This window comes from Mesorhizobium sp. WSM3864 (assembly GCF_002294955.1).
Taxonomy (GTDB): domain Bacteria; phylum Pseudomonadota; class Alphaproteobacteria; order Rhizobiales; family Rhizobiaceae; genus Mesorhizobium.
In genome coordinates, this window is record NZ_NSGD01000019.1 from 1 (window position 1) to 57,671 (window position 57,671).

Genomic DNA, 57,671 nt, shown 5'->3' on the forward strand with positions numbered 1-57,671 from the left:
GGGATGATGATCCCGCCGGCGGTCTTGGATTCGGATTCGACCCGGCGAACGACCACGCGGTCATGAAGCGGGCGGAAATTCGACTTTGCCATTTTGGATATCCCTGTGCGGAGGTTGAAAGGTCTCCGTTGCCGGAGCCCGTTAGCACTCGCCAGCGGGGAGTGCCAACGTGGCGGTGAGATAGGCTGTAGGTTCGTCCTGGTCAAGACGGATGAGCGGACAGCCGAAGAGCAAAAAGTTGGGAATCGACATGGAAGCCTGGCCTCCATTACGGGCGCATTCCAATGTCTGAGCGCGTTTCGGCCGTCAGCTCTGGGCTGACTTTTGTATCCTATTTAGAATGTGAAATTATGTGAAATTAACGGCCGAGCCGTCGGCGGCATCCATAAACTTGGGGTCGCAACGAGCGCTCATCGCTCGGCAGGCACTTGCAGAGCACATTGGAATGTCTTTCTGACGACGATGTTTCCCACCGGCAGCTTGCGCGGGTGCCAGCCGGACAGCTTGCGCGCCAGCTCGGGACGATCGACCCGTATGCGTGAAGAAGAAGCGAAGCCGGCCGACGCAATGCTGTTCATCGTCGGCACTGAACCCCATTATCCTGTTGCTCGATCTGGAACCGGCGGCGGTCGTCGGTGGTCGCTGTATCCGGCCACCGGCCAAGGAAGGTGGCCAGGCGTCCGATGTCGCGGAGATAGTTGCGCTGCGTCTCCTGGCTGAACCGGCGCAGCATCATGTCGTTGATCAACCGCTGGCGCAGCTGAACTATCGGTGGATTGAGAACAGGATAGGCATGGTCGGACTCCTTGTTGAAGGGCTCGTGATGCTCTGCCGCTGCCGAACCACCCTCAATGCGAGCGCGACGACCGGTTCTTGTCTACCTAGACCCCAAGCGCCCACCCGCGTAGCGGGTTCGTTCTTCGGCCCCGCAGTCTCCACCGCTTGAAAAGACACCGTGGACATTACGACCAGCGTTAGGGCCTCATCGTGCAGTTCCGGATAGCGGCGGGATCATAGGATCGAGTTCTTCCTGTTCCATGTATTTTGCGCCAGGCTTTGAAAGGTAGGCAGCTAGCTCCGAGAGCATCGATGCGCCTGCTTTTGCAACTCGGCCTGCCGCCAGCGGCGGGGGATTGCCATATTTTTCGGCTAACTCAATGGACATGAGGTGGGGGAGCAGCCTACGGCCGAATGCTTTCTCGACTGTGAGGAAAATCCAGATGCCATCAGGGTCAATGTCGGACCAGTGGTAGAATGGAACCTCCGCAGGGATGTTGCGGGCAATCGAGCCAAACGCTTTCTGGAGTCCTGCAGATGGGTAGCCGCCGCCATAGAGAACGAGGCCGCGCCGATTCCGATCAGCCTCTGTTACATGTCTAACGAAGCTTGTGTAATTCTCCACCACGAGCACGTATTCCGGTGCGCGGCTAAAAACGATGGTATCCGTCGTATCGGCTGGGATGCCAACGAAGGGAACGTCACGTTGGCAAGCTCCAAGGGTGATCGGTCCTGAAAGGAGTAGGGGAGGAGGCGCCTTCTCCAACCCAAGCGCACCAAGTGCCTCGCGGGGCGTTGCGCCCTCTGGGATGTCAATGAACACGCCTCGAAGGACCTTCGTGACGGCAGCCTCGAGCTGTTCCAACGCTTTGCTGTCGGCAACAGTCCTTCTGGAGAAAGTGCGATAGTCCAGTCCGATATGCCGCCGTCTGTAGATCGCTTGCGCGAGGATGAGCGTACGCTCGAGCGAACGTACGTCGCCGGGGGCAATGCCTGCCCACCGCCGATTCCTGGACCAGGTATCGGCAGCTTGCTGCGCATGTTCAGCGAACGGGGCAGACAACTCGGTCCGGCGAAATAGATCCTCGAGCGTTGACGCCGAGCGTTCGCTGGAAGGAATTCGTTCGACGAAACGATAGAGGCTTGCCGCGTCTGCGATCCGCACAAATTTGATCTCGCTAGCTCGCCGCCCCTTCTCCATCCTAAGCTCGATTGCACCCGCCCGACTTGCCTCTTCCAACTTCTTGCGAAAGCTGTCGGACTCGACGATGCTCGAAAAAGCGCTGCTATCGGGATAAGCGCGTGCGCTCGCTCGACCATCTTCGTGCCTATCCAGAAGATGAGATAGGAGGGCGCTCGGATCGGTAAATTTCACTCCGCTGCCATCCTTCGCAATGCATCATCATCCATGAGTTCGGGGTTGATGCGCTGCAGTTCCTTACGAGCTTTTTCCTTCACCTGAACTACTGTCGTTTCCGACTGCCCGCTGCCAATGTTGTCCACCTCAACAATGGCATGCATATAGCCTAGCAGCGACGGTCGCCGCTCAGGTGGCGCCGCCACGATCACCTGCAGGCCTAGGCTCTCATAGAAGCTCATCATCTGCCGCTGGTTCTTGCCGTCCAGCTTGGCAAAGGCTTCATCGAAGACGGCGAGCGCCATTCCAAGTTGCGATCCCGATCTTCCTTCGGCGGTCCCATAAACGGAAGCCAGCGAGGCACCGATGGCCACATAGAGCGGGACTTGTTGCTCAGCACCGGAGCCCGTGCCGCGGCGAGTTTCCCATCGTGTCTTATGCCCGGTATCAAGGTTCTCCATATGAATCTCGAAGACGAAAAAGCTCCGATAGTCCTCAAAACTGTCGAAATCTGTATCGGGGTCCTCCAGGATGCGCTTCACCTCGTCGAGTACGGGTTTGTGCGGAGAGTCTTCGGCTATCTCACCCTTGAACAGAAGATCCAGCGCATCCTCAGAAGTCACGTAAATCTCGACCGCTTTCAGGATCGGAGCATATTGAGCCACTTGCGTCCTGCTGAACGAATATCGCTCCCCGTGGAATGTGTGATTGCGGAGGCTATGGTTCAGCGAGTCGATATCTCTCTTCAGTTTGGAGATGCGTGAGTGGAGAGAGTTGACGAACTCGCCGCGAAAGATAGAGGAGACTCGCTCCGAAGCTTCAGCTGCCAGTGCTTCATGGCGCGTGAGCTCGTTCTCTTCAATATCGCGAAGCGTGGCCTCCACCCAGGGCAGTATATCCTTCAGGATGTCGCTTTCTGCTCCGACCTCCGAGCTTATGGGAGCGATGTCGAAATAGCTCCTCATGGCGGCCCGCACATTCCTGTCGGCCTCCATCATTCTATCTTTTGCCTGTTTGGAGCGATCCTCCGCGCGCTGCCCAATCCCACGATGGATCCCAGCTAGTGCTTCGTAACGGGCAGATGGATCAGTTTGGATTTGTTTACCGGCGATCCTCCCCCGGTACCTGCGGTTGGCCGGGAGTGGGGCCGTCAAGCGCCAGTTGTATTGGAACATGCGACGGGCGAGATCTCGTGAATGGCGCGACCCCTCTTGGTTGGTAAGGCCCGTGAGCGTCTTACTCGCGGTTTCAGCTTGTTTTTGGTAAGCGCCCTGCCTCTTCTGGATTGAGTTGAGCTCGGCATTTCTGGCCTGGACGTAGGCCTGCTGAACCTTCTTCTTCTCCTCAAGCTCATATAGGCGTTTCAGGTCGCCTTGATCGACCGCCTCCAGCCTGGATCGAGCCTCTCCTGCCAGCCTCTCCTGCGCTTGCGCTCTTTCAAGCAGGCGTGCAACCGTCTCGCTGTCCGCGGGCGAAGCCACGAAAGCGGCGGAGCGGTCAACCTCGGAAAGGATGCGCCTGCGCTGGGATAGGGTTTCGATTTCTCCCTGCAGCACCTCCAACCGCCTTTTCTGCTCCAGGAAAAGTTGCTCCTGCGCCGCCCTACCGATCTTGAGGCGGAATGCTTCCTCCAGGCGGGTCCCTCGTAATAGTCCATCATCATAAAGGCCGTCAGCCATGAGGGCACGGCCGGGTTGGTTAAACTGCTCCATGGTGCGGGCCAGTCGCACATTGCCATATCTGCGCTGCAGGAAGGCGACTGCGTCTTTGTCTTCGGACCTGAAAAGCGATGGGAACCAACCTGGCTCGACCGGATCTTTGTATCGCTCGAGCTTGTTTAGGCTGACTAGGGATGCCTGGCGTAGATCCCGCCTGTTTTCTCTCAGGATCGTCGTCGCCATGTGGATATGGTCGCGATCGACGAAGATCGCTTCCCTATCTCGACCGAGAAGACCTTCAGCCGCTTGTCCCCAATCCTTGTCGGTAAGGTCTACGATGTCGCAAAGCGCTCTCGGAACCATCCCGGCCATGCGAAGGAGCCTCATCAACTCGCGGGTATGGTCGCCCAGGTGAGAATCCCGTGAACCGGAAGCGGCCGCCTGGATAGATCGAGACAGCTTGTCGAGCTCCTCATTCTTGGTATGCCAAGCGGCTTCCGCCTCGCTGCGCGCCCTGCCAATTCTCTCGGCGGTGACCGGGAGCGAAGCCACGAACGCTTGTTCGATCACTGTGGTGGCTTCCGTGTTCCCGCGCTTGACCGCCTCGGCCACCGCGGAGGCGTGAGCAGCCAATTCGCGGGAGCTTACATCACCCTTTCCGAGTGCTTCGGCCGCGGCTGCGATCCGCTGCATGTGCTTCACTCTTTCAGAGACCCGTTTGAGGCAATCTGCGGCGGAAAAGGAATGACTTTCGGCCATCTTCGTAAGATCGTCGATGCCCACCTTGGCTTTGATCGCTTCGATCTGCTTGATGATGCGGTGCACATCCTGGGTCGCTTCGGTGATCGAACTGTTCAGATCGTTGATTTCCTCGCTCTCTGCCAGAAGAGATGCCTCGGCTTCCTTGACCTCTTCTTCGAGTGCCCTCATCGCCGCGGAGGCCGCGAGGTATCTCGCCTTGCGACTGATCCAATCCTCCTCGACGTGTTCGTTGAGGAAGTTTCTAAAATCTTCCGCTCGCGCCTTGACCACTTTCAGCCGCTTTGCGCGCTCTCGCATGTTTTTGATGGTCTGGTTGACTTGTCGGTAAGTCTTCAGCGACTCTCGCAGTTCACCGATCCTCATCGGAGACTCCTCAAGGATATAGTTCCTGACGAAGTCTGTTGCGGACAGGCCCTGGTTGAGCGTCATGCCGTTCACAATCGCTTTTGCAAGCGCGGCGGCGTTTCCGGAAGTTGGCGCCGATCGTGGAACCAAGTCACGCATATATTCCCGGATGTGATCCGTGGCGCTGTCGCGATGGTTTACGAAACCGCTCCCGCATTCCCTCTCCAGTGCTTGCCTCACTTCCTCCCATTGCGCGAATTCTTGCCTTCCTTCCCGCTCACGCAGGAAATCTGTCGTCTTCAATATTTTGCCGCGAACGACGAAGCGGCCGAGTATAGTTTCCGCTGGCTGTGTCTTCCTCGCCTCCATGGCGAGACCTACCGTCAAGTCTGGCTTCACTCCATCGACGTCGCGAAAACTAATGGTCACATAGGTAAGGCAGGCTTCCCGCCGAAAATCGCCCTCTCCGCGCGCACCGAGGCAATACCCCTGTACCGTGCGCCTTGGACCGCTTCTGCGACGACTCTCACCAGCGACTGGGTTGAGGTTCATGTAGCGTCCGCTGGCGCCAGTGAGCACCACTTGGATCATGTCCAGGATTGTTGATTTGCCCGACGCGTTTTCACCTAGGAACCCGACGTGGCCGCTAACCGGAATATCTTCGACAGTGAACGAATGCCAATTCACCAGCGTGAGATGCACGAGTTCCATCATTGCAATTTTTCCTCGACGGAACCGAGCTGGCGGGGCTCATAGTCTTCCAGGGCAACCTGCTCCTCAATGCGCCTCAACGCGTCGGATCCGGAAACAAGCTTGATTATCGGCCGAACCACCACTTCCCGATCCTGAAGGACACGATCGAACTCTCCGAGCCAGATCAGGTTACGCGCAGCAAGATCCTCAAGAACGTCTTGGAACCTGGACTGCAACACAAGCATCTTTGTGCCCCTTTCGGCCATTTCCCTGTATTTCTCATAGAGGACGTTGAATGTGGTCAAGACGGTCGCGCGTTCTTCAACGTTGCCCTGGTTCGCTTCGTCCTGCCAATGAGCCGCTGCCACCAGAAGCACGATAGTCTCGTCAGCCTTCATTTTTGGCGTCGACGACATCTCCTCATCATCCAGCACGATCCCTGCCCACTGTTCGTCTTGCTCCCTGTGAACCCGGTAGCCGATGCAATCAAAGAAATTGTCGATCACTCTTCTAAATCGACTATCCATAATTACATCATAGACGGTCGCCACGCCACGATCGCCCGAATAAACGAATTGGTGACGGAGGAGGTATCGGCAAGCTTTCCGAAGATCGGCACCCTTGTCCCCGCCGTATCGGGCCTCAACCTCTTCGAACTCAGTCAGCATCCAGGCCTCCAGCCGCCGCAGCCCGCCTCCGGATGAGGAAGTTACCGCACTTTGTCCACTCGCTATCGTGCTGATGCCGCTGAGAGTCATCCACGATCTCAAACGCCGCCGCGATAGAAGGCGGAACGTCGCCCGGCTTGGTGAACCGTCGGATCACATCGAATGCAATGAATGAGTCTACGTCTTCTATCTGCAGGAAACGTGCCTCTTTCGTCACCGCCAACGGAACTTTCTCGTTCAGCCATTGCAGTAGTTGTTTCTCGTCTGGAGCGATTCTTTCCAAGTACTGCTTCTTGAGTTTCTTACGCAACGCCAGCAACGGATCCAGGACTTTGGGTGGGACCGCCATTGACTCCAGCGCCTTACGTGGTTGCCGCGGCTGCGCGAGGTGCCTTTCCGACCACGGCGTTCGCATCGGCTCGACCGGGAGGGGTACCCAAGCGAACGCAGAAACGGCAGGGCGCTGGTCCATGACCTTGTGAAGCCGGTGTACGAGAGATGCGGCTCGGCTTGAAATGCCACTGCTCCCTTGCTCCGCATATTTGACCGTGTTGCGAAGACGCTGTTCAAGCTGTCGCCGAAAGATGGCGATCCGGTCGAACATTTCGCCAATCCCATCAAAGACTTCATGAATCGATAAAAGGTCGGTTTCTGCTGTTCTAAGCCCATTCTCGTGGGTGTCGGCCATCCCGTTTTCGACGTAACCCGAAGCGATCATCTTCATGATCTCGGGATCGAGAGAGATATCGCGAGCCAGGTCAAGGATGTGGTCTTTGAATCTAAAGGGATGATTGAAAGTGTGGATGGCTTGAAAATCCTTCAGAACCAACTCTCCGATGAATTCTTGGAAGTATGCGTCTACCCTCTCGCGCATGCTACGCGATTCCATAATAGTCCGGCGGACGCGCCTCAGGTCGGAGAGAATCGCCCTGAGCGTCTTAAGAAAGGCGGTGGCGTGTTCTCGCGCCTGCACCACGGCATATGCAGCATCCACGGCCTCTTTTCCCGAAGAGGCCGGCTGGAGTTTCGCCGCCAATTCTAGACTCTGCTTCACGTTGACAACGACGCCGCCAAAACGCTGGCTCACGTCGGATTTCAGGCTGACCAGGAGCTGCATGACCAAGCTCGCGCCCATGGGCATATCTACGGTCACTCTTAGCCCGTATTCTTCCTCTTCGAGCCAACCGGTCTGGACCAATTTCTGGTAGGCAACACTTGCGACCCTCAACGCCGCCTCTGCAGCCTCATTCGCCTCGCCGGCAAATTTCAGCCGCCGGCGCCGCTTTGACACTAGATCAGGTAGGCCTTCACCAACATCTTCGCCTTCGGCAAGAAGCTCAGGCATCCGCTTGATAAGATCGTAGATTGCATGGACCACCTCCTGCGGGGTGGGGAAGGAGGCTCCACGAGAGAAGAAGCGCTCGTAGGTATCTAGTAATGCCGCCTCATAGAGGAACCGGAATTTGCGTGAAAAGATCAGGAACGCGTCATCATTAAGATAACGGAAAAGTGCCATTTGTGGCGTTTATCCCCAAGGTGCCCGGTCGTTTTTATGCCATTGCTCTGTTGGTCAAACAACCCGAGAAAGGGACGGTGAAGAACAATATTTTCGGGTCTGAGGCAACATCTTTAGTTAAAGGGCCGCTAATTGTCGTCTCGAGTGAGCTGAGGAGTCAGTCGGTACCCACAGAACCCAGCGCGAACTTCGGCCACAGGAACCGAGCCTTCGGGGTGGCGCGGGCGAGACGTCCTCCGCGCCCATAATGACAGCGCCCTCAAGTCGAGACGCGATGAACGCTTGCGCCTCATATCAGTCCTCAAGCCGACTACTGGCGCATTCCAGAACCGGTCATTCGAGCGATAACGGAGGCGACTCCGTCGATTGCGATGCTCTTCAGAAAGCGCTTTGTAGGAAACTTCGAAACGATCGATATCACTTGCCATTACAATTGAAAAATCTAACGTGTCAAAAGACGGCAAGATCGCGGATTTGCTATGGTTAAGCAACGTGTTGCTCGACTCTTAGCGAAAATCGCCACATTTTGCTACAAAACTCCTGCCCTCTATAACCCGCAGAATTCTTCCATTTTCGGAAGCGATCTTTTTCTGACTGTGGCGCGTCCTAATCGGGAGGCAGCGAAAACCGGCGTGAACTCTCGACCCACGTACCCAACGTTATTCTGCAGGCCCTGGACGTCGGTTTGAGAGGGGCTCGATTTGTACCCTTTGGGTTTATAAATGCGGAAAGATGTAAACTTGACTGTGGTTTAGAAAATGCCCATAATATAAACCATGAGTGAACAATTCTCAGGAAAGCTAAACCACCTTCAACGCGAACTTCCCGAAGGGCTGGTCGTGGATTCAGCGTGGTTGAAGGAGCGGGGCTACTCCGCCCAGCTTTGCCGAAAATACGTCACTAACGGCTGGCTGGAGCGCTTGGCTCACGGCGTCTATCGCAAGCCCGGCGGAAAACTCCTGTGGGAGCATATCGTCATATCACTGCAGACCCTGCTGATGAAACCGCTCCTTGTCGGCGGGGGCACGGCGCTGTCACTCCACGGATTTTCCCACTATCTTTGGCGGGAAGAGAAGAAGGTTCACCTCTACAGCCCCGACGAAGCGCCAACCTGGCTGAAAAAGCTCCCGCTGCAAATCAAGTTCGTTTATCACAACAGCGAGGCCCTGTTTCGCAATGAGCCTATACACTTCGGGCCTACCAGTCTGGCGTGGAACCTCAAAGACAGCAGCCATGTCAGCGACGACAATATCCACGGCGGCTCTTTCCGGGTCATGCTATGGGGCCAGTGGGAATGGCCGCTGACGCTTTCAACGCCTGAGCGCGCCGTCCTCGAAATGCTGGACGGGCTGCCCGGCCATGAGAGTTTCGACCAGGCCGACAAAATCATAGGAGGGCTCACCACCCTCAGCCCCCGGCGGCTGCAGAAGCTGCTCCTTGATTGCAAGAGCATCAAGGTCAAACGCCTGTTCTTCTTCTTCGCCGACCGCCACAATCACCCGTGGCGCAAGCACCTCAACAAAGAGGCCATCGATCTTGGAACCGGCAAGCGGATGCTCGTGCCGGGCGGTCGCCTTGACCCCACCTACCTGATCACCGTGCCGGAAGAATTATATGCCGGTCAATGAACAGTACCGCCACCAGGTCACCTTGCTAATCCAGACGCTCCCGGCTGTGGCCGAGGAGAAGGATTTCGCCCTCAAGGGCGGTACCGCCATCAATCTGTTCGTCCGCGATATGCCGCGCCTGTCGGTCGATATCGACCTGACCTTCCTGCCGGTTATGCTGCGGGATGAATCGATGGCCGCCATTGAGGCTGCGCTTCTGCGGATCAAGAAACGGATTGAGGACTCAGTCGCAGGCGTGCGCGTCTTTGAAAGCCGCCAGAACGACGGCAGCCTGACCCGCCTCGTCGTTCAGGACAGGAACCGTACGCAGATCAAAATCGAAATCACGCCCGTTCTGCGTGGCTGTGTTTTCGTCCCGGAAATAAGGTCGGTGTCGGCAACCGTGGAAGATAAGTTCGGCTTCGCGGAGATTCAGGTGGTCTCGTTCGCGGACTTATATGCGGGCAAGATCATGGCGGCCCTCGACCGGCAGCACCCCCGCGACCTTTTCGATATCAGGGATTTGCTGGCCAACGAGGGGATCACCCACGACTTGCGCCAAGGGTTTATCGTCTATCTCATCAGCCATGGCCGCCCCATCGCTGAAGTCATCGCCTCCGGTCAGAAAGACATCGCGGCCGAGTATGAGAGGAACTTTGCCGGGATGACCGAGGAGCATGTACCGCTTGCCGAACTTCACGCGGCGCGGGCGCAGCTTGTTGAAATCTTGATCGGCAGTATGCCCCAGGCGCATCGTGAATTTCTGGTCGGTTTCAAGAAGGGCGAGCCTGACTGGGAAAAGCTCGGATTGGCCGGCGCTGCGGAGCTGCCGGCGGTGAGATTCAAGCAGCAGAACCTTGATAGGTTGAGCGCGGAGGCGAGGGCGGTCTTAATTGAACGTCTGGGAACAGTATTGGGAATCGGTGATAAGTAATCACGTGGTCGCACTGGTCTGCGCCGCCGTCTGATGTGAAGCGAACCCAAAATGCGGGCTCGACTACGCGGACTACGGCTGGGCTGCCGGGCTGCCTGCGTTGAGCGCTTCAACGTTTTAACCCAATTTGGCCTTCGAAAGGGGTGGACCATCGACCGTCACCACGGGAAGGATTGTGGCGACGAATCCGGCCCTCACACTCGGTGCCATGCGGTTGGCAGTCGCCTTTTCCGTCGCTAGTCCGCCCGGAGCCGATGACGTTCCCTTCTAGCCGGCGCAGCCGTCTTCTTTGGAGCGTCCTCCGGGACAGAAACCATCAACCAAAGGAAAGACCATGACCAACAATCGCAACACCAGCCCGAGGCGAAATGGCCGCTCTACCAAACCTACACCGTGCGCAACGCCAGGGAAGGCCAGAAGGGCTTCTGGGTCCACATCGGCTCCCTCTTCGCCCACGACGACGGCGAGGGCGGAACGCTCCTCCTCGACGCACTGCCCATCGACGGGCGGGTCGTCCTGCGCACGCCTAAGGCTGACGAATAGGAGGCCGCCATGCAGATCTTGACCAAAGACCTGCGGGAGAAGCTGCTGGCGAATGGTCGCCAGCAGCACCTCTCCGCGGCACCGACGACGAACCGAGTTCGTCCCGGTCCTTAAGCTGTTCACGCCGGATGCCGGCGCGACCTGGCTCCTGACGGAAATTTACCCCGAGCACCCTGACCTCGCATTTGGACTTTGGGACCTGGGACTTGGCTACGCGGAGATCGGTAGTCTGAGCCTCTACGAGCTCGCTGCCGTTCGTGGCCGCCTGGGCTTGCCTGTCGAACGCGACCTGTGTTTCAAGCCGGACAAGCCGCTGTCGGCCTATGCCAGTGAGCCTCACGGCTTCGGCCGCATCAGGTGTGACGTTCATCAGGATGCTCAACGCCAGCCTTCCGGGTGGCGTTGAGTGCCCAAGGCAATAGCGGCCAGACTCAGGCCCTGGCCTTGCGTTTCGTCGCTGGTTTCTTGGCTGGAGCTGGCTTTCGTCCCAAGCCCAGCGACTTTGCCAATGCCGATCGGGTCGCCGAATAACTCGGCGCAACCATGGGATAGTCCTTGGCCAAACCCCATTTCGTCCGGTATTCGTCAGGCGTCAGCCCATGACTGGTCGCAAGATGCCGCTTGAGTGACTTGTATTTCCTGCCGTCCTCAAGGCTAATGATGTAGTCCGGAAACACCGACCTTTTGGGATTAACTGCCGGTTTGGGGACAGGCTCTGGTGTGGGAGATGGCGGGCTAATATTCGACAATGCCGAATTCACGCTCGCGATCAAATCCGGCAATCCGGACACTGGAACCGCGTTCTTTTGGACATAGGCAGCAACGATATCGGCAGTAAGTTCAATCATATTATTGTTTGGTTCCCCGGGCATTGGCGTGCTCCTTCAATCACCACGTCCTCATATCCGTCAGGTGACGATATGCAATCAACCTATGCCACTTCGAATTTGTCCGATCAATCCGGATATTTGATATTTCTGTATGACGCGAGGGCAAAACGATCTTTTGTTTAGCGGCAAAGCGTACCCACGCCAAACCCTGCAGCCTGAAAATCGTATAGAGAGATGAAATTGCCTCAACGGACGCTAGGCAATGGGCATGAAGGCGGGGCTGGATTATGCGAACCACGTTTCCTCTTCCCATTTTTTGAAAGCTTTCAAAGATTATTTTAGCATGCTGCCTAGACATACCCGTCAGTTGGTAAGCAACGTTGTACAGGTGTCCAAACGCGGCGCAGCCGGGTGAATAGCAAATGGCAATCGTCGATGGACTCGGGCCGTCGACAGCCTTCCATAGCCTAGCCCGGTCGGCCATATTTATCAGGCGGTGGCCGGCTCGCTCGGCAGAAAGACTGCCATCAGGAACGTTGAATGAAGGGGAAATGAATGCTGTCAACCTCGGCGAGCAAGGATGGCAACCGGCGAAGCTTCCGCTATCCCCCAGAACTCTCCGGTATTTGGCTGATGCATTCTTCGAGCTTCTCCAGGCGGAACTCCGCCTTCGCGAAGTTCATGGCCGGCGTCGAAACGTCGATGGCGTCGCAAAGGCGTGGTCGTCATGAGGTCGCGCCCCAGTTCGGCAATGCGCGCGCGCACCTGTTGAGCGTCGTCCTGGCGCAACGCTCTAATCAATCCACGTCCTAGCATCAGTCTTCCTTGCGCCATCCAAAAAGCCTTGCGGGTCTATCCACGAGGACCCTGGCGAAGACTAAGAGGCTCCTGGGAAAAGTCCGGCGAGTAGCAGCAAAGGGCCTGAACACGGGGCCGACACTCGAAGGTAGCGCCGGCAAATAGCGCGACTGTGACGCCGCATCGGCTGCGGAGTCGGCGGCTGAAGTGTGGATAACCAGCCCTTGCTATAGCCGCTTGCGCCAGCCGGCGTGCACCCCAGCAGTCATGGTGGCGGAGCATGTTAAACTGGCGTTGTTTGGGCCGTCACTCGGCTACCGCGAGGGCGTGCATCAACCGTTCGGTGATCGCGTGGCTGGCGCCGCGAACAAAACCGGAGGATCGGTTCTATTCGACATACGTGTCGACGGCGATACCTGGAGAGAAGCGGTGGCGCACGCGCGGTTCGGGTACCAGGCGCACGAAATGGTTGAATCACGCCTCAGTATGATAGGGCAGGTGCAGAGAGGACGCGCCGTCACTATAGCCAGAAGCTTGGGAGATATTTCCCACCTCGGAACTTGAGATCGACGATAAGGCCCCCGATCAGGCCGCCGTCACCGCCTATGACGAAGCGCACATCGCCGCCTACGCTGCCTTGCTGGTCGCGGAAGCAGAGGGCGCCGATTGGAGCGACGCGGCTGGGACATCTTGAAAATCGACCCTAAGCGTGAACCGGCACGGGCACTTGGTGCCTGGACATCGCACTTGGCGCGGGCGCGCTGGCTGGCGACCAGCGGTTTACAGAGTTTCCGAAGCGACTTGTTGCAATAGGCAACGCCCCCCAAGTTGTCATTTGGGGCACCCGTGGCTCGAAAAGGAGGAGGGTGCGAGCTAAGACCGCCGCCGTTATAGCAAAGATAGGAGCCGGGGAACGAGGGGCGAGGTTGCCCATCGCTACCACAGCACGATTTTCCCGGCTACATCCGTGAAGGGACGTTCTAGGCTTCCTCATACCTTGGCCGTCCGCGGGGCCGGCCCACGTGCTTCCCATTCGGAACAGAACCGTTTCCCTATGTCATAACCTGCCTTGCGCCCTTTGCGGCTCGCTCGATGACGTCCATAGGAGTTGGATCGGCAGCCAAGGTCGGTTGTCGGCCGCGACATGAGGCGGCAGACGAGATCCCAATCAGCGCTAGAACGATTGCAACATGGGCTTTGAGAAGCCTGTGCCACCATGCAGTTCGCCGGTTACGTCATGGCTGAACCGCATTCCCATCACCCCACTCCCTAGGGGAGGACGCGTTTGCCGTGGCAAAAAAAATCAGAAGGCGCGAGCAAGCAGCGAGGTTGGATCTTCACACTGGTGTTTTGACGGCTGACCTGCGGCCGAGACCAGCTGACTTTGCAAGACGAGAACGCTGAGCAGCATAGTTAGGCGCCACCATCGGATAGTCATGGGCAAGTCCCCATTTTGCTCTATAATCCTCGGGTGTCAGGCCGAAATGGGCTTTGAGATGGCGTTTAAGGGACTTGTATTTTTTTCCGTCCTCCAGGCAGAGGATATAGTCGGGAAACACGGACCGCTTGGGGTTGACTGCCGGAACGAGCCCGGGGCCGCCTGAACCAGGCGGCAGCACAACAATCGCCCTCAACGCAGAATTGACACTAGCGATCAAGTCCGGAAGTCCGGCAACAGGGATCGCATTCATCCGGACGTAAGCCGCGACAATATCTGCCGTAAGGGCCAGTAAATCCATGCTGGGCGCTTCGGCAGCCTTCTCATCCACGTTTATGCGCTCAGTATTCTCCTCAATCACGCCCGTCTGTGCTGTATAGGCGTCTTCTGCGCTTGTGCGCTCGGTATTGTCGTCAATCATAATCATGCTCCTTTCTTCTGTAAGCCTTCCTATTCGAGACGTGCTGGCGGTCCAAATGTGCGGCGCAGGTTGAAGGCGTCATCTCAAAAGGCGCAAACTGCACATTCCCACTAGGTCTCATTGCAGCCATCGAAGGGATGGCATCTCGTTTACTTCGAGTACGGCCGGTTGAGGATCGAGCCTAACCTCTCAACGAAGATTACGTGCTTGTCCAAGTAAGGGCAGGGCCTAGGTCGGTGGGCCATTCTCTTCGCCAGTGCGCCCGCCCCCGGACTCCGCCCGGGTTGCATGCCAAATTGCCCGAATTCGATCGCTGGCTTCTAGGTAAGCCATCTCGACCAAATAGGTCAGGAGGCTCTCACCATCTGACTGCGCCGTCTGACGAATTTGTCTCAACATTGCCTGGGCATGGTGCAAGTTCTGCAACTTTCTGGACTGTTTCACTGGAATCCCGGCTTTCAAACGGCGTTCTCCCTAAAGGACAACTGACACTCGCTCCAACCCGAAACCCGTGCCCTCTCAGAGCTTCGCGCTACGCCCTTGCTCAGGGTCGATCCACATACAGTCACCGATGAGGCATTTTGTCGCATGAATTTCTCCCAATCCAAGCTAATCCGGCGGCCTGGTCGGTCCTGTTTCGGAAGAGCGGTGGATCTCGTGTCATGATGGAAACCTCACGCTACTATTGCGTTTTGACCGGCAAGGGCTTGCGGCTATGTTCGCGGGATTGATCTTGCCATGGGACAGCGGCCGCGGCGCCGAGCGATCCCGGCTTCTTCCGTGCGATATCTTCGGCCATTCCTCCTTCCGGAAAAAGGCGATTTCGGAAAGCGAAATGATGGTCTGCGCTAACGGCGAGCACGTATCCCTTGGACCAGCGTCGTAGGGCCATCTCGATGTCGACGTCACTGTAGACCAAGTCGACGGCTACCCAACTGAAGGGTACGTCGGCTGAGACGATACGCGCGATCATATCAATTGCTAGAGGGGGGGCTTCGTCGCGAAAGTCCTGCCCCAGGCACGCGGGACTGCGCAAGGCGGGCAGGGTCTTCCGTCCAAGGCCCTTGGCAGATACAGCACGCGATCGACGAAAGCATTCTCGTGCTTGGATGCATAGGCGGCGAACACGCCGATCTGGCAATTGGCCGTCTTGCCCGTCGAGACATTGACCTGCCGCGCTACCCCACAGGACGTCTTGCCTTGCTTGACGAAAACCGTCTCATCGATCACCAGGACCGCTTCGGCGTCAGCCAACGTTTCGAGGGCATATTCGCGCACAATGTCGCGCGAGACGTCTGCGTCCCTCCGGCCCCTTCCGAGAATGGCCTGTTGGCACCACGGCCCAGGGTCACCCGCAGCCTCGGCGCGCATCCACCCGGTTTTGCGATGCGCATCCCGGAGCAGGCCTTTAAGGAACAGTCCGGCCGAAATCGCCACACGTTCCTGAGGGAAAAGTCTCCTGATCCGGGACTTCACCTCGGGCAGTGCCGAGGCCCATATCTCCAGTGTCATATCGATTCAATCATTCCCAATAACTCCCTTTTGGCCGCCCGCGCAGAATCGACAAAAAACAACTAATTCACCTGTGAGCAGCTCTCCGGTATTTTCTCGCGATAACAGTAATGCCTGAGCGACATTTGAGCGGCGCTCAACCCTCACATTCTATTGTTCGAGACAAGCTTGACTTAACAACCCGTGATTGCCATAACTCCGACTTAGACGACAATGCAAGCATCTCCGCGAAGGATTACCGAGGAAATCGCAAACAGGGGCTCGCGCGACAAAGTTAGATATGTTTAATAAGCGTTAGCTCGCAGCGGATCAGTGATCCAAGAACAGCATAGACAAAGCAAAAGGTGACAGCCTTATTTTGTAGCGATTACCTCATATCCGGGACCTCATGTATGCTTGGGGTTCGATGGTGCGCGGAGCATCGGGAAGGTATGCGCAAGTCCTGCGAGTTCTTGGAGAGCTTTCCTTAGTGGGAGTTATCTCCTGGCCGCTTCATCATCAGCCGGCCGAATTCGGGCCGCGCTGCGCCGTCCCCGCAAAGCCGCAGGCAGTTCCAGGCGCTGGCCTGATTGCTGGTGACGACCGGACGGCCGATCGCTTCTTCCATGTCGGGAACTGCGAGAGCCGCGCGCAGCGCCGTGCAGGAGACGAACAGCGCATCGGCCTGCGCATCCGCTGCCTTGCGCGCGAGGTCCACAAGGGAAGCGGGCTTGATGCGTGCCATTTCGCGATCGTCCTTGAAGTCGAGGCAGGTGAAGCTCTTGATATCGAAACCATGCGCCGCGAAATAGGCGGCCATCGGCCGGCTGGTCTCGATGGTATAAGGCGTGAGAATGCTGATGCGCTTCGCCCCTAAGGCCTTTAGGCCGCGCACGCCTGCCATCGGCGGCGTGACCACGGGAACGCCGGGCTTAGCCGCCTGGATCGCGACCTCAATCTCGGCATCGCGGATCACTACTGAGGCAGAGGTGCAGGAGTAGCAGATGGCATCGAGCGTCTCGTCCGGCAAGATGAGCGCCGCGCCGGCCGAAAGGGACGGCTGCATCTTGCGCAGATTTTCCGCTGTCGTCGGATTGGCATAGGGAATGCGAGCCACATACACGCCGATCCGCTCGCTCGCCACCATGCGGCGGAAGTCCACCTCGCTGGTGTGGTCGGTGGCTAACGCGATCAGCCCGACGCGCTTTTCCAGCGGACGCGCGTCAAGCGCGGGGCGTGCCGTTTCGAGGCGGATCTCGGGCAATGCATTCATGACTTTCATCTTTCGATCCTGCCGTAGCGATGCTCCAGCCAGCGCAACAGCACGACGGAGCAGAGGCTGATGAAGAGGAAGAAGGCGCCGACCAGCGTCATAGGCTCGATATAGCGGTAGTAGCTGTTGGCGACGCCCTTGGCCTGGTTCATTAATTCCAGCACGGTGATCGCCGAGAGCAGCGGCGTCTCCTTGAACATGGCGATGAAATAGTTGGCCAAGGCCGGGATCATCGGCGGGATCGCCTGCGGCAGGATGATATGCGTCCAGGTGTGATGGCCGCTCAAGTTACAGGCCTTGGCCGCCTCCCACTGGCCGCGCGGCACGTTGTCGATGCCGGCGCGGTAGACCTCCGCCGTATAGGTGCCGTAGTGCAGGCCAAGCCCGATGACGCCTGCCACCAGCGGCGGCAACAGGATGCCAATATCGGGCAGCACGTAGAAGATGAAGTAGAGCTGCACCAGAAGCGGCGTGCCGCGGATGAACTCGGCGAACCAGCCGACACTGCGCGAGATGAGCCGGTTCTCCGAGCGTCGCGCCAGAGCTATCCCAAGCCCCACGATCGCGGCCAGGATCGAGCCGAGAATGGTGGCCAGGATGGTGATCTTCACACCCTGGATCAGGGTCGGCATGATCTCCCGGACGAAGTTCCAATCCCAATCCATCAGACGCGCACTCCGTCGAGCCCGCGCGCCAAGCGGCGTTCCAAGGACCGCACACCCCAGGAGATGATCATCGAAAGCACGAAATAGATGATCAGCACGGACAGGAAGGGCATCAGCGTGCTGCCGGTCTGCGAGCGCACCACCTGCGCCTGGAAGGTAAGGTCGGCAAGCGAAACCAGTGACACCACCGAGGTCGCCTTGAGTAACTCGATGGCGTTGTTGCCGAAGGTCGGCAGCATCACCAGCAGCGCCTGCGGCAGGATGACATGGCGCATGCCTTGCCAACGGCTGAGGTTTAGCGCCGTACAGGCCTCATATTGCTCGCGGCCGATCGACAGGATGGCGCCGCGCACCACCTCCGCCCCATAGGCGCCGACATTGAGACCGAGGGCCAGCACGCCGGCCTGCAGCGGCGTCAACGTTAGGCCAGCGAAAGGCAGAACGAAGTAAGCGAAGAACAGCTGCACGAAGCCCGACGTGCCGCGGAAGAACTCGATATAGGCCGTCGCGAGGACGCGCAACAAGAAGAAGCGTGACAGCCGTCCCACGCCAGCAATGAATGCCATCGCTAGTGCGACCGCTGCGCCCATCAAGGTGATTTGCACCGTGACCACCGCACCCTGCAAAATCAAGTCAAGATATCCGGACCAGTCTGTCATGGGATCGGGGTTGCCAATTAGAAGCTAAAGACTTGCCTTGGGCTGACTTCATATCCGTCGGGACTTGCTGCGGCACGTCCGGTGGGGTTAACAGACGCGGTCCGAAACCCCTCCCGTTCGCCGACTCTTCCCGCTGCGAGGTCAGACAAGGTCCTATTGCGCCGAGGCGCAGAGTTTCTCGCGCGTGGTCGACATAGCCGCCTTGGCGGAGAACCCGTACGGCTCGACAATCTTGGCGAATTCGCCTGACTTCTTCAAATTGGCGAGTTCGGTATCAAAAGCATCGCGCAACGCCTCGTCGCCTTTCTTGAAAGCGGCGCCGTCGCACGAGACCGGCAGCCCCTGCACCGGGGCGATCACTTCGAGGTTGGGATCGTTCGCCTTCTTGACCAGGTCAGTGATAGAGAGGATCGGGAGCGTATAGACGTCGATGCGCCCGTCCTGCACCATCTTCAGGCCGCTCTGACCGTCAGGCACAACAATGAAGCGATCACTTGGCACGCCGGCTTTTAGAGCGTACTTCGCCTGAAGTCCGCCACCCGGTCCACCGATGGTGGCGGATGTGTTCTTGGCGATATCCTCATAAGTCATCAAATGTTTTGGGTTGCCCTTCTTCACTAGAAAGGCGTCAGCGTCGCAAAGCACGGGTTCGGAGTAGGCAACCGCCGCGCAACGCTCCGGCTTCATCATCAGGCCGGCGGTGACGACATCGAAGCGGCCAGCTTGCAGCCCGGGGATCATCGCGCCGTATTCGGAGATCGAGGCGACGACGTCCTTGACGCCGAGTCGCTTGAAGATCTCACGCGCCACGTCGGGCGCCGCTCCCGAAACCTTGCCGTCGGCCGCCACCGCCGTATAGGGGGGCTCGTTGGCAATGGCGACGCGGGCGAAGCCCTGTTGCTTGAGCTGATCCAGCTTGGCGTCATCCGCCGACCGCGCGCCGGAGGCAAGCAGCATTGTGGTGACCGCGAGGCCGGCGACGCCGGTCAGAATGCCTAGTTTCTTCATGTTCCCAACTCCTTTGTCTCTTTTGTTGCTCGAATTGGGCGCACAGCGTCGAGGATATTTCGTTACCTCGGGATGGACTGCGTCGCCCATGCATCGCGGTTAGACCCTATGTCCGGCCGCGATGATCTTCTTCAGGAAGCTCTGCGTTCTTTCCTGTTTGGGATGGCGAAAAATCTCATCGGGCTTGCCTTCCTCGACGATCCTGCCGCGGTCAAAGAACAGCACGCGATCGGCAAAATCGTGAGCGAAGCCCATCTCATGGGTGACCAGAAGCATCGTCATGTCTGTCTCGGCCGCGAGCTTGCGCATGACGTTGAGCACTTCCTCGACGAGCTCCGGGTCGAGCGCCGAGGTCACTTCGTCGAACAGCATGATCTTGGGCGACAGCGCCAGGGCGCGCGCGATCGCCGCGCGCTGCTTCTGGCCGCCGGAAAGCTGCCCGGGCATCGCTTTCGCCTTGTCGGCGAGGCCCACCATGTCGAGCAGTTCCATCGCCCGCTTCTCGGCGGCGGCGCGCGCGGCACCCTTGGTCAGCATCGGCGCCAGGGTCACGTTGTCCATGACGCATTTGTGCGGGTAGAGATTGAAGAGCTGGAAGACCATGCCGATCTTCTGGCGCATCCTGGCCAGATGCCGCTCATCGGCCTGCAGCAATTGGCCGTTGCGCTCCATGTGATAGAGCTGCTCGCCGTCGATCTGGATATGGCCGCCGTCGATCTTCTCCAGCGTCATCAAGATGCGCAGGATCGTCGTCTTGCCTGAGCCTGATGGACCGATCAGCGCCAGCTTCTCGCCGGGCATAACCTGCATCGACAAACCGTCGAGCACCTTGAAGGCGCCAAAACTCTTCGAGATTCCGTTGATCCCGATCATAGGCGCCGGCCTGCTGTGCGCCTCATCAAGAGATTGCGAAAAATGTCTCATTCGTACTCCAGCGGGAAAAGATTGCCTCAGTGTAGTGGGTCTCAACTCGCCACCGAAACGGCTCCTAAAAAGCCAACACTTACACCTTTGAGCGATTATTGGACTTTTTGGAACTTTGATACACGCCAGCCGTAAACTTCGCAGACATAAATGTCGCCGTTTTCAGCTACACAGAGATCGTGCGGCCCGATCAGAGTGTCTTTGTTGCCACCCGCCGTATTATCCCAGCTGCTAAGAAGCACGCCATCCAAGTTATATAGCGAGATCGATCCGCTTCCCCTTCCATTTGACTTGTCCTCGAACGGCTGTAGTTGAGCGAAGTAAACAATGTCATCTCTAATGCAAATACCGCTAGGATTACCAAGCGTCCATTCTTCCAAATATTTGCCTTCGGTATCAAAGAGCTGAACTCTGTCATTCTCGTCATCGCAGACAAGAACTCTGTTCCTGCTATCGATCCAAACATTGTGGACCAGCTCAAATTGGCCTGGTTCGCGCCCTTGACGCCCCCAAGACAGCAGCAGTTCACCCTTGGAATTGAAGCGGTGGACCTTGTGGCCACCGTAACCGTCCGCAACGAAGATATCTCCGTTGGGTGCAATCGCGAGATTCGTAGGCAAGTTGAACGGCTGCGCGTGGACTAAGCGCCCCTCGCAAGTAGGTGATGCTGAATTCTTGTTTCCTAGTGTGCGCAAAAGCTCGCCGTGCGGTGCGAACTCCATCGCGACGTGAGCGCCACAATCCACTATCCAGACATTGTCGTTCTTACCGATGAATATTCCATGGGGTGTAGCTGAGAACATGCCGTCGCCCCACGACCCAATGAAGTCCCCCTCCGGAGTCCAGATGGTTACCGGATGTTTGCCTCGAGAGAGAACGAAGATCTCTCCCGAGGAGTTGATGGCAACGTCGCTTGGTTGCCCCATCTCAAAATATTTTGGGACGTTTGGCCAACTCTCGACCCGTTCAAAGCGGTACTGACCCGACCCTAGTACTTTCAATTTCTTATTCTCCTGGGCTGGACGTGGTGCGCGGCTGCAGCCATTGACACGGCCCGATGTGGGGCAATGTCACTATTCGTGCGTTTTAAAAAAGCTGTCAATCGCGAAATTGCCTCAATTCAATCGCCTGCTAATCGTGATCTTTTGTTGGCGGAGGAGTAACAACTGAAGATTGCGATGCCTTGCCGCGCCTCTCGTTCTTCGGGGTGGGGCGGTGTAGGTCCTATTGACATGATGCAAGTTTGCTATTGAGACATGTCAAAACTGATGCTACCAGCAGGCGACTTAGCGTTTAAAAGGGATCAGAGGTAATGAAAGTTTTATTGGGATGGCACGCAACGGACGAAGAGGTGTCAACGTTTGAGCGGTCGCTTGCCGGCGCTACTCTCGTAAGGCCGCGTCCTGAGCCCTATCTTTCTCGTTTCGATCTAACACTAGAATCGATCGTGGAAACGCTTGGAGACGTAGACGCCTTCGTTGGATATGTTTTGCCCGAAGGGTCGTTGGACGTCGCAAAGAAATTGAAGGTGATATGCTGGATGCACGCCGGCTGTGATGAACTTGACTTGGCTCGCCTGAAGACAATGGGCGTCCAAGTTACTAATTTGCGAGGCGCCAACAGTATTGCAGTTGCCGAACATGCGATGTCGATCATTCTGGGGCTGGCAAAGCGTCTGATCACGAAGCACCAGGCCTGCGTCGACGCTCTCCCAGTGCCAGTTTACGATCGCGATTCCTGCTCAGCGATGTTGCATCGCAGAACACTGGGAATAATCGGCCTAGGGCAGATTGGAAGTGCGATCGCCCAGCGCGCCAAGGCTTTTGACATGAGAGTTTTGGGTGTTCGCCTCCATCCTGAACTCGGTGCGGGTGCGGCGGACGCGGTTTTCGGGGTCGACCAGATGGGGCAGGTGCTGGGAAGCAGCGATTACGTTGTGTTGGCCACACCTATCACCCGCAAAACGAATTCGTTTTTTGGGGCTGCTGAGATAGATGCGATGAAACCAGGGGCATTCCTCGTAAACATCGCTCGTGGCAATCTGATACAGGAACGACCCCTCTATGATGCTCTTAAAACCGGAAAGATAGCAGGCTACGGTTCTGACGTCTGGTGGACATATAACAACGCCTTCCCCGCAAGTTATCATTTTCCGGTGCCCTCGCGAACGGGGATCCAGAGGATGCCGAATGTCATCGGTACGGGTGATCAGGGAGCTAATGCCGATGACGTTCTCGAGCGCAACATAGCGCGCTCTGTGGAAAGCTTGCTTGAGTTCCAGAGCGACAAGCCTCTTACTTGGAAAATCGATCTCGACTTAGGATATTGAAGAACCTTGCAGCTTTTTCCGAAAGGTATTGATGACAAGAACGGCTGGTCGCCATCGTGCGACCGGCCGCTTCATTTAGGGAACTTCAGTGATACATCGGATAGCGCAATTCATTGAGTTTGTTAGGGCTTCTCCCGTACCCTAAGAGGATCGTGCAATATGGATGTGTGGCTTCCTGATCCGAGTTCGCTCGAACGTCCCATCTATCTTTCTTTAGCAGAAAGGGTCATCGAGGCTCTCCAAGCTGGCAAATTGACGGAGGGTGCGCGCTTGCCGACGCACCGCGAGTTATCGTTCCGCTTGAAGATTTCAGCCCAGACCGTTAGCCGGGCATATGACGAATTAGCTAGACGGGGCTTGGTCACAAGCACAGTCGGTCGTGGAAGTTTCGTCAAATTCTCACTCGATAAACCAGCCTATCCTCACTCCCCTGAACGCTCCGAAACATCGATTGACCTTTCGATTTTGAAGCCGGTGAGTGGTTCAACCCATCTTCAGCATATGAGTAGGGTGCTCCGGGACCTCGCGGTGGATCTTCCCCATACGAATTTCTTCTCATTCCGGCCAAATAATGCATTGGCCCGCCATCGCAGCATGGGCGTCGACTGGTTGCGATCGTATGGCATCGAAGTCGACGAACGCAACTTGGTGGTCACGAATGGTGCAACGCCCGGCATGACACTTGCGTTGATGTCCGTTCTAAGCCCGGGGTCAACTCTGCTATCCGAGGAAATAGGCCACCACACGCTAAGCCCGCTCGCCGCGTACCTCGGCTCGAAGCTCCATGCGGTAAAAATAGATTCGGAGGGCATTTGTCCGGATTCGTTGGAGCAGGCTTGCTTGGAGCACAAGGCGCGCGCTCTGTTCATCATGCCTGGGCCCATCAGCCCAACTGTCAGTATTATGAGCAACGGGCGGCGGGCGGAAATCGCTGAAATCGCGCGGCGCCATGGGTTATTTATTGTTGAAAATGATCCTCTCGGTGCGCTGGTCGATCGCGGCCTGACGTCCTTTGTTGAACTCGCTCCCGAACAGACATTCTACATTACCTCTTTGACAAAATCCCTTATGCCGGGTTTGCGAACTGGCTATGTGGTCGTTCCGAGTAGCTTGATTCCTGCAGTCACAAATCGGTCCCTCGTAACGACCTGGATGGCTACACCACTCATAGCCGAGATTGCCAGCCGTTGGATTGAAGACGGCACTGCAAAAGACCTTATCGACTGGCAGCGGAAAGCGTTGGCGGAGCGGCACAAACTAGCCGCTGAACTTTTGGGCGGCGTTCCCTATCTTTCCCACCAGCAAAGTCTTCACATCTGGCTCCCGATGCCAAAAGGTCACACTGAAGATGGGTTCGTCGCCAATGCTCGTCTCCGGGGAGTGGGTGTCGCACGCGGCAGCGCATTTACGTTATCGCAACACGCGCAGCCTCCTGCAATCCGCATCTCTGTAGGATCAACGCGCCCAGATGAATTGAGGCGTGGCCTTGAGACAATATGCGCTATGCTAAGAGAGGAGCCTGAACCGCTTCTCCACAGGCTGTAAACTATCACCGAAGCTGCCGCAGCCCGTCTGTCCACGAAGATCGCCTCCCGCGGAGACAAATGTGGGGAGAAGAGGTTTTATCTTTAGCCTTTCAGCGAAGTGGGTTGGACAGTTGGTCACCCGCATCCTCAGCCAGTATTGCGCCGCAAGAGGTCTTGCATGCGCGCTCACGTCCCCTTCTCCTTCTGACGTCACTCGCAGCGCTACCCCGTCGTAGGAAGGTCCTCCGAAACGCCAGATCGCATCTACTCAACGTCGCACTTTCCTGTCTGCTGAGGTGCACGGTGCTCGCGCCCTGCAGAACCGGCAACGGCGCAAAATGGGGAAGGCTCCCACGGCACATTTGGGGAGTATTGTTCCGATAGACAGACGAGCGCGGGGAAGAGAGGCGGAGGAGCCAATCCTCGAATGCCCTCCGATGTCGACGCTCATTGACCTTCTCTGAGGCGTCATCAGATCGCCTCCGAGTCGAGCGGATACGCGCCGGTCTCATCATGGACCTCGCTGCCTGCCAAGGGAGGGACGAAGACGCAGGCTAGCACCAGTTCGGTCTCTGCACACAGCAGGTGAGCATCATGTTTATCAAGCGCGTAGATGATCCCCGGTCGAACGACATGGACCTCATCCACCTGTGAATTCTCGATAAAACCCGTTCCTGAGATGCAGTAAACTGCCTCAAAGTGGTTCCGATAGTGCATCTTGAGCCGGGCGCCCTTATGGATCGTGGTGATGTGAAAGGAGAAGCCCATCGCATCATTCTTGAGGAGCAGTCGCACGCTTTCCCAGCTCGCCGTCTGGACCCGCCTGGCCGTCTTTTGCTCCTCATTGAAATCTCTTACAATCATGACTTATCTCCTACTCGCCGTGCTGACTGTGCTGCCGATCACGCTTTCGATTGTATGCTCCAGGATGTCGAGGCCTTGGTTAAGCTGATCCTCGGCGATGACCAGAGGTGGCTGACACTTTACGACCTCGTCGTTGGGACCAGCGGTCTCGACAATCAGACCCCTCTGGAAGGCGGTGCTGACTTGACCGGCAATCTCGCCGGACTTCAGATCTATGCCCCGCATCACGCCACGACCTTTGGCTGACACTCGGCTCGGGTCGTATTTCTGCGTGATCTGATCAAGGCGGCTTTTCAGCAAATTGCCTTTCTCCTTGACAGACGCTGCAAAGCTATCCGTGTGCCAGAAGTGCTCGAGAGCTGCGCGTGCCGTGACGAAAGCATCGCAGTTGCCGCGGAACGTGCCGTTGTGCTCTCCGGGCTCCCACTTGTCGAGTTGTCGATCTTGAGAACGAGGGCCATAGGCAGGCCATAGCCGGATATCGATTTGGCCATTGTGACGATGTCTGGACGGAGCCCAGATGCTTCGAAGCTGAAGAATGCATCGGTCCGGCCAACCCCCGCCTGAATTTCGACGACGACGAGCAGAGCTCCATGTCTGCGCGCAACGGCCGCCAGCTTTTGCAGCCACCCCGGGCCTGCGACATTCAGGCCGCCGTCGCCCTGAACTGTCTCGAACGATCACCGCAGCCGGCGCGTCCACACCCCTGGAGGGATCCGAAAGCAGGTGATCAAGATAGTCGGCGGTGTCTACACTTGACCCAAGATAGCCGTCATGTGGTAATCGCGAGACGCCGCCGAGCAACCGGCCGGCGGCTGCGCGGTGGTATCTACTGCCGGTGCACGAGAGAGCGCCGAGGCTCACACCATGAAAGCCATCGGTGAACGCTACGATGTTGGACCGACCAGTTATCTTGCGCGCTAACTTGAGGGCAGCCTCGACCGCGTTAGCGCCGGTTGGACCGGGAAACTGAACGACGTAGTCGAGTTGTCGCGCTCTGAAAATCGTCTCGTTCAATTCCCGTAAAAAAGACTCGTTGGCTTCACTATACAAATCGAGGCTGTGCGTGATGCCGTCTCGGGCGATGTATTCTACGAGCGCGCTCTTGAGCTCGGGGGGACTATGACCGTGGTTTAGACTTGAGCACCCCATCAGAAAATCGAGATAGACGGTTCCATCGCGCGCAAACAACTGGGCGCCCCGCGCTGTCGTGAAAACAGCAGGAGCGCGACGAGCGTAGCTGCGCACTTCGGACTCGAGATGGCGGAAGGTCGCGAATTCGTCCCCGCCGTACGGCCTGCTTCGGTTAGTCATTGCTTGACTCCCTTCTTTGCTACGAGCTCCGGGGCCTGGCGAGCATGCCTGCAGCGCTTCTAGGAGGGTGCGATGGGGCCGATGGCTATCGTGTACTCGCTCTCATGCTGTCCCTTAAAATGGATATCGCGATCGAAGCGTATAGCCTGTCGGATTGGCGCGCGCATATCCCGAGCCACACCCGCGAAGAGCAACTGGCTCGCAGTGTTGCTGAGAGTCACCGTGGCGTTGATGTGGGTCACGCCGTCGCAAGATCGCCTGTTCAGAGCTGAGATAATCAACCCTTTCCCAACCCCCATACCGCGCGCCTCAGGATGCACGGCAATTTGCCAAATGAAGAGCGTCGAATGCTCGCTCGGCCGCCGATACGTCGCTAGCCAGCCAACGACCTCACCATCGCGCACCGCGAGAACACAGGTGTCAGCGAAATCAGTGCAGAGCAGGAGCTCGCAGTAGACCGAGTTGCGGTCCAGGGGCGGGCACTTCCCGATCAGTTCCCATACGTCGGCCGCATGAATATCGGTGGGCTCTCGGAATGTCACTCCTGACAATAGGACGGTGGGAGGCAATGAGAACCTCTGGCTATCACTAACCAATTTGTACCTCCGGGCGAACATCAATGCCGCCTCGCGTCGCGTTTCACGAAGAGGAGTTAGCAAAGGTCGTGCCAGCTACGTCGAGGCGCCTAGAAATTGCTTTGTCAATTGTGTTGCTGACTTGACCCGCAGTGCAGGGGGGGGCACCTAGGCAAAAAACTGTGTGTCGCGAATTAGACAGACTTGACAGTAGGTGTCGGTTACGCAGCATTTTCTCGGAAAGGGCGAGGGGTAGGATTACGATGGGAGTGGTGGCGGAATCTACTTGCGAACGGCATTGACGACGGGGAGGGCCGCCGCTCTGACAACAAGATTGCGACCTCGTGGACTTCGGGGGCTAACCATCGAGTCCGCCGATCCTTCACTCACGGTCATCCCGCTTAGCGCCTCGATCGTCCAACCACGCCCTCTCCGGTGTTCCCACAATTTCTTTGCGCGATGGAGTCGACTGGATCAGTACGAAGTACCCATTGGATCGGGATGTTCTTGCAGGAGGGCCGCAATTCGTTCAAGGCCCTCTTTGAAGTTCTGGTCGTTTCTATTTGTGTCACCAAGTGCCAACCGCACTGCATGGGGTTCGACTGCTCGTCCGATGATGAATGGATCCGGAGGGCTGACAAGGAGCCCTAGAGAACGCGCATGATCCACAAAATGGGTCGATCGCCAGTGTTCAGGCAAGGTCAGCCAAGCATGCATCGCGTATGGCTCCGCTTCACACCTAAATGCCCCTAGTATGTGGTTCAGTATCTCGTATCTTGTCTTGAGTTTATGTCGCTGCCATTCGACCAGTCGATCAATCGTGCCGTCCTGGAGCCAGCGGGCAGCAACATCAGCGGTCCAGGTGTTTGCACTGCATCCGGTGGCTCGAGCGCGTGAAATTAGACGAGGTATTGCCGGAATGGGGCCCGCAAGAAATCCTGTCCGTAAAGCAGGCATTACGCACTTCGTAAAGCTCGTCGCGTAGTACGTGCGTTCGGGAGCGAAACACAACATGGGCTTTGGTCGGTTGGGGATTAGCGGACCGAAGACGTCATCCTCGATGATCGCTACATCATGCCGCCGCGCAATTTCGGCAATCCGCTCGCGACGCGCCTCTTCCATGAAGGAGACTGTGGGAACACTGTAGCAGGGGGTAACGCACAAAACCTTGATGCTTTCTTGCCCACAGGCTTCTTCAAAGGATTCCGGTATAATGCCGCTCTGATCGATAGCTAGGCCGCGGAGCCTGATCTTGAGGATTGAGGCATTAATGGTGATAGACGTGTCCACCAGCGCTTCGGTGGCGACCACATCACCAGGCTCGGTTATGCTGGCCATTGCAGTCCAGATCGCGTGAGCAGCGCCGTTCGTTACGATGAGGCCGTCGGCACTGCCCTGAACCCCATTGCGCTCAAGCCAAGCGGCGCCAGCTTCGCGATGCTGCACTATGCCCTGGCTCGGCCGATACTCGAGCATGCGCTGGATGGCGCCGTCTTTGGCTGACGCGACCATCGCCTCCCTGAGTTCCTCGATATGGGTTTCGGAGAGCACCGGCACGATGTTTGAGAAGTCTCGTATGTTCGGCTCTTCGCTATCGGCGACATACCGCGCACGGCGTTCCGGCCTGAAATACTGAACAAACGTTCCTCGACCCACTTCGCCCGAGAGTAGTCCTTTGCGTTCCGCCTCGGCGTAAGCGCGAGCTACGGTCTGTACGCTGACGCCAAGCTTTTCGGCGAGTTGGCGCTGGGTGGGCAAGCGATCACCCGGCTGTAGCGATTTCGAAGCAATGGCTCCGTCAACCGCGTCGATGATTGCCTTGTATCGCGGGCCGACTGAATTAGACAGGTCTGGAATCCACATTTAATAATCCAAGCTTACTATTGAAACAGACATGGCATTGAAGCGGTCGAGACCGTGCAGGTAACATCAGGCAGGCCGAAGGTACGTCTGGGGCGGAGATCCTTTCTCTCTCTCTCTCTCTCTCTCTCTCTCTGTCTCGTCTCTCTGCGGGTGTGAAGCTGGGGCCCACTCCAACGGAGTCCGGGACTTACTGAATGACTCAGCCAGATCATGCCGCACTTGGACACCGCTCGCATAAAGGCTTGAACAACGGGCGGAGAATTCTCATCTACGCTCCCAGAAGCGGGGGCGAACGCGACAGGCTTCCTCTCGGTCACCCCAATTACATCATTTCTTGTCGACTTCCTCCGCGATCCCTTCGTTCCATGCCAGACCATCGGACCATGGCCGCGTAGGAGCCGTGAGTGCAAAGCCTGCCTGAAAAGCGCAGGATCGGCGGCATCATGCGGCTACATTTCAAACAACCTGACAACCCCGCGCCGGACGCGATCTACTCCTCATAGGAGCTGAACAGTCCGCCAGGTCAATCGTCGCCGCCGGCGTACTTGCTATCCTTCGAAATTCCCGCGAGCCAGTGACTCGCCGTAGCGCGACCAGCAGGAATCTTCCCCCTCTATTGCGCCGCGCCTGGCTTCCGCAGCGGAGTCAGATGCCCTTGAAACCAACGGGCGAAATATCACGTTATAGTAATGCGGTGAATTAAGCTGACCCAACTCTCTTGGACGTATTGTCGCCGCACTCGCCTGTGACAGGCACTGGTAAATCTCTCCCTCTCGGTTGATTTCTTCCAAATCTAGATAATTGGATGGATTCCTGCACACGCTTCTTGCTTTATTAAAGAGCTGGATATCTGCGACCTGCAACCATTCGTAGTTCTCGCCAAAAAACATTTTCACACTGGCGCCACTTACATACGGCAGCATAACAGAGTAAAATCCGTCATGCAGATGACGTGCTCGAAGCAAGAAGCATTTGGGCTCGTGTATGCTCCCAACCGAAATCATCAGAGGTGAAAACCGTACATTCATATCGTCTGGGCCTAGGTCAAGTTGAAACCTTCTTTGCACTAAGCCGCTGAATGTGAAGTCAAGGCCCAAGCCACGCGTTTCATATGCGCCCAGCCGATAGGGTGAGGGCAGGCACCTCACATTCTTCCAAGCACTTTCCAGATGGTAGATCGTTTTTTTGCGATCTGGTCCCATAAACTTGTCATGCTGGAAATCCTTGAAATATCGCAACTCCCCTTCAACGGGCATATACGCATTGCGGAATAGAGCTGCGTGCGCTGCACTCCGCAACATAGAAGAATCATGCGTCAAACCAGACTTGCCAAAGAACATTCTGGCATCATCAATGAACCGCAAACACTCAGCTTGAACATTGGCAACCTTTTCATACTGGTTGTCACTAAGCACAATGTCCGCAATAATTGGCCTCCCGTCCAATTCATAGTCAACGACCGCACCCTCCTTGAGGGTACAGCATTGCTCGAATATAGTCGTGTTGTCCCAGGTTGATGCTATAAGTGCCTTGCTATCGGAAGCCCTATACGGTTCATCCGACGCGTACACGTAACGCCCAAGTATATCTACGTCCAAGAGTCCGCCGCCAACTGTGCGAGACAGATATTCTTGCGTTCTGCCGTTATAGCCGACGTCGGCCAAGACAATCGTATCACCGTCCTCTACGCCCAGCTCAGTGGATATATAGCGCATCAAGCGAGCGCGCAAAGCGGACGAGTTGTTGAAAACCAAGGTTAGTACATCATCGTCGTGCAGAAGCTGATGGAACGCGGTTTTTGGATCGCGAGATTGACGGGCGACCTGTATTAACAATTCCGTGAGTTCAGGCGGAAGCAAAAGCTGTTTTGCGATGGCGTGAAGGCTGTCGCATTCGGGCTCGATCGCGCTGATGTAATAGTCGATATCGGCGCGGGTTTTGAAAGAAGCGGCAATAGCATGGAATTTCCGGATTCGTGCGAGCTTTCCGATGGGCTTGCGCGCATAGACTTCGCATGCGGCTGAAAGGAGGTAAGCATCACGCAGCAAGAAGAAGACCTTTACTCGTCTGCCTTGTTGTTGTAAGGCATCAACTTCGTCCATAAGAAAGCGAGCATAGGCGTATAGCGCCGGGCCAAATGACATGTAGCCTATCAGTGTCTCGGGCGTGCACTGACGGAGGTGTGCTAAAGAAAAAACCGGGCGGAATGGGCTATAGCATGGGAGAATGATTGCCGACGGCGCTGCCTGCTCGAGGACAATTAACGATGATGCTGCGCGCTGAAGGCGCAACAATTCAGCGACATCACGATCAAAGGGCACGAAGTGCAACGCTCGTACGCCCAATTTCCGCGGTGCTTGCACGTCTGCTACATCATTGTCTCCAATGTGAAGCAGTTCCGAGGCAGGCACCCCAGCCTCGTTGATTACGGCCTGAAAAAGGGACTCGCTTTTTGGCGTCCCATAATCAACAGAGCAGTAAATCTTGCTGATTGACTGCATGACGTCCGCGGGCAAATGCCGAGCCAAAAGACGTCTTAAGTCGTATTCGCGCAAATACGTGTCGCTCACAACAATTATCTTCATACCACGGGTGCGCGCTAGCCTGATCAGTTCTACATACGGTGAGAATGCAAAGCAAACTCTCATTTCGGTCTGGATTTCTGCCTCGACCAATAGCTCCCGGTCCTCACTGGAGAGCGACGTAAAGGACCGATAGATGTCACCTAAATCAATTTCGCTGGATCCGTTGTCTAATAGGTTCGCTCGGCGTGCACGCGCCGCGGCGCTAATTCGTTGGTGAACAGTTACCCCTAACCTTCGCGCGATTGGATTGGCGGCCAGCACGGCAAAAACGTCCTTGGGTGTCGCTGTTTTGCGCCATAGCAACGTGTCGAAACAGTCAAGTGAGAGTACCTTCACGCAATCCCCAACGCCGTCGAGAACTGTCGGGATATCCTTCGCCGTTATCCGGGCGTTACTGTCGGTGTCTGTCGTGTCGCTCCAGGGGAGGCCGCGCCCCAGTCCTGTGGTCTTTTTTGTAAAACCATCACCGCCTGGAAATATTGAATCTGGGTGGCCGACGAGTCCGTAGAGCTCAGTATAGACGTCATCTTCTGGAAGACGTTGAACTATCTTGCCATTGAGGTCAGCCTCAAGCTGATAGTCAATACAAATTCGTTCGGAAGACTGTTGGTTATCATCGATTCGAACTATCTTGGCGGCCATGCGCGTTAGTAAGTTCTGCATATTGCCTCCGTTGCGCCAGCGCAATCGTTCTGGCCGACAACTCTTACTTGTCGTTCAGGCGAGGTTAGGCCATCGCCAAGTGTCGAGTTTCGGCAACCGCTTTCGCTATGAAGAGTCAACGGCATTTGTCTCTTGGTGACTTGGCTTCGAACGGGGGGCCTGCGAGTAAACTAGGCTTATCCTATAGCCAGGCGATCACGATTTATCGATTGCCACCGCCGCTGCACAAAATGGCTAGCTCAAATACACGGCTAACCCTCTGCGCTGGGCAAAGCAGCCTAAGACATCAATGTGACTGCGCCACTGGCCACCCTGGCCACTAGGCGTAGAGCCTCGCGAAGGCGAGAAGAGTGGCTGAAACAACCGGAGGTGTGAAAGGGTATTCGAACTCATTTGCGATCCTGCTTGGAGGTAGAATTATGCCTCATCGCTTACGCTTTGATCGTTTCCCTCAGGGTCGACCCCGGATACTCCTTGCGGAATAAGCCGCGCTTCTGGAGGATCGGGACCACCGATCGCGTGAAGGCCTCGAAGGAGCCTGGCATTTCGGTGGGCGTCACGATGAAGCCATCGCAGCCCTCGTTTTCGAAGAATCCCTGAAGCTCGTCGGCCACGCTCTCGGGTGTGCCTACAACTTGAGGGCAAAGTTCGCTTATGGCAAAGTGTTTGGCCGCTTCGCCGAGCGTGAGATTACTGGCCTTTGTGGCTTGAAGAATGACATCAAAGGAGCCGCGAGAACCGGCTTCTGCCGGAATGTCGTTGATTGGCTTGTCTATCGGGTATTGCGACAAATCGAGTCCGGTATGGGCCGACATGAAGGGGATGGCGAGGCGAGGGTCGACCAAGTCATTGATGTAAGCCTGCTTCTCGCGGGCAATCGATTGTGTTTCGCCCACGACCGGGTCCACCGACACCAGGATGGCGCAATCGTCAGGATTCCGCCCAGCCTTGTCGACCCGACCTTTCATCTCGACATAGAATTTCTGCATGTCTGGCAACGAATGCTGAAGCGTAAAGACAAGCTCGGCGTGGCTGGCGGCGAAATCGCGGCCGCGAGGTGACGAACCGGCCTGCATGATGACCGGATGTCGCTGGGGGCTGGGCGGGACGGTGAACATGCCCCTTGCCCCGACGTGTTGTCCCGCGATCTCGGTGTGGCGCATCTTCGCCTTATCGATGAAGTGGCCGCTCTTCTTGTCGCAGACGAGCGCGCCGTCGGCCCACCCCGTCCACAAGTCAAGACAGACTTTCAGGACCTCCTCGGCGCGGTCGTAGCGTTCACTGCGCGGCAGGAGCTTCTCTTCGCCAAAAAACTGCGCCTCCTGATCGAGAGCGGAAGTCACGATGTTCCAGGCGATGCGGCCGGCCGTCAGCGCATCGAGCGAGGAAAGCACGCGGGCTATCGCATAGGGCTGTTGGAAACTCGTCGATATCGTCACACCGAGTCCAATGCGCGACGTCGCCCGCGCCATCATTGCGGCGAGCGGGACAGGATCAAGCAGCGACATCTGCCCGCCCCGTGCCATAATAGTTTCATTATAAAAACTCAGAGCATCGGCGAAGAAGAGCGCGTCAAATCTCCCCGCCTCGAGCGTTCGCGCCAGCGTCTCCCAGAACGCCGGGTCGAGAAACCTGTTCTCTGTTTGCGGGTGGCGCCACATCCCATGATGATGACAAGTTGGCCCCGCCATGAGATACGCTACAAACTTCATTTGACGCGACATTCTGGCCTCGCTCAATTTGGCATTTGACCTCGTCATGCAAGCGACGTGCCGACTTATGACACCCCCAGATAGGTGGTTGATTTTTAATCGTTTCGCACTGTGCGCCAAAGCGATGAGAGCGAAAAGCTGCCTTCAAAGCACAAGGATTGTGAACCAATGATGGATTCAGGACACATCGATTGGCTCCATTGCAACAATTGACTTGGGACGCAGGTATTTGCGCTGAAGGATTGCCGGCGATTTGCATAGATACCCGACTGGCCAGGCTTTGGAGACGACCCCTAACAGGACGGATCCGAATGCTGCGCGCGCCTTGGCGCAGGTCATGTGCACTGGTCGGCTCTGGCGGTCCTCCTCGTCGGACGACGGGCGGTCGTCAACGAAATGCGAACCGTCGCGGCTAGCCTATCGTGGCGTGGCACGTCGCTCATGATTGCCTTTTCCGCCGAAGGGTAATGTGCTGCTGGACCCCGGCTCTGACAGAGGAATCCCCAATCGCTTGCCAAGCTCGTATTTGCAGATCTACTTGGCTACTTCCCATATAAATCCAAAACTTCCGCTCTCCACCTTCTTGTCGCGTCCTTTGCTGCGTGCCATGCCTTCGCGTAGCGCACGTCGTCCACGAACTCATGGCCGGTCCACCTGAAGCCATCATGGTTTTCGATCGTAATGCCGTCCGCACTGATGCCTCCCATGGAGATTAGGTCGCCTTGGGTCATAAATCCGGAAAAAATTGTCCCAAGTGATCAACAAGGGCGGCACGGCGCCCAAGCCGTCGCCTGAGGAGCCGAACTCATTCGGAGTCCTCAACTACCAACGTCGGCGGGAGATGGCCGAACAGATCTGCCAGAATTTCCCTCAGGGTGCTTCGCGGTACGAACGCTGCGCCCGGCACTTCATGATGGTTCTTGCGGATCGGTCGAACACCGGTCTTGTTGGGCGTCACGCGCCGCGAGTTGGGATAACCGTCAAGCGCGGCGAGCCGCTGCCCCGGTGCAGCACCAAACCAGAAGGACGGGCCCATGCCCAAGTCAGGATTGAGCCGGATCCAAATGGCGCATCCGCTGGGCTTTTCTGCCAAAGACCGGGACAAGGATACGGTGCCGGGTTTCTTCTGCGTTCCGGTCTTGAACTGAATGTGGCGAACGATCTTCCCTCGGGCCATCACTAGGTCGTAGCCGTGGGCATCGAATTCCGATCGGAGGACTTCGAGGTCATAAACGCCAAGCCGCCATAGCTCGCGGAGAGCGTCCCCAACGAAGACATGCTCGACAATCCGCTCCCGCAAGGTCGAATAAAGGAGGTTTGATGCGACCGTCGTCATACGCGGCTCGGCGAGATGGTTGTTCTGCGGCGAATTGGTTTCTGAACAGATTCCGCGGCTGTTGGTCATCGTACCGTCTGACCCTCTGCGCCGGCAAATTGGTTCGGCGATCGCTCGCCTTGTCTCGTTCTATCTGATGACCGGCTCCCAGTAGCGCTCGCCGCTTGTCATCGATGCCCAGACCATCCGGGCGGTCTTGTTGGCCAACACGACCGCTGCAACCTTGGCTGTTCGCCGCGCCATCAACTGCACGAGCCATGGGCCACCTGGTCCCGTTCCGTTCGGCGTAGCGGATGACCCCCCATTGCGCCGATCACGAGTAGCTGTCGCAAATAGCAATTGCCGGCCTTGGAAATGCTGCCGAGCTTCTCCTTCGCCCGCTAGAGTTCTGCTTCGGCACAAGCCCGATAAGCATGCGCAGGCATAGAGCCAGGTCCAGCATGTCCGATCTATCCACATTACGAGTGTAACCCGTTTCGAGTTGACGCTTCAGAATTTTGGATCTTCATTAAAGGACACACACCAATCGGCGCATTCGATATTGAACGGAGGTCCATTCACGGCTCGGAAAACTAACATCATCTCACTTGGGGCCCAGTCAAAGTGGAGACAGCGTTCGGCTATCATGTGAACTGAGTGCGCTTTGGACATTAATGCAGACGACTATGAACCGATGGACGATCCGATTCTGTTTCTGGAATCTCGTGAACGTCGGCTTATAGCCCTAAGAGCTGTTAAGTCCTCGAGATGAAACACAAACGAAAACAAATTGCAGCTGGGTATCCATTGAAGGAGCGCTTACATGGCCGATGATGATATGTCCGATGTCGAGAATCAGGGGGATTTCTGCCGACGAAGTCGATGCTTCGCTGGGCGATTGTCAACGTTTCGACTCAACGCAAATCGACGCTCCGACGCCGCCAGACTTCCTTCGAACGATCACCTTTCGATGGCGGTCAGTGGATCCCACACTATATCAACATAGTGTCGTTGTATTTGAAAGTTTCATTCACGTCCCTTGCTCAAACTCTGGCAGAGGGCCAACCAAGAAAGGAATAAGGCGCCGGATCTCCCAATTCTATGCCAACCGACGGTGAACTCTTTGAGGGCTTGTTTGTACTCGACGAGTTTAAGCATCTCGGCAGGCGGGAGTCAGTGTAGACGGCCGTCGCCACAATCGCTACCTACCAGGGCCGGTTCATGTTTGTGGTACATAGCCTCGCGGCTCTAACCGGCCTGTACGAGCAGTCGGGGAGAGAGACTTTCCTCTGCAACACCGGGATCGAGGTCTTCATGGCCACCGCCGATGAGGAGACGCCGATCTATCTTCCAAGGAAATCGGCGACTAGACTTTTGGTGCCCCAAATCGACCTCATTCAAGCTAAGCCGAATGTTCGAGACCAATCCAGCTATCGGATCAGGGAGCCAACCTGATGCGGCCTGAGCAGGTCCGCCGGATCGATGAGAACAGCGAGATCGTCCTCATCAAGGGACTGCCACCGCTGGGAATGTCCAAGGTGAAATACTATTCAGACCGCCTACTAAGGCGAATCTTCGAAGCCAGACCGGATGAATGCCCGAGCCAACGCCGATTACTCAGCAAGTCGCCGCATCCGCTACGCCATTGCAGTGGGAGCAGAAGGGAGAAGAGATCGAGAGCACAAGCAACCGCGGGTACTTTGCCGCTAATCAGGCGGATACTTTCTCACCTCACCCCATTGCTCTCCTGACGGCGAGAAATATCTCGATCATGCCGATCAGGAGGATCAGTGTCGAGTCCAACATAAAGCCCGAACATCAAACTCCGTTAGAGGAAGCGCAACAAACTGAACCGGCCGACGAGAAGGCAGTAAAGCAACGGCGGGGGCGCGAGGTCGAAGATCATACGTTCGCAAAGGCTTGGTGCTGAAGCCGGAAGAAGGCGAGGCCCTGCGCTCCGTAAGTCCCCAAGAGCGTCGGGTTGATAATTGAAAATTCTGAACCGCACCGTCACATGTGGTTCAAACATCTTCTTCGGTCAAAGGAGCAGTCATGGCTACCGTGAAAGTCGATATCAATAACTTCCAGTCGGAAGTCCTGGAATCCGCAGCACCCGTCGTCGTCGATTTCTGGGCCGAATGGTGCGATTCCTGCAAGATGATTGCTCCGAGCCTCGAGGAAATCTCCGTCGAGATGGAAAGCAAGATCAAGGTCGCCAAGCTCAACATTGATGAATACCCGGAACTCGCCGCTCAATTGGGCGTGCGCTCCATTCCGACGCTCGCGATCTTCAAGGGCGGCGAAGTGGCCGATTTCTCGGTCGGCGCCAAACCGAAGGCAGCTCTTCTGAACTGGATTTCGAACGCTGCCTGATCATATCGCTCAATCTGTACCGCATTGAAAAACCGTAGATTCGTCCCGGATCGGCGTTTTGTACAGGGCTCAGGCATTTGAGCTTCAGCCTGATGGCGGAGCGATCGCGTGGCGACGAAGCTTCCGGCGTTGTCGAGGCGTTGCGTGAATGCTGCGGCTTTCAAGCACGCCGTTACAGGCTCGCGTGACCGCACCAAACTAAGTGATGCCCTGTTGTTGACAGGCTTAGGCGATGCATTTTGCTGAATCGGAGAGGGAATATGGGCAGCAACCGAGAGTTGGTCGGACAAGCAGGGCGCCCTGATACCGAAGGAGGCCCGCGCCAGATCTCCGACGCAATGTCGGACCAGACGCGCGAAGCGACGCTTGCTATCGCCGGCGCCGTGGTTGCCCGCGACGGCAATCTCGACGGATATTCGGATTCAGAGTTGGCCGATTTTGTTAAAGGCTTCAGCAAATGGCCGGACCAGCAGAAGACGCGCGAAGCGACGCTTGCCATCGCCAGCGCGGTGGTTGCCCGCGACGGCAATCTCGACGGATTTTCGGATCCAGAGTTGGCCGATTTGGTGAACGGCTTCAGCAGATGGCCGGACCAGCAGAAGACGCGTGAAGCGACGGTTGCCATCGGCGGCGTGGTGGTTGCCCGCGACGGCAATCTCGACGGATTCTCGAATCAAGAATTCGCCAATCTGGTGAACGGTTTCAGCAAGTGGCCGGAAGAAGAAAAAGCACGTAAGGCGATCGTTGCCATCGCCGGCGAGCTCGGCTCCAAGGGCCGTCGCTTCAGTACTTTCAGCACGCCTGCGCTAGTCAGGATCGCCAACGGGCTGTCGCGGGGTATCGAGGAGGGAGAGACCGCCGGCGAGATCGCCGAACCCGCCTTGCTGAAGGACCGGCTGCATCAGTTGGCGCACTACCTCCAATATGCCGAGGATCGGCTGCAGCAGGCCGATGTCCATGCCATTGCGAGTATATTCAAGGCGTTGGGCAAGGCGCAGTTGTTGGACGATTTCGGCGCGCTGGCACAGCCGGGGTTGGACAGGCTCGAGGTGTTAAGCGCCAATCCCGGGTTTAAGCTCGACAACAACCTCGAGACGATGGGCAACCTTTGCGCCTCCCTGCTGCCCCTAGCTCGCAGCCCGAAGCCGGTGTTGCGCTGGCACCGCAGACCGGCGCTGAACCTGCTCAACGCCATCCAGCCGGTGGTGGAACACAAGATCGATGCCCATCTCAAGGCAGGCCAGGCCGAGCGCACCAGCGGCCCCAATGCAAGCCGCTGCCCGGCGCTTTCGATCTATCAGGTGCTCAAGACCCGGGCAGTGCTGGAGACGCTCTACCGGCGGCCCTATGTCGACGGCGACGAACTCGCCTTGCAGGCCAGGCAGGAAGAGCTGCACGGCAAAACCAGGCAGATCCTGGACAGTGCCCGCGCCCTCATCTACGCCGACCTTTCTTACATGAGCTGGAACGTGATCGCCGAGATCGAGGCGAAGGAGCCCCTCGATGCGCTCGACACCTTCATGGCGCAGAACGCATCGATGGTCCAGGCTCAGCATGCAGCCGCCAGCTTCGATGTCCATCGGGTCCTTCAGGGCATGGACCACGAGCCGAGACCGCCGCAAGGCGATGCCGGACTGATGCGGCTGCCGGTGGTCGACATGCAAGGCCGGCCGCTGGCCAGCGAAGCCGAGTTGCGCTATTCCATTTTCCACCGCTTGACCTCGGGCGCGGTGCCGGTGGTGGCCGTGCAACTAAAGGGAACTCCGACTGGCGCCATGTTGACACGCACGCTCCCCGTAGAGGGCGTGCCCTACCGCATGGACCTGTTCGGCGGCAGCAAACTAAAGCCGCCGCAAAAGAGCCTCAACCAGCTTGCCTCTCACCTGCCCTTCGCGCCCGAAGAGGCCCCAAGCGGCAAGCTTTTGGCGATCCCCTATGCCGAGACGGCTCCGGGCACGGCCTTTGAGCAGTTGTCGCGGGCCTGGGCACCGTTCAAGGAAGCCTATTACTATACTCAGCGCCGCGGATTTGCCGCGCCGCCGGGCATCCCCGACGTTGGCCCGCATGATTATGCGCTGGAAGGGTGCTTCAAGCTGTCCCTTCTGCCCGACCGCCCCGCAGGCGCAGAGCACCCCTTCCGGTTCGAGGGGCGAGACGGCGAGGTCGCCTTGCGGCCGCATGACGGCTGCGGCTTCATCAGGGCCTCACTGGCCGAGCGCATGCCGGCCATTGCCCGGGCTCGCCACGACGCTCCCGAGCGGATGCCTGCCTATGCCGACAGTCGTCAATCGGCGGTACCGCCCTCGGCGCTGCAACATTATCCGCGCAGCGTCGAGGTGGCACAGGAGACCCGCGAGAAGGCTCTGGCTTGGCTCGAAAACCATCCAAGCCTCACCCTCGAGGAGGTGTTCCGGACGGTCACGGGCGGGCACATCGAGGGGTCGGGCGCTATCGCCGTGCCGTCCAGCGACGAATGCCTGCATGTCCCGACGGGCAAGAGCAAGACCTTGACCCGTGACGCTGGCGTGCTTGTCGGACGCTCCCCCTATGACAAGCCCAACCTGCGCCCGTTCGCCGCCGACCGGGTCAGGTCGGCGCGCGATGGCGATCGGACCGCGGCGTTCCTGGATCGGTGCGTGGCCTTCCAATACAGCTTCAACGTCGCGCACAGGTCGGGGGCCGGGCTAGCCGCCGACGATCCGACCTTCTTTGCCAAAGGCATCTTGATCGTTGTGCCCGACGAAATGTGGCCGGCGGACTTCGCCGACCGCGGGGTGGTGATGTCTGCGGAGGACGTAAAGTGCCATTCGCGCTGGCTGGAGGAAAAGAACCGCGTTAAGGCCGACACCGCGCTCGAGTGCGTCGGCATCCTGCAGGCGACGGAGGTGTTTGCGCCCGGCTCTTTGGTTGCGGTTCCGAGCGTCGAACAAAAAATGCTCGACGGCGATTTTGACGGCGACGCCGTCGTCATCATCGGCAACCGGCCTCGCCTTTACGAGCATGTGCGCCAGTTCGACGCGCAGCTGCAGGCGCGCGGCGTCGCCTCGATGAAGCCGCCGAAGTCGCACACGCCGGCCATTGAGAAAGGCGACTACCAGTTCAGCCGGGCCAAGCAGATCCTGTCGGCCACCGGGCTGGTGCTGGAGACCTACAGCTGCCTGCAGCGCAACGTGCTGGCGCAGCCGCAGGAGGCGCAACGCTGGTTTGCCGAGCGCGCCATCTTCGGCACCTACGAGGGCATTCATCCTGAGCTCAAGGCCGACATCCGCGCACTGTTGCAGAAAGATCGGCCGGATGGCCAGACCCTCCATGAGCTCATCACCAGGGCGGGGGAAGACAGCAAGGCCGCCAAGCACCCGGTGGCCTGCGAACTGGCCGCCTTGCTAGTGGCCGAGCTCCAGGACTGGAACCTGCAGCTCGGCGAGCCGGCTCATCAGCAGTCGGACGTCAAGCAGCAGTTAGCGCGATCCGTGGCCTCAGCCGGCGCGAAGCTTGCCGTCAGCGCCGACGCCGCCGCGCTCTTCCCGAAACTCAGCGAATCCTATCCGGCTACCGCTGACGCCAGGAAGCGCATCGATTTCCTGCTCAACCACTACCAGCCGCGCATCGATCCGCGGCCCGACGGCTACAACCCGGACGATCTGCATGAAAGTGCGATCAATCTGTTGAGCGTCGGCATCAAGGTCGGCACGGACGCCTACAAGTCCGATACCGGTGCGCGGGTGTTCATGCAAAAAACCACCGAATTGCAGCGGCTCTTGGAGCGGAGGCCGGGCTTCAAGGCGGCCCCCTATGTCAAGGCGCAGGCGGCAAAGCTCCACCAGGGCCGGTTCGACGTCGATGGCAGCCTGGCGGATCTGAAGGACAACCCCACGCTGGCGGCCTCGGTCATGGAGGCCTCGATCAGACTCGCCGTCGAAAAGCGTATCCTGCCCAGCGCCTTAGCAATCTCGGCCGACAACCCCGCCAGCAGGATAACGCTGAGCAGCGAACAGGCCCTGGAGCGCGCCAGGCTCGAAGCCGCCCCCGCCGAAGCGCAAGAAAGCGCGATTATCGAAACTGTGCATGCGGTTGCCGAGCTTTTGCGGCAGGACGGCATCGAGGTGAAGGTGCCGCATCTTGACCAACGGTCGCGCGGGCAGGTCTGGATAGCCGACGAGTTGACCGGCCATAACGTGAGCGCGGCGCCGGAGGCCAAATTGGTCACCAATGCCGTGCGCCATGTCTTCGAGATCCCGGACGAGGCTTTTACGCGCGCCTTCAGGAAGGCGGCACTGGCCTTCGAGGAGCGGGACTGCAGCGAGGTCGAGACCACCAACTGGTTCATCAGGATGGACACGCCGCGGTTACGCGGCGTTCACACGGCATTCAGAACTGCGCAGAACTATCGCTTCGAGGTCGAGTTCCATACGCCGGCCAGTTACCGGGCCGAGCTCGCGCAGCGCGCGCAGAGCGAATGCGAGCTGGTTCCCGTTCCCCATGGTGCCTGGGAGATATTACACTGGGGCTCGTCAGGAGAAAGCAGGTCGAGGGCGGCAGGAACCTCCAGGTCGGCCACCATCGCAAGACAACAGATTGCGGTCGCTCACTCGCCGCAAGCCGGCGAGATCGTCGCGGCCCTTGGCACGCGGCCGGTGGTGCTCGTCGGCATGCCGGCGAGCGGCAAGTCGACCATCGGTCCCCGGCTTGCCAAGGAGCTGGGGGTGGAGTTTGTCGACATCGATAAGCTTATCGTCGCCCAGCACGGCAATATTAAGGATATATTCGAGCGCCATGGCCAGCCGCACTTCAGGGAGCTGGAGGCTAGAGAGCTCGCCGAACAGCTGAAGAAAGGGCCCATCGTCATCGCAACCGGCGGCGGCTGCTTTGTCAAGAAGTCCAATCGAGACCTGATCCTCGAGAAGGCCGTGTCGATCTGGCTCGACACCGACCTTCAAGAGGTCGGCAGGCGCATCGCCCTGCAACAGCGCCTCACGGGCGACACCGGCCGGCCGCTGCTGCAAGGCGCCGACATCGAGCAGCAGCTCGAAAACATGTTAGAAGCGCGCGGGCCAGACTACCAACAGGCCGATATCAGGGTGGTCCCGCCCTTTAAAAAAGACAAGAAGAACGTCGGCACTTGCGTGAAGGAGCTCTACGCTTTCCTGTGCAGCAGGGAGAGAGAAGCCGCTCTGCCCGCTGCCGAAATATCACATGTTTCCGGTGCTTCCGGCACCGCCATCAGCATGTCCCCAACAGCGCAGCGCATGCACGATGATCATCACAACGGCCACGAGTGCGGGGGCGGCGGCGTGGAAACCATCCAGGCGCCGGCGGCACCATTGAGTGAAGGGGAACGGCCGCCGCCCCTCGACAGCTTCACCGCCGACCCGCAGCCTTTGCTGGCCGGCAATAACGCACGCGCGGATTTAGCGTCTTCCACGAGAAGCAGAGAACGCTCGAGTCGAGGACAATAAGCTTTAGGCGGCAACAATCAAGGGTTCTTTCGCAGGTTTGGTGCAGGGTGTGGGTTCGCGCCGAATGCTAAAAAAAGTGAAAGGCGGGTGGCCGGCGCGCGACAGCGTGGGTTGGTCACAACCTACGGCTCTTCGCGATGGGCCATTAACCAGGAGATCGACCAGGCAGGGTTGCTCCGGCCGGCCGGCGTTTTCCTGGGTAAACTGAAAGATCGGTATCTGTGCCATACCGGGCCAGAGAACGTCATGGCTTTTGCGCCGGCACGTTCGGGCAAGGGCGTCAGACTGGTTGTTCCAACGCTTCTTTCCTGGACCGGCTCAGCCGCATTCACGACATCAAAGGGGAGGAGTGGCAGTTGACGGCCGGCTGGCAGTCGAAGTTCTCGTACTGCCTGCTGTTCAACCCGGCCGATCCGAGTGAAAGTCCTCAAAGGTCCGAACGAGCTCCGCGACGTCCAGAACATCGCCGACATTCTCGTCGACCTCGGGGGGCGCTGGAACGCGGCGAAAAGACGAGTCATTCCCTCCTGATCGGCGCCACCCTGCCCGTGTTCTACGCCGAACAAGAAAGACGATCGCCCGTGCGTCACCTTTCTTGCCGGACCCACAACGCTCATTTGCCGCGACACTGCAGCGGATGATGACCACCAACCATCTAGCCGCCGCCATAGGCGTTGGCCTACAGCAGTGGGTTGCCGGGCTGGTGCTCTGGATCGCCGACCACAGCTCGCGGTCTTCGCAGCTCGCCGCGAGCCTTCGCAAACGTGTTTGTCCGCCACCTTCGCCCGAATGATTGGCTCGCATGCTGAATCGTTCAGAATATCACGGCAAAGCCGACCGGCTTGCCGATCATCTGCCTTGAGCCGCACTCGACGCGCACAGCATCGTCCTCAAAGGACGGCAGCTTTCAGCGCACCTTTCGGCTCCGCGGCTCCGATCTCAAGCGCGACTGAAGCCGAACTTGTAGTCAGGTGCGCGCGGCAAACTATGAGCTGAGAAGCTTGGCTCTGGCTGGGCATTTTTCTTTGACGCCGAGCGCATCGAAGCGCTGGACTATCGGCCTCATGCTAGTCGATGAAGAACGGCACGGCGCTTTCGATGGCAAGTCGCGCATTGCGAGAGCAGATATCGTCTGACTTTGCTGTTCATGCCGTCGCCGGACAAGCAAGCGCGTGCGGAAAGCGCACTCGTCGACTCGCATCATTCCAAAGGCGAGACAGACTCATACTTTCGTAGGTGAGACGATGGGACTGTCGCTCGCGCGCCTCGTGGATCACGGGAGTTCTGCTGGGGCGTCCTTTTCTGCCCGACGACGGTGGCGGGATGACCTACGCCGATCTGGTCGTGCGGTTGGAGATTCGTTTCGGCGTTTGCTGTTGGGTTCAAAGTGGGTCTGGTGTATGAACGGCAGGCTTGCCGCGTCGCCCGATCGAGTTCACTATCCCGCTTTTGCTCTCGAGTTCATCCAAATAATCTGCCCACCACTGCATCATCTTGACACGCTCTTCCCAATGCTCAGCCCGGGCGTAGGCACGACGAACGTCGTTGTTTTCGATGTGGGCCAGTTGCCGCTCTATGGCATCCGAATGCCAATTTCCGCATTCGTTTAGCAGAGTTGATGCCGTTGCTCGAAAACCGTGCGCTGTAGCTTCCTCTTTGCTATAGCCCATACGGCGAAGGGCGGCGTTAAGCGTGTTGTCGGAAATCGGGCGCGAACCCGATCGAACACTAGGAAACAACAGCGATCCACCACCAGAGATTTCTCTAAGTGAGGTCAGGACGCTGACCGCCTGCCTGGAAAGAGGTACACGGTGCGGCCTTCGCATCTTCATGCGTCCTTCAGGGATGCTCCACACCGACCTTTCAAAATCGAACTCATCCCATCCGGCCGCGCGCAGCTCGCCGGGGCGGGGAAACAATAGGGCCATCATCTTCAGGGCGGCTCGGGTTGTTGGCTGTCCATCAAACGCATTGATCGCCCTCAGCAAGCCTCCCAAGGCCTTAGGATCGGTAACTGCCGCACGCGGCGTGACCGTCGGACCGACGAGTGCCCCCCTCAGGGCGATCGTCGGATCTACATCGGCGCGTGCGGTTGCGATTGCATATCGAAACACGCTGCCGATAGTGGAGCGCAGTCGCCTAGCCGACTCGTATCGACCGCGAACCTCCACGCTGCGGAGAGCGGCCAGAATTGTGGCCGGATCGATCTCCCTAATGCTTTTGTCCCCAAATGTTGGATAGGCAAAGTCGAGCAACCATTTGACCTTGGTGATGGTCCGGTCGGCACGTCCCTCCTTCTTCAGCTTGTCGACATAATCCTCCGCGATTGAGCGAAAGGTGTCCTCTGCCGAAGCCTTTTGCGACTTACGCTCCTGTGCGGGGTCGATGCCACGTAGGAGAAGACGTTTGGCGGTATCGCGCGCCTCGCGTGCCTCAGCGAGGGAGATGAGGGGATAGCTGCCCAATGCCAGAAGCTTCTGCTTGCCCCCAAAACGATAGGCGAGGCGCCATAGCCGAGATCCGGTAGGCTGCACCCAAAGCTGGAGCCCGCCGCCGTCAGAAAATTTCACGAGCTTGGAAGCGGGTCGGGCATTTCGGCATTTCACGTCGGACAGCACCATTTTCGGGAGCTCCATTTGGCTGCATCGATACCATCAGGATCTCCAATACCATCGAAAATACCAGCCCTCCGCCTCGTTGGACCAACTACGCCGAAATTCCACAAAACACGACCAACCGCGCCTTGCGAGCGAAAATCACCAAGAATTTCAGATATTTGCCGAGACAAAAGCGTAGATGCTTCGGCGGAAGAGACTGTCGGGAGAAGGGGGGATGGTGCCCAGAGGCGGATTCGAACCACCGACACGCGGATTTTCAGTCCGCTGCTCTACCAACTGAGCTATCTGGGCCTGCGCCGGCTAACGGGCTCGTCCGCCGGGTTTCACGGAAGCGCCGGGTGGCGCCCCCCTCGAAAGCGCGTGGGTTATAGCACGGGAATTCGCCCTGTCCAGCGCTTAGGTGTTGATAAAGAAAAATCGCCGGGAAACGGCGTATTGCTACCGGCCTTCACTGCTCGTCTGTGGACGAAGGGCCTTGCTTGGGGCCCCCGTCTTCTTCCTCTTCGTCGTCGCGGCCGGGAATGACGTAGGCGCCTTTCAGCCAGCGATTGAGGTCGATGTCCTTGCAGCGTGTCGAGCAGAACGGATAGTGCTCCCGCACCGAAGGCTTGCCGCATTCGGGGCAGGGGCGCTTCGGCCTCAGCGGCGTGACCTTTTCGTCCGGGCTCATGGCCGCGCGACGTGCCAGTTCTTGTGCGGCTTGAAGCCCTCGCCGGACAGCAGCGCGATACTCTCGTAGAGCGGCAGGCCGACCACATTGGTGTAGGAGCCGACCAGCTTGACGACGAAGGAGCCGGCGAGGCCCTGCACGGCATAGCCGCCGGCCTTGCCGCGCCATTCGCCCGACGCGACATAGGCGTCGATCTCCTCGCGCGGCAGTCGCTTGAAGCGCACCCTGGTCTCCACCAGCCGCTGCCTGAGCTTGCCGCCCGGCGTGATCAGGCAGATGCCGGAATAGACCCGGTGCGAGCGGCCGGAAAGCAAGCCGAGGCAGTTCACCGCGTCGTCGATCGTCTCGGCCTTGGGCAGGATGCGCCGCCCCACCGCCACCACCGTGTCGGCGGCCAGGATGAAGGCCGGCGCATAGTCTTCCTCGCTCTTCAGCGAGGCGAACGCCTTCTCGGCCTTGTCCTTGGAAAGGCGCTTCGCCAGCGAGCGCGGATGCTCGGCGCGCAGCGGCGTCTCGTCGACATCGGCGGGCAGCACGCGGTCCGGTTCGATGCCGGCCTGCTGCAACAGCTCGATGCGACGCGGCGAACCCGAGGCAAGCACGAGCTTCTGCAGGATGCTCATCGCGTTCGCGCCGAATTGTTACTTGAAGCGGTAAGTGATGCGGCCCTTGGTCAGGTCGTAAGGCGTCATTTCGACCAGGACCTTGTCGCCGGTCAGCACGCGGATGCGGTTCTTGCGCATGCGGCCGGCCGTGTGGGCGATGATTTCGTGCTCGTTTTCGAGCTTCACCCGGAACATCGCATTGGGCAGCAGTTCCGTGACCACGCCCGGAAATTCGAGGACTTCTTCCTTCGGCATTCGATACCTTTGCTTGGATGGCGGTTCCGGGGCTTAGAGCATGATGCCGAAAAGTGTGAAGCGGTTTTCGGACGACATCATGCTCTACTCTTGATCTGGAGCCGGACGATTTCAGGTCGAACAGACCTGAACTCGTCCGACTCCAGCCGGAATTTGCGGCGGAACCTATATGATAATCGCCCGCTTGTGAACATGCTTAATCCGTCGCGTTTTTTGCTTCCGGAGGCAAGAAACGCCGGCTTATGCGCGTCTTCAGCCGCTCTCGCATATCGCGATAGGCGGCCATGATATGCTCGCGCGTGCCGCCGGTGTCGGTCGGGTCCGGCATCGGCCAGTACTCGACCTCGACGGCGAGCGAGCGGGTAAGCTCGAGCGCGGCGTGATGCGCTTCCGGCGCCAGCGTCACGATCAGGTCGAAATAATCGTCTTCCAGCTCGTCCAGCGTCCTCGGCTGCCGCTCGCCGAGCGTGAGACCCTCTTCGGCAAGCACGGCATCGACGAAGGGGTCGCGCTCGCCGCTGCGCACGCCGGCCGAGGCGACGAAAGTGGTGGCGGGCAGCATCCGCCGCGCCAGTTGCTCGGCCATCGGCGAGCGCACGGCATTCATGCCGCACACAAAAAGAATCGAATGCGGCAGCGCGGCCAGGACTACCCCCGCCAGTGCAGCACGCAGACGAGCGTGAACAACCGGCGCGCCGTGTCGAAGTCGATCTCGATCTTGCCGGCGAGCCGGTCCATCAGTGTTTGCGAGCCCTCATTGTGCAGGCCGCGGCGGCCCATGTCGATTGCCTCGATATGGCTGGGCGTGGAGGAGCGGATCGCCTCATAATAGCTTTCGCAGATCAGATAGTAATCCTTGACGATACGCCTAAGCGGCGTCAGCGACAGGATGTGGGTAACCACATCGGCGCCATTCTGGCGGCTGACGGCGAACACCAGGCGCGACTCGGCCAGCGACAGCTTCAGCCTGTATGGGCCGGCGCCATCGTCGTTGACCGGCCGGAAACTGTTTTCCTCGATCAGGTCGAAGATCGCCACTGCCCGCTCATGCTCGACATCGGGCGTCGAACGCCCGATCGATTCGTCGAGCTCGACGTCGATCAGCCTGTCGCGGTTTTGGTGGTGGCCGGACATCGCTACATGTTCAGCCTGATCGCCACCGATCGTGCGTGGGCGTCGAGCCCTTCCGCCTTGGCGAGCGCGATGGCCGCCGGCGCCAGCGCCTTGAGCTGCTCCGGGCCGAGCTTCAGGATCGAGGTGCGCTTGACGAAATCGAGCACGGACAAGCCAGACGAGAAGCGCGCCGAGCGCGCGGTCGGCAGCACGTGGTTGGAGCCGCCGACATAATCGCCGATGACTTCCGGCGTGTGGCGGCCGAGAAAAACGGCGCCGGCATTGCGCATCCGGGCGAGGAAGTTTTCGGCGTCGTCGAAAGCGAGCTCGACATGCTCGGCCGCGATGCGGTCGACCAGCGGCAGCGAAGCCTCGATCGTCGGCACCAGGATCACGGCGCCGAAATCGCGCCAGCTCGCCGCCGCCGTCACGGCGCGCGGCAGGCTCTTCAACTGGCGCTCGACCGCCTGCTCCACCGCCGTGCCAAATTCGGCATTGTCGGTGATGAGGATCGACTGCGCCGACGCGTCATGCTCGGCTTGCGCCAGCAGATCGGCGGCGATCCAGTCCGGATCGTTGTCCGCGTCTGCCACAACCAGCACTTCCGACGGCCCGGCAATCATGTCGATGCCGACACTGCCGAACACCTGGCGCTTGGCTGCCGCGACATAGGCATTGCCCGGCCCGACGATCTTGGCGACCGGCCGGATCGTCTCGGTGCCGTAGGCGAGCGCGGCGACGGCTTGCGCGCCGCCGACGCGGTAGATCTCGGAGACGCCGGCAAGGTCGGCCGCGACCAGAACCAGCGGATTGATGACGCCGCCCGAGGCCGGCACCACGATCACGATGCGCTCGACACCGGCGACCTTGGCCGGCACCGCGTTCATCAGCACCGAGCTCGGATAGCTCGCTGTGCCGCCGGGCACATAGAGCCCCACGGCATCGATCGCCGTCCAGCGCGAGCCGAGCTCGACGCCGGCAGCGTCCGTGTAGCGGTCGTCGTTCGGCTTCTGCCGCTCGTGATGGGAGCGGATGCGGTCGCGCGCGAATTCGAGCGCCGCGACTGTGGCTGGGTCGGCCGCGGCGTATGCCTTTTCGATGTCGGCCCTGGAAACGGCGATGCCGAGCCTGCTGAGATCGGCCTTGTCAAATTTCAGCGTGTAGTCGATGAGTGCCTTGTCGCCTTCGGCGCGCACCCGCGCGACGATGTCGCGCACCACGGCGTCGACGTCGGCCGATACCTCGCGCTTGGTGGTGAGGAATGCCGAAAAATGCAGCTCGAAATCGGCGTCGGTTTGGCTAAGCGTGATGGCCATCGTCGGTGCTCAGGTCCTGTGAACCGGGCGCGAGGTGGCTTCCCAGGAGCCGCCGACATCGGCGAGCCGCGCCTCGATGCACTCGACGTCGAGCATGATCGTGCCGCCTCCGGAAAAAACCAGCTCGATGATGCCGGCCGGCTTGCTGAATGCGACGAAGCTGACCGCCAAGAGCGACAGTATCTCCGCCGGCTTGTCGCGGGCGATGCCGCTGGTCTTGGCGCCCAGCACGCGGTCGAAATGGAGCACGCACTGGCGCCGTTCATTGTGCTGGCGGAAGAAGCCGGACCTCGCCTCCCAGACGAAGCGGTTCATGGTCAGCACGAAACGTTTGGCCGCCGGCAGGTATTCGAGGTCGGAGACCTTCATCACGGCGTCCTGGACGTGGGCCGAGATGATGCTCAGATCCTGGTCGTCGAGCGCGATGAGCTTGAGGGCCATGCGGAATGCGCACCTGAAGGTTGATTAGTCAATCTTCTGTTATGCGGTCTTTCCGCTCTGCGCAACCGAGGCGCTTTGTCAGCCCGAAATCCGCTCGATCACCGCGCCGCAGCCGGAAAGCTTCTCCTCCAGGCGCTCGAAACCGCGGTCGAGGTGGTAGACCCGGTTGACGGTGGTTTCGCCTTCGGCGGCAAGCCCTGCGATGACCAGCGACACCGAGGCGCGCAGGTCGGTCGCCATGACCGGCGCGCCCTTCAGCTTGGCGACGCCGTCGACGATCGCCGTCTGGCCGGACAGCGTGATGTGGGCGCCGAGGCGGGCAAGCTCCTGCACATGCATGAAGCGGTTCTCGAAGATCGTCTCGGTGATGCGCGACTTGCCCTTCGCCATCGTCATCAGGCCCATGAACTGCGCCTGCAGGTCGGTCGGGAAGGCGGGGAAGGGCGCGGTCGTCACATCCACCGGTGCGATGCCGGCGCCGTTGCGCTTGACGCGGATGCCGGCATTGGTCGGCGTGATCTCGGCGCCGGTCTCGGCAATGACGTCGAGCGCACTCTGCAACAGGTCGGGGCGCGCGCCTTCCAGCACCACGTCGCCGCCGGTCATCGCCACCGCCATGGCATAGGTTCCGGTCTCGATGCGATCGGGAATGACGCGCACGCGCGCCCCCGACAGCGCCTCGACGCCCTCGATGGTGATGGTGGAGGTGCCGGCGCCGTGGATCTTGGCGCCCATGGCGATCAGGCATTCGGCGAGATTGACGATTTCCGGCTCGCGGGCGGCGTTTTCGAGTACCGTCTCGCCCTTGGCGAGTGAGGCCGCCATCATCAGCACATGGGTGGCGCCGACCGACACTTTCGGGAACACGTAGCGGTTGCCGTGGAGACGACCGTTCTTGGTTTTGGCGACGACATAGCCGTTGTCGACGTCGAGCTCGGCGTCCAGCGCCTGCAGGCCGTCGAGGAAGAGGTCGACCGGGCGCGTGCCGATGGCGCAGCCGCCCGGCAGCGACACCTTGGCCTCACCCATGCGGGCAAGCAGCGGGCCGATAACCCAGAAGGAGGCGCGCATCTTGGACACCAGTTCGTAGGGCGCGGTGGTGTCGACGATGTTGCGGGCGGAGAAATTGATGGTGCGCGAATAGCCCTCCTGCTGCTTCTCGCGCCGGCCGTTGACGGAATAGTCGACGCCGTGATTGCCGAGGATGCGGATCAGTTGCTCGACATCGGCCAGATGCGGCACGTTTTCGAGCGTCAGCGTGTCGTCGGTGAGCAGCGAGGCGATCATCAGCGGCAGCGCCGCGTTCTTGGCGCCCGAAATCGGAATGCTTCCGCCAAGCTTATTGCCGCCGACAATTCTGATGCGATCCATGAAAGAACGTCCCCTCGGCCCGGACGGGCCGGTTTCAATCGGTTGAGTATATCCGGCTCTAGACTATCGGCCGGTGCGGTTCAAGAAATAGGATTTCCCCATCTGTGGACCGAGTGTGATCGGCCAGTGTGGCTGATTTCGGTTAGTCCTTGTGCATTTTTCCAGCAGTCGGCAATCCTTCCGGCCGATCGTCGGGATTGCCATCGCGCCGCGAACGCGCCTGCGCCTTTCGCTTCTGCAGGTTGGCACGCAGCGCGTCGGCCAGCCGGTCCTTGCGCTCGCCGTCGCGTTTTTTCGGCGTATTTGCCTTGTCGTTCATCGCCGGTCCCCGCCGGCGGATAGCCGGCTGTGGTTCAGGCATAGTTAACATTGTGGCGCCGCCATGTCATCGAAGCCTGCTCGCAAGCGGCTTCCACAGCCGCGGCATTCGACACCTGCCGCGGCAAAACTGCGCAGCGATTTCGGACGACGACATGCGTCGTTTTCAGGTTTTCTTGGCCTTGCGCTTGCCGGTTCGTTATGGCAGAAGCGCCGCCATCGCAGGCTGCGGTAGCTCAGTGGTAGAGCACTCCCTTGGTAAGGGAGAGGTCGAGAGTTCAATCCTCTCTCGCAGCACCAGTCGATTGCGTTGACATCTTTGCTTGAAAACGGGCGGACAGCGGCATCGCCCTTCGTTGATGTACACTTGGTCGGTTGCGGGTCAATTTGCGGTAACGGTCGCTCGGAACTTCCATGATCGCGACGTGATCAAGGTTGGCGTATCGCGCTCGGTAGTAGCCCTCCTCCTCAATTTCAGCGAAAGTAGATTGGGGAACTTTAAAGGCTTTAGCCTCCAATCCGAAAAAAGTGCCGGCGCTTCCGCTATCCAGAAAATTCCACTCGTCCTCTCCGTTGAGGTATGTGACACGAACAAAAGAGACCATCCGAGCGGCCTCCTCTTCGCTGATCTTTGCAACTATAATTTCACATTCGTTCTTCAATTTTTCGGAAAGCTCGGTTACCTCCAAATCATCAAGTGCTCCATACACTTCCTGGCTATAATATTGTGGCGTCGGTTGAACGTCATCGCCAATCAGTTCGATTGATTGGATGCATTTCGGGTTAACGAGAACAATCTTATTGTCGAGACTGAAACAGTAAAGCCACCGACTATTATCTCGGCCTGTAGGAAGGCTGTTGATTTGAAATAAGATATCGACACGAGTCTGTTCATCAATAGGATACTTGCGTATTCCAGCCGCCGTTCTTAACTTAAGTGTCCCGTACGGAATATTATGGCGAAAAAGTACCGAGTCTCTAGTAAGATGATCCTCAACGTCGTCACCGACGTCGAATAATTGCTCAGTTGTGCACCTTAACGCTAAGCAAAGATTATTTATTTGTTCAGCGCTCAACGGTTCTTTTCCTGTTTCCCACCGGGAAACAGTCTGTCGAGTCGTCCCAACATCTGTGGCCAGATCTTTTTGGCTGATTCCCAAACGAGTACGAAGTTCACGAAGGGAGAAGGCTACGCGCACTCCATTCGAAAATTGGGGGGCGGTCATAATGGATACCTCCTATTCATGTCACTTGTCCGGTCTGATAGAGCGGACGAATCCCTAAGCTCCTTCTCGAGCAGGTCCTCAAGGTATGGGCTCTAGTGAATCCGCGCTTCCTGAACATTCGCCAAGTTTCGCTGTTTCCCTGCAAATTTAGAACAGCCTTTTTGCCGCCTTTTGCGGCCGATTACCCGCCCTCAGGGGATCATGGTGCTGATTTTGAAGCTGGTGCGGGCTCGACAGCCGCGTCATTGACGCTTCGGCAAACCTAGGAGGGCAAGATCTGCACACGCGAGCCAGGGGGCCGGCGCGGTAGCAACGTCAAGAGCGCAATGGGTCAGGCTCTTATCTGAGGTGTGTTTCTCGGTCTGGATCTCGTGGACGGTCGGCCTGAGTAGATGGTCAGCATCTTCGCATTCGGCAATGAGGGCGCGCATCTCATCCGAAAATACCCTCAAGCCCGCCTGTGTTCGGCGGGCGCGGGTTAGTCTATCTGGCCTCGTTTAGCTCAGTTTGCCGTCGAGAATTGCCAATTGCTCTCCCAACGTGGCGATCAAGGCCGATACGCGTTTGCGCACTCGCGGGTCAATATTCATCAGAGCTTCGATCAGCCGTCGTCCTTCCGCACTGGCAATAAAGTCTAAGCGCTCATCGATCAGTAGAGGCGGAGTGCTACTACTCATCTCGTTGTTTCCCGGCAGGCCTTGGAAGAAACGGCTGACAGGAACGCCGAGCGAGCTGCCGATCTCGAAGAGCATCGAGGCGCTCACGCGATTCCTCGCGTTCTCGTATTTCTGAAGCTGTTGGAAGCTGATGCCTATCGACCGAGCAAGCTGCGCCTGCGAAATGTCCGACTGGACGCGAACCGCGGCTATCTGCCTACCGACATGCTGATCGGCAGAATGAGGGCGACTGTCGACGCCTGGCTCCTGCCAAGCCTTGAAGAGGTCGGATTTCGATTCCGGCGAGTTTTTTCGGAATTCCACCTCCCGCCCGGCGGCAGGGGAGTTGCAGGCCGCACCGCACGGCTCCGCAGCCTCCCGGCTCGCGCTTGTCTTAGCCAAGCCGGCCGATATCCTCTAGGGCCGAACGTATCTGCGGCCAAGGAAGCTCAGCATCTTCCTTTGAAGTCTGTCCTTCCCTAAGCACGGCATCCAGCTTGGCCGCGACCCCGGCTAAGGAATTAGCGGGGGTTTCCGATAATAGGTAGAGCAATGCTTCCGCTCGAGCAGCAGCCTCGCGCTCAGCGCGCAACGTGGCGGTATAGCCAACTTCCCTGTCGGCGGTATCCCAGCGCATCTGATGCGCCGCGAACTCTGCTTCAGCCTTCGCGTGAGCCGCCCCATTTTCTTGGCTGAGATCGAGCACTTCATGAAGCGCCTCAAGTGAATGCGCCGTCATTCTCTCGCCGTCGCGCAGCAGGATGGTCGCACAAGGAACGCCGACGGTTTCGACGAGCTTCCGCTCAAGGCGGTGTTGCTGAAGGCACAGTTGCTCGGTTTCGTCGTGGGCTGCCTGCCATTCGCGCCACACAGCCACCGCCGGATCGGCGGATTGATCCGTTCCGGAATGGTTGCCGTCGACCGCTCGCGGCTGCTCTCCCGAGTTTGGCGTTGCAGGAAGTAACCTGCTGCGGGTGACGCGGGCCAAAGTCATGCTATTGTCGGAATCACCCATGATCCGAGCTCCCTGAAGCTAGGCGTGGTCAGGCTGACCTGGGTGTTGCCGCACCTCGGTCAGCCGCTCTGGATATCACCTCGATTACCGGGTCGCTCCAGAGGGAATTGATGGAAAAAATATCAAAGTGACTTTGTAAATGTCAATAGAAAATCTATCAAATAATCCCGCGGTCGTCACCACGAGACAGATCAAGGCGGCAAGGGCATTGCTGGGCTGGTCTCAAGAAGACTTGGCAGAGCGGTCTGCAGTTTCAGAACCAACGATTGCGCGTCTGGAAGCCGAAGATGGCCCGCTTGGCGGTCGTCCAGAAACGGCGACGAAGATCATCAACGCTTTGGTAGCCGCAGGTATCGAATTCATTCTGGAGAATGGCGGCGGCCCGGGCGTGCGCCAGATTAGAAGGCTTCCAACCGCACACCGGTGAGGCTGTAGTCGCATAGGCTGACGGCTAATTCCCTCTCGTCTGTAAGGCTCTTTATTCCACGACAAGACCCCGCGAGAAAACGATGAGTTGAGTTGTTTGTCGGTACGCTGAACGCAGTGCAAGGTTCCTGCTGCTTTCGGCCGAGGTCCGGAATTTGAACAGCGGCGACCGTGATCGGCTAAAGACCTATGTGGTCCTGCTCACTCACGAAATCGGCAGGGCCGTCAGTGAGGGTATGGCGGAGAAGGCCTGGTTCTGGGCGATAGAGGCTTACCTTAACGATGCGATATTCGCCCAATGTCGGTCCGAACCGGATCGTCGCGTTGTTGGTGTGTTGTCTGAGGACTTGATACGGCTGGCGCTCGCATTGAGGAGATATGCAGCGCTCGCATTGAGGAGATATGCAGGTGGGTCTACCGCAGTTCGCGCCAGGCCCTATGAAAGGGGGGCGCAGAACACACGCTGGCGCCAGATGCCCATCAATCTCTGCGAGAAGGAGACCGACATTGTCCATGTGCCTGCCGATCACGCGCCACCTGAAATCCCCTGACCTGTTCGGCGCGATCGACCGGGTGCCGGCGCTTGGCACGCCGGTTGGCGGGAGCACGTTCGAGGTCTTCAATCCATCGACGGGAGAATTGCTGGCGGAACTTCCCGACATGGGGATTGCGGAGACGCGCGCGGCGATCGACAGGGCCTATGCCGCGCAGGCCGAATGGGCGGGGCTGACGGCCCGGGAGCGCAGCGAAATGCTCTGGCAATGGCATCAACTGATCGTCACCCACACCGACGATCTCGCCGCGATCCTCACCGCGGAGATGGGCAAGCCGCTCGCCGAAGCCAGATCGGAAGTCTCGCATGCGGCGGCGTATCTGCAATGGTATGCCGAGGAGGCCAATCGCATCTATGGCGAGACGATCTCGGCACCGTCGACCGACCGCCGCATGCTGGTGATCAAGCAGCCGATCGGCGTCGTCGGCACGATCACGCCATGGAACTTTCCCGCATCGATGGTGGCGCGCAAGATCTCGCCGGCGCTGGCGGCAGGCTGCGCGATTGTGCTTAAGCCTGCCGAACAGACGCCGCTTGTCGCAGGCGCCATGTTCGCGCTCGCCGCCGAGGCCGGCTTTCCCGATGGTGTCGTGAATCTCATCTATGCTTCGAAGGGTGCCGCGGTGGGGCGCGAGCTCTGCCACAATCCCAAAGTGCGCAAGATCAGTTTTACCGGCTCGACCGAGGTCGGACGCCTGCTCATGCGCCAGTGCTCGGACCAGATCAAGAAGGTCAGTCTCGAGCTGGGCGGCAATGCGCCTTTCATCGTCTTCAACGACGCCGACATCGATGCCGCCGTGGACGGGGCGGTCCAGGCGAAGTTCCGCAATGCCGGCCAGACTTGCGTTTCGGCGAACCGACTTTACGTCCAGTCGGACGTTCACGATGAGTTCGTCGACAAATTCGTCCGGCGGGTCGGCGAGCTTCAGGTCGGTGACGGTTTCGATCCCGGCGTCGCCATCGGCCCGCTGATCGACAGGCGGGCGCTCGCCAAGATCGAATCCCACATCGCCGATGCCGTGGCAAAGGGCGGCGCGATCCGGTGCGGCGGAGGCCGGATTGCCAGGGACGGCACGTTTTTCCAGCCGACGGTCCTTACCGACGTCTCCAGCGCGATGACGGTGGCGCAGGAGGAGACATTCGGGCCGTTGGCCCCCGTCATCCGTTTCGAGGATGCCGATCAGGTCGTGCGTGAGGCCAACGACACGATCTACGGACTAGCCGCCTATTTCTATGCGTCCAACCTGAAGCGCGTCTGGCGCGTGGCGGAGGCCCTGGAATACGGCATGGTGGGCATCAACACCGGGCGCATGTCCTCGGAAGCGGCACCCTTCGGTGGCGTCAAGCAGTCCGGCATCGGACGGGAGGGGTCCCGCCACGGCCTTGAGGACTACCTTGAGATGAAATATCTCTGCATGGGCGGCATCTGAGACGCAGGGATTTGAACCGCAGCTCCCGCCAGGTTGTCGGCGGGGTTGGCCGCTGGTCGCGCCGCTCAGTTGTTGAAATGGGACAGGTGAAAGCCGGTCTCGTCCTGCAACTCGGACAATCCTTCCTCGGCCGAGCGGAACATGTCTTCGAAAGCCAATTCATGTTCGAAGACGACGCCGCCGACGCGGATGGCGAGCACGTCCTTGTCGCCTTTCGGCGCGAAATAGATCTGCCCGACCGCTTCCCGGACGCGCTTGCCGACCTCTTTGGCGTCCTCCTCGGTCGCGCCCGCGAGGAAAACACCGAACATCGCCGTTCCGATGCGGCCGATCAGATCCTCCTTGCGCACCGAGGACCTGATGGCGGTGGCGATCAGCCGCAAGGCTTCGTCGCCCCATTCGAGGCCGAAGCGCAAATTGATCGCCGAAAGATGCTCCGGATGGATGACGAGAAAAGCGCCGGAGCGCGGCCCGGCCGGTCTGGCGGCTCGCCTGTCGACCATCGACGTGAACACGGCCCCGTTGAGGCAGCCGGTCAGATGGTCGTAGGTGCCGGATCTGGTGAGCTCCTGCCGGTAACGGCGGATCTCGACCTCTCTCCAGCCGAGTAAGGCAAAAAGCGGCAGACCGATGATAATGGGCAGAAGGGCGGCCGTGATGACGCTGCGGCCGAACGGCGTCAACGCGTCGCTGAGCAGCAGCAGATAGTTGAGGCC

At 58.5% G+C, this 57,671-nt stretch carries 48 protein-coding genes, 2 tRNA genes and 8 pseudogenes (1 of these 58 running past the window's edge); 16 read left to right on the forward strand and 42 right to left on the reverse strand.

Translation table 11 applies throughout. The annotated features are described in order from the left end of the window. The 7 genes and pseudogenes from CK215_RS25665 to CK215_RS25690 form a co-directional block, all read right to left on the reverse strand. A pseudogene (locus tag CK215_RS25665) lies at positions 1-92 on the reverse strand (co-chaperone GroES); the annotation flags it as partial. 318 nt (positions 93-410) lie between these two features. Then, positions 411-587 (reverse strand): hypothetical protein, encoded by a 177-nt coding sequence (locus CK215_RS31980; protein ID WP_245418803.1) that lies wholly within the window; start codon positions 585-587, stop codon positions 411-413. Next, on the reverse strand, positions 575-748 hold the full coding sequence (locus CK215_RS31985) for a hypothetical protein (RefSeq protein ID WP_245322453.1): 174 nt from the start codon (positions 746-748) through the stop codon (positions 575-577). The genes CK215_RS31980 and CK215_RS31985 overlap by 13 nt, the downstream gene beginning before the upstream one ends. A 234-nt stretch (positions 749-982) precedes the next feature. Then, positions 983-2,152 (reverse strand): Wadjet anti-phage system protein JetD domain-containing protein, encoded by a 1,170-nt coding sequence (locus CK215_RS25675; RefSeq protein ID WP_095832558.1) that lies wholly within the window; start codon positions 2,150-2,152, stop codon positions 983-985. After that, on the reverse strand, positions 2,149-5,613 hold the full coding sequence (locus CK215_RS25680) for an SbcC/MukB-like Walker B domain-containing protein (RefSeq protein ID WP_095832559.1): 3,465 nt from the start codon (positions 5,611-5,613) through the stop codon (positions 2,149-2,151). The genes CK215_RS25675 and CK215_RS25680 overlap by 4 nt, the downstream gene beginning before the upstream one ends. After that, positions 5,610-6,260: a DUF4194 domain-containing protein gene (locus CK215_RS25685; protein WP_095832560.1), complete on the reverse strand. Its 651-nt coding sequence runs from the start codon at positions 6,258-6,260 to the stop codon at positions 5,610-5,612. The genes CK215_RS25680 and CK215_RS25685 overlap by 4 nt, the downstream gene beginning before the upstream one ends. Then, positions 6,250-7,776 (reverse strand): Wadjet anti-phage system protein JetA family protein, encoded by a 1,527-nt coding sequence (locus tag CK215_RS25690; protein WP_095802962.1) that lies wholly within the window; start codon positions 7,774-7,776, stop codon positions 6,250-6,252. The genes CK215_RS25685 and CK215_RS25690 overlap by 11 nt, the downstream gene beginning before the upstream one ends. A 776-nt stretch (positions 7,777-8,552) precedes the next feature. Between CK215_RS25690 and CK215_RS25695 the strand changes: the two genes are divergently transcribed. Next, positions 8,553-9,404 carry a type IV toxin-antitoxin system AbiEi family antitoxin domain-containing protein gene (locus tag CK215_RS25695; RefSeq protein WP_095832561.1) on the forward strand — a complete coding sequence of 284 codons (852 nt, stop codon included), beginning with the start codon at positions 8,553-8,555 and terminating at the stop codon, positions 9,402-9,404. Beyond that, the gene (locus CK215_RS25700; RefSeq protein WP_095832562.1) at positions 9,391-10,317 is read left to right on the forward strand and encodes a nucleotidyl transferase AbiEii/AbiGii toxin family protein; all 927 of its coding nucleotides are present in this window, start codon (positions 9,391-9,393) and stop codon (positions 10,315-10,317) included. Before CK215_RS25695 ends, CK215_RS25700 begins: the two co-directional genes overlap by 14 nt. A 267-nt stretch (positions 10,318-10,584) precedes the next feature. On the opposite strand, the gene CK215_RS31435 is transcribed toward CK215_RS25700, so the two are convergent. Then, positions 10,585-10,929 carry a hypothetical protein gene (locus tag CK215_RS31435; protein WP_170950383.1) on the reverse strand — a complete coding sequence of 115 codons (345 nt, stop codon included), beginning with the start codon at positions 10,927-10,929 and terminating at the stop codon, positions 10,585-10,587. Here CK215_RS31435 and CK215_RS25705 point away from each other — a divergent pair. Next, positions 10,870-11,266: pseudogene (locus CK215_RS25705) on the forward strand (DUF2958 domain-containing protein). The gene CK215_RS31435 and the pseudogene CK215_RS25705 sit on opposite strands and share 60 nt — an antisense overlap. A 25-nt stretch (positions 11,267-11,291) precedes the next feature. On the opposite strand, the gene CK215_RS25710 reads toward CK215_RS25705, so the two are convergent. Further along, positions 11,292-11,732: a MucR family transcriptional regulator gene (locus CK215_RS25710; protein WP_095802530.1), complete on the reverse strand. Its 441-nt coding sequence runs from the start codon at positions 11,730-11,732 to the stop codon at positions 11,292-11,294. 513 nt (positions 11,733-12,245) lie between these two features. Between CK215_RS25710 and CK215_RS31440 the strand changes: the two genes are divergently transcribed. Further along, positions 12,246-12,503, forward strand: coding sequence for a hypothetical protein (locus CK215_RS31440; RefSeq protein WP_170950384.1), 258 nt, complete (start codon positions 12,246-12,248; stop codon positions 12,501-12,503). A 1,322-nt stretch (positions 12,504-13,825) separates the two neighbouring features. Here CK215_RS31440 and CK215_RS25730 read toward each other — a convergent pair. The 8 genes and pseudogenes from CK215_RS25730 to CK215_RS25770 all read right to left on the reverse strand — a co-directional run bounded on the left by CK215_RS25730 (position 13,826) and on the right by CK215_RS25770 (position 21,368). Continuing rightward, entirely contained in the window at positions 13,826-14,227 is a 402-nt protein-coding gene (locus CK215_RS25730) for a MucR family transcriptional regulator (RefSeq protein ID WP_095832600.1), read from the reverse strand. Between the two features lie 970 nt (positions 14,228-15,197). Then, positions 15,198-15,859: pseudogene (locus tag CK215_RS25740) on the reverse strand (transposase); the annotation flags it as partial. Positions 15,860-16,325: 466 nt separating this feature from the next. Beyond that, positions 16,326-17,111: an ectoine utilization protein EutA gene (eutA, locus tag CK215_RS25745; RefSeq protein ID WP_095832601.1), complete on the reverse strand. Its 786-nt coding sequence runs from the start codon at positions 17,109-17,111 to the stop codon at positions 16,326-16,328. A gap of 5 nt (positions 17,112-17,116) precedes the next feature. Further along, a complete protein-coding gene (gene ehuD, locus CK215_RS25750) occupies positions 17,117-17,776 on the reverse strand; it encodes an ectoine/hydroxyectoine ABC transporter permease subunit EhuD (RefSeq protein WP_095832564.1) in 660 nt (219 codons plus the stop codon). Then, positions 17,776-18,435 carry an ectoine/hydroxyectoine ABC transporter permease subunit EhuC gene (ehuC, locus tag CK215_RS25755; RefSeq protein WP_095832565.1) on the reverse strand — a complete coding sequence of 220 codons (660 nt, stop codon included), beginning with the start codon at positions 18,433-18,435 and terminating at the stop codon, positions 17,776-17,778. Before ehuC ends, ehuD begins: the two co-directional genes overlap by 1 nt. Positions 18,436-18,588: 153 nt before the next feature. Beyond that, a complete protein-coding gene (gene ehuB / locus CK215_RS25760; RefSeq protein WP_095776510.1) occupies positions 18,589-19,443 on the reverse strand; it encodes an ectoine/hydroxyectoine ABC transporter substrate-binding protein EhuB in 855 nt (284 codons plus the stop codon). Between the two features lie 99 nt (positions 19,444-19,542). Then, entirely contained in the window at positions 19,543-20,316 is a 774-nt protein-coding gene (gene ehuA / locus CK215_RS25765) for an ectoine/hydroxyectoine ABC transporter ATP-binding protein EhuA (protein WP_170950388.1), read from the reverse strand. 146 nt (positions 20,317-20,462) lie between these two features. Beyond that, the gene (locus CK215_RS25770; RefSeq protein WP_141245531.1) at positions 20,463-21,368 is read right to left on the reverse strand and encodes a peptidyl-alpha-hydroxyglycine alpha-amidating lyase family protein; all 906 of its coding nucleotides are present in this window, start codon (positions 21,366-21,368) and stop codon (positions 20,463-20,465) included. A 311-nt stretch (positions 21,369-21,679) separates the two neighbouring features. On the opposite strand from CK215_RS25770, the gene CK215_RS25775 reads away from it, so the two are divergent. Together CK215_RS25775 and CK215_RS25780 are read left to right on the forward strand one after the other, a co-directional pair. Beyond that, the gene (locus CK215_RS25775) at positions 21,680-22,696 is read left to right on the forward strand and encodes a 2-hydroxyacid dehydrogenase (RefSeq protein ID WP_095832568.1); all 1,017 of its coding nucleotides are present in this window, start codon (positions 21,680-21,682) and stop codon (positions 22,694-22,696) included. Between the two features lie 159 nt (positions 22,697-22,855). Then, entirely contained in the window at positions 22,856-24,241 is a 1,386-nt protein-coding gene (locus tag CK215_RS25780; protein ID WP_095832569.1) for a PLP-dependent aminotransferase family protein, read from the forward strand. 452 nt (positions 24,242-24,693) lie between these two features. Here the strand turns inward: CK215_RS25780 and CK215_RS25785 are convergent, their stop codons facing one another. The 7 genes and pseudogenes from CK215_RS25785 to CK215_RS25810 all read right to left on the reverse strand — a co-directional run bounded on the left by CK215_RS25785 (position 24,694) and on the right by CK215_RS25810 (position 33,798). After that, positions 24,694-25,086: an ectoine synthase gene (locus CK215_RS25785; protein WP_095776505.1), complete on the reverse strand. Its 393-nt coding sequence runs from the start codon at positions 25,084-25,086 to the stop codon at positions 24,694-24,696. 3 nt (positions 25,087-25,089) lie between these two features. Further along, complete coding sequence (locus CK215_RS32415; RefSeq protein ID WP_348626610.1) at positions 25,090-25,626, reverse strand: aminotransferase class III-fold pyridoxal phosphate-dependent enzyme; 537 nt, start codon at positions 25,624-25,626, stop codon at positions 25,090-25,092. Next, positions 25,590-25,736, reverse strand: a pseudogene (locus CK215_RS32420) (aminotransferase class III-fold pyridoxal phosphate-dependent enzyme); the annotation flags it as partial. The gene CK215_RS32415 and the pseudogene CK215_RS32420, both read right to left, overlap by 37 nt. Before the next feature lie 133 nt (positions 25,737-25,869). Next, positions 25,870-26,400 (reverse strand): annotated as a pseudogene (locus CK215_RS32425) (aminotransferase class III-fold pyridoxal phosphate-dependent enzyme); the annotation flags it as partial. Positions 26,401-27,449: 1,049 nt separating this feature from the next. Continuing rightward, positions 27,450-28,838 carry a PLP-dependent aminotransferase family protein gene (locus CK215_RS25800; RefSeq protein WP_095832570.1) on the reverse strand — a complete coding sequence of 463 codons (1,389 nt, stop codon included), beginning with the start codon at positions 28,836-28,838 and terminating at the stop codon, positions 27,450-27,452. 548 nt (positions 28,839-29,386) lie between these two features. Continuing rightward, positions 29,387-32,086: an HAD family hydrolase gene (locus CK215_RS25805; protein ID WP_095832571.1), complete on the reverse strand. Its 2,700-nt coding sequence runs from the start codon at positions 32,084-32,086 to the stop codon at positions 29,387-29,389. Positions 32,087-32,517: 431 nt separating this feature from the next. Beyond that, a complete protein-coding gene (locus tag CK215_RS25810) occupies positions 32,518-33,798 on the reverse strand; it encodes an LLM class flavin-dependent oxidoreductase (RefSeq protein ID WP_095776501.1) in 1,281 nt (426 codons plus the stop codon). 239 nt (positions 33,799-34,037) lie between these two features. Here CK215_RS25810 and CK215_RS31995 point away from each other — a divergent pair. Beyond that, positions 34,038-34,206 (forward strand): annotated as a pseudogene (locus CK215_RS31995) (IS110 family transposase); the annotation flags it as partial. Positions 34,207-34,603: 397 nt separating this feature from the next. On the opposite strand, the gene CK215_RS25820 reads toward CK215_RS31995, so the two are convergent. Beyond that, positions 34,604-35,203: a hypothetical protein gene (locus CK215_RS25820; RefSeq protein WP_245418805.1), complete on the reverse strand. Its 600-nt coding sequence runs from the start codon at positions 35,201-35,203 to the stop codon at positions 34,604-34,606. Positions 35,204-36,334: 1,131 nt separating this feature from the next. Here CK215_RS25820 and CK215_RS32000 point away from each other — a divergent pair. The 4 genes and pseudogenes from CK215_RS32000 to trxA all read left to right on the forward strand — a co-directional run bounded on the left by CK215_RS32000 (position 36,335) and on the right by trxA (position 37,486). After that, a complete protein-coding gene (locus tag CK215_RS32000; protein WP_095776498.1) occupies positions 36,335-36,568 on the forward strand; it encodes a type IV secretory system conjugative DNA transfer family protein in 234 nt (77 codons plus the stop codon). Further along, positions 36,568-36,633: pseudogene (locus CK215_RS32320) on the forward strand (hypothetical protein); the annotation flags it as partial. The gene CK215_RS32000 and the pseudogene CK215_RS32320, both read left to right, overlap by 1 nt. Before the next feature lie 74 nt (positions 36,634-36,707). Further along, entirely contained in the window at positions 36,708-37,043 is a 336-nt protein-coding gene (locus CK215_RS25830; RefSeq protein WP_095776497.1) for a hypothetical protein, read from the forward strand. 122 nt (positions 37,044-37,165) lie between these two features. Continuing rightward, complete coding sequence (gene trxA / locus CK215_RS25835) at positions 37,166-37,486, forward strand: thioredoxin (RefSeq protein WP_095776496.1); 321 nt, start codon at positions 37,166-37,168, stop codon at positions 37,484-37,486. Positions 37,487-37,908: 422 nt separating this feature from the next. On the opposite strand, the gene CK215_RS32005 is transcribed toward trxA, so the two are convergent. Both CK215_RS32005 and CK215_RS32010 read right to left on the reverse strand, forming a co-directional pair. Continuing rightward, positions 37,909-38,163 carry a hypothetical protein gene (locus CK215_RS32005; RefSeq protein WP_245418806.1) on the reverse strand — a complete coding sequence of 85 codons (255 nt, stop codon included), beginning with the start codon at positions 38,161-38,163 and terminating at the stop codon, positions 37,909-37,911. A gap of 129 nt (positions 38,164-38,292) precedes the next feature. After that, the gene (locus tag CK215_RS32010) at positions 38,293-38,445 is read right to left on the reverse strand and encodes a hypothetical protein (RefSeq protein WP_245418807.1); all 153 of its coding nucleotides are present in this window, start codon (positions 38,443-38,445) and stop codon (positions 38,293-38,295) included. A gap of 42 nt (positions 38,446-38,487) precedes the next feature. Between CK215_RS32010 and CK215_RS25840 the strand changes: the two genes are divergently transcribed. Continuing rightward, a complete protein-coding gene (locus tag CK215_RS25840) occupies positions 38,488-42,942 on the forward strand; it encodes a shikimate kinase (protein ID WP_245418808.1) in 4,455 nt (1,484 codons plus the stop codon). A gap of 96 nt (positions 42,943-43,038) precedes the next feature. Next, positions 43,039-43,600 (forward strand): annotated as a pseudogene (locus CK215_RS25845) (type IV secretory system conjugative DNA transfer family protein); the annotation flags it as partial. 724 nt (positions 43,601-44,324) lie between these two features. Here CK215_RS25845 and CK215_RS25850 read toward each other — a convergent pair. The 11 genes from CK215_RS25850 to CK215_RS31450 all read right to left on the reverse strand — a co-directional run bounded on the left by CK215_RS25850 (position 44,325) and on the right by CK215_RS31450 (position 51,650). After that, complete coding sequence (locus tag CK215_RS25850; RefSeq protein WP_095776684.1) at positions 44,325-45,563, reverse strand: integrase arm-type DNA-binding domain-containing protein; 1,239 nt, start codon at positions 45,561-45,563, stop codon at positions 44,325-44,327. A gap of 212 nt (positions 45,564-45,775) precedes the next feature. Next, positions 45,776-45,851: transfer RNA gene (locus CK215_RS25855), tRNA-Phe, on the reverse strand. Between the two features lie 157 nt (positions 45,852-46,008). Further along, a complete protein-coding gene (gene yacG, locus CK215_RS25860) occupies positions 46,009-46,230 on the reverse strand; it encodes a DNA gyrase inhibitor YacG (RefSeq protein ID WP_067328558.1) in 222 nt (73 codons plus the stop codon). Further along, positions 46,227-46,853: a Maf-like protein gene (locus CK215_RS25865; RefSeq protein ID WP_066993800.1), complete on the reverse strand. Its 627-nt coding sequence runs from the start codon at positions 46,851-46,853 to the stop codon at positions 46,227-46,229. Before CK215_RS25865 ends, yacG begins: the two co-directional genes overlap by 4 nt. Before the next feature lie 18 nt (positions 46,854-46,871). Continuing rightward, a complete protein-coding gene (infA, locus tag CK215_RS25870) occupies positions 46,872-47,090 on the reverse strand; it encodes a translation initiation factor IF-1 (RefSeq protein ID WP_006200926.1) in 219 nt (72 codons plus the stop codon). A gap of 196 nt (positions 47,091-47,286) precedes the next feature. Next, positions 47,287-47,751, reverse strand: a complete 465-nt coding sequence (locus CK215_RS25875) for a low molecular weight phosphatase family protein (RefSeq protein ID WP_095832572.1) — start codon at positions 47,749-47,751, stop codon at positions 47,287-47,289. Continuing rightward, positions 47,739-48,224 carry a UPF0262 family protein gene (locus CK215_RS25880; protein ID WP_066993793.1) on the reverse strand — a complete coding sequence of 162 codons (486 nt, stop codon included), beginning with the start codon at positions 48,222-48,224 and terminating at the stop codon, positions 47,739-47,741. The genes CK215_RS25875 and CK215_RS25880 overlap by 13 nt, the downstream gene beginning before the upstream one ends. 2 nt (positions 48,225-48,226) lie before the next feature. Next, positions 48,227-49,519, reverse strand: a complete 1,293-nt coding sequence (hisD, locus tag CK215_RS25885; RefSeq protein ID WP_095832573.1) for a histidinol dehydrogenase — start codon at positions 49,517-49,519, stop codon at positions 48,227-48,229. Between the two features lie 9 nt (positions 49,520-49,528). Continuing rightward, complete coding sequence (locus CK215_RS25890; protein ID WP_066993786.1) at positions 49,529-49,960, reverse strand: DUF2948 family protein; 432 nt, start codon at positions 49,958-49,960, stop codon at positions 49,529-49,531. 78 nt (positions 49,961-50,038) lie between these two features. Beyond that, positions 50,039-51,331, reverse strand: coding sequence for a UDP-N-acetylglucosamine 1-carboxyvinyltransferase (gene murA / locus CK215_RS25895; RefSeq protein WP_095832574.1), 1,293 nt, complete (start codon positions 51,329-51,331; stop codon positions 50,039-50,041). Between the two features lie 142 nt (positions 51,332-51,473). Continuing rightward, positions 51,474-51,650, reverse strand: a complete 177-nt coding sequence (locus CK215_RS31450; RefSeq protein ID WP_095832575.1) for a hypothetical protein — start codon at positions 51,648-51,650, stop codon at positions 51,474-51,476. Between the two features lie 224 nt (positions 51,651-51,874). Here CK215_RS31450 and CK215_RS25905 point away from each other — a divergent pair. Then, positions 51,875-51,949 (forward strand) — tRNA-Thr (locus CK215_RS25905). Here CK215_RS25905 and CK215_RS25910 read toward each other — a convergent pair. The 3 genes from CK215_RS25910 to CK215_RS25925 all read right to left on the reverse strand — a co-directional run bounded on the left by CK215_RS25910 (position 51,928) and on the right by CK215_RS25925 (position 54,546). Then, the gene (locus CK215_RS25910; protein WP_095832576.1) at positions 51,928-52,875 is read right to left on the reverse strand and encodes a helix-turn-helix transcriptional regulator; all 948 of its coding nucleotides are present in this window, start codon (positions 52,873-52,875) and stop codon (positions 51,928-51,930) included. The genes CK215_RS25905 and CK215_RS25910 overlap by 22 nt on opposite strands. Positions 52,876-53,372: 497 nt before the next feature. Further along, positions 53,373-53,933 carry a helix-turn-helix domain-containing protein gene (locus CK215_RS25920; protein WP_210201693.1) on the reverse strand — a complete coding sequence of 187 codons (561 nt, stop codon included), beginning with the start codon at positions 53,931-53,933 and terminating at the stop codon, positions 53,373-53,375. After that, positions 53,926-54,546: a hypothetical protein gene (locus CK215_RS25925; RefSeq protein WP_095832579.1), complete on the reverse strand. Its 621-nt coding sequence runs from the start codon at positions 54,544-54,546 to the stop codon at positions 53,926-53,928. The genes CK215_RS25920 and CK215_RS25925 overlap by 8 nt, the downstream gene beginning before the upstream one ends. A 139-nt stretch (positions 54,547-54,685) precedes the next feature. On the opposite strand from CK215_RS25925, the gene CK215_RS25930 reads away from it, so the two are divergent. Together CK215_RS25930 and CK215_RS25940 are read left to right on the forward strand one after the other, a co-directional pair. Next, positions 54,686-54,973, forward strand: coding sequence for a helix-turn-helix transcriptional regulator (locus CK215_RS25930; protein WP_095832580.1), 288 nt, complete (start codon positions 54,686-54,688; stop codon positions 54,971-54,973). Between the two features lie 506 nt (positions 54,974-55,479). Then, positions 55,480-56,955 carry an NAD-dependent succinate-semialdehyde dehydrogenase gene (locus CK215_RS25940; protein WP_095832582.1) on the forward strand — a complete coding sequence of 492 codons (1,476 nt, stop codon included), beginning with the start codon at positions 55,480-55,482 and terminating at the stop codon, positions 56,953-56,955. A 65-nt stretch (positions 56,956-57,020) separates the two neighbouring features. Here the strand turns inward: CK215_RS25940 and CK215_RS25945 are convergent, their stop codons facing one another. Continuing rightward, positions 57,021-57,671, reverse strand: the 3' portion of a protein-coding gene (locus tag CK215_RS25945; protein WP_095832583.1) for a GGDEF domain-containing protein. 90 nt of this gene lie beyond the right edge of the window; only the last 651 of its 741 coding nucleotides appear in the window; the start codon falls outside the window, past its right edge — the gene reads right to left on this strand; its stop codon occupies positions 57,021-57,023.

Bases quoted from the DNA above. Each gene is read 5' to 3' on its own strand.
- CK215_RS25700 (WP_095832562.1), top strand. From the start codon at position 9,391: ATGCCGGTCAATGAACAGTACCGCCACCAGGTCACCTTGCTAATCCAG.
- CK215_RS25780 (WP_095832569.1), top strand. From the start codon at position 22,856: ATGGATGTGTGGCTTCCTGATCCGAGTTCGCTCGAACGTCCCATCTAT.
- CK215_RS32000 (WP_095776498.1), top strand. From the start codon at position 36,335: ATGTTTGTGGTACATAGCCTCGCGGCTCTAACCGGCCTGTACGAGCAG.
- murA (WP_095832574.1), bottom strand. From the start codon at position 51,331: ATGGATCGCATCAGAATTGTCGGCGGCAATAAGCTTGGCGGAAGCATT.
- CK215_RS25880 (WP_066993793.1), bottom strand. From the start codon at position 48,224: ATGTCCGGCCACCACCAAAACCGCGACAGGCTGATCGACGTCGAGCTC.
- CK215_RS25865 (WP_066993800.1), bottom strand. From the start codon at position 46,853: ATGAGCATCCTGCAGAAGCTCGTGCTTGCCTCGGGTTCGCCGCGTCGC.
- CK215_RS25785 (WP_095776505.1), bottom strand. From the start codon at position 25,086: ATGATTGTAAGAGATTTCAATGAGGAGCAAAAGACGGCCAGGCGGGTC.
- CK215_RS25850 (WP_095776684.1), bottom strand. From the start codon at position 45,563: ATGGTGCTGTCCGACGTGAAATGCCGAAATGCCCGACCCGCTTCCAAG.
- trxA (WP_095776496.1), top strand. From the start codon at position 37,166: ATGGCTACCGTGAAAGTCGATATCAATAACTTCCAGTCGGAAGTCCTG.
- CK215_RS25820 (WP_245418805.1), bottom strand. From the start codon at position 35,203: ATGACCAACAGCCGCGGAATCTGTTCAGAAACCAATTCGCCGCAGAAC.
- CK215_RS25690 (WP_095802962.1), bottom strand. From the start codon at position 7,776: ATGGCACTTTTCCGTTATCTTAATGATGACGCGTTCCTGATCTTTTCA.
- hisD (WP_095832573.1), bottom strand. From the start codon at position 49,519: ATGGCCATCACGCTTAGCCAAACCGACGCCGATTTCGAGCTGCATTTT.
- CK215_RS25830 (WP_095776497.1), top strand. From the start codon at position 36,708: ATGCCCGAGCCAACGCCGATTACTCAGCAAGTCGCCGCATCCGCTACG.
- CK215_RS25710 (WP_095802530.1), bottom strand. From the start codon at position 11,732: ATGCCCGGGGAACCAAACAATAATATGATTGAACTTACTGCCGATATC.
- CK215_RS25695 (WP_095832561.1), top strand. From the start codon at position 8,553: ATGAGTGAACAATTCTCAGGAAAGCTAAACCACCTTCAACGCGAACTT.
- CK215_RS31450 (WP_095832575.1), bottom strand. From the start codon at position 51,650: ATGAACGACAAGGCAAATACGCCGAAAAAACGCGACGGCGAGCGCAAG.
- CK215_RS25910 (WP_095832576.1), bottom strand. From the start codon at position 52,875: ATGACCGCCCCCCAATTTTCGAATGGAGTGCGCGTAGCCTTCTCCCTT.
- CK215_RS25800 (WP_095832570.1), bottom strand. From the start codon at position 28,838: ATGTGGATTCCAGACCTGTCTAATTCAGTCGGCCCGCGATACAAGGCA.
- yacG (WP_067328558.1), bottom strand. From the start codon at position 46,230: ATGAGCCCGGACGAAAAGGTCACGCCGCTGAGGCCGAAGCGCCCCTGC.
- CK215_RS25810 (WP_095776501.1), bottom strand. From the start codon at position 33,798: ATGAAGTTTGTAGCGTATCTCATGGCGGGGCCAACTTGTCATCATCAT.
- ehuA (WP_170950388.1), bottom strand. From the start codon at position 20,316: ATGATCGGGATCAACGGAATCTCGAAGAGTTTTGGCGCCTTCAAGGTG.
- CK215_RS25890 (WP_066993786.1), bottom strand. From the start codon at position 49,960: ATGGCCCTCAAGCTCATCGCGCTCGACGACCAGGATCTGAGCATCATC.
- CK215_RS31440 (WP_170950384.1), top strand. From the start codon at position 12,246: ATGCTGTCAACCTCGGCGAGCAAGGATGGCAACCGGCGAAGCTTCCGC.
- CK215_RS25925 (WP_095832579.1), bottom strand. From the start codon at position 54,546: ATGGGTGATTCCGACAATAGCATGACTTTGGCCCGCGTCACCCGCAGC.
- eutA (WP_095832601.1), bottom strand. From the start codon at position 17,111: ATGAATGCATTGCCCGAGATCCGCCTCGAAACGGCACGCCCCGCGCTT.
- ehuC (WP_095832565.1), bottom strand. From the start codon at position 18,435: ATGACAGACTGGTCCGGATATCTTGACTTGATTTTGCAGGGTGCGGTG.
- CK215_RS25805 (WP_095832571.1), bottom strand. From the start codon at position 32,086: ATGCAGAACTTACTAACGCGCATGGCCGCCAAGATAGTTCGAATCGAT.
- CK215_RS25680 (WP_095832559.1), bottom strand. From the start codon at position 5,613: ATGATGGAACTCGTGCATCTCACGCTGGTGAATTGGCATTCGTTCACT.
- infA (WP_006200926.1), bottom strand. From the start codon at position 47,090: ATGCCGAAGGAAGAAGTCCTCGAATTTCCGGGCGTGGTCACGGAACTG.
- CK215_RS25930 (WP_095832580.1), top strand. From the start codon at position 54,686: ATGTCAATAGAAAATCTATCAAATAATCCCGCGGTCGTCACCACGAGA.
- CK215_RS32010 (WP_245418807.1), bottom strand. From the start codon at position 38,445: ATGGACATCGGCCTGCTGCAGCCGATCCTCGGCATATTGGAGGTAGTG.
- CK215_RS25685 (WP_095832560.1), bottom strand. From the start codon at position 6,260: ATGCTGACTGAGTTCGAAGAGGTTGAGGCCCGATACGGCGGGGACAAG.
- CK215_RS25775 (WP_095832568.1), top strand. From the start codon at position 21,680: ATGAAAGTTTTATTGGGATGGCACGCAACGGACGAAGAGGTGTCAACG.
- ehuB (WP_095776510.1), bottom strand. From the start codon at position 19,443: ATGAAGAAACTAGGCATTCTGACCGGCGTCGCCGGCCTCGCGGTCACC.
- ehuD (WP_095832564.1), bottom strand. From the start codon at position 17,776: ATGGATTGGGATTGGAACTTCGTCCGGGAGATCATGCCGACCCTGATC.
- CK215_RS25730 (WP_095832600.1), bottom strand. From the start codon at position 14,227: ATGGATTTACTGGCCCTTACGGCAGATATTGTCGCGGCTTACGTCCGG.